This is a genomic window from Kolteria novifilia (assembly GCA_007748055.1).
In the GTDB taxonomy this organism is placed as follows: Bacteria; Planctomycetota; Planctomycetia; order Kolteriales; family Kolteriaceae; genus Kolteria; species Kolteria novifilia.
This window is the reverse complement of record CP036279.1, coordinates 7,554,962-7,612,632: the sequence shown is the minus strand read 5'-3', so window position 1 is coordinate 7,612,632 and position 57,671 is coordinate 7,554,962. Positions and strand designations below refer to the sequence as shown.

Here is a 57,671-nt window from a genome sequence, read left to right as displayed (position 1 = left end):
GGCGCACGAGCAGGGCGCCGATACCGACCGGTCCGTGCAGTTTGTGCCCGGAGAGGCTCAACGTCGTGACGCCGAGTTCGCGAAAGTCGACGGGGAGACGGCCGATCGCTTGGACCGCGTCGCAGTGGAAGCGGCATCCGCGCGGCATCGACGCGACGAGCTTGGCGATCTCCTGAACGGTACCGGATTCGCCGTTGGCCAACTGGCAGACGACCAGTCGTGTCTCGTCGCGGACTTGCTCGGCGAAGCGATCGACGAACCCCTCGCCGTCGAGGGAAAGCTCTTCGACCCGCATCCCCTTTCGAGCCAGATCCCTGGTCGGTTCGAGCGTACTGGGATGATCGGCGGGATTGAGAAGAACGTGCCCCTCGGGCCGACCGGCGATCGCTGCGACGGCTTGGTTGTTCGCCTCGGTCGCGCCGCTGGTGAAGACGATCTCGCTCGGATCGGCGTGCAGCACCGCGGCGATGCGTTCCCGTGCCCCGTCGATGGCCCGTCGCGCCCGCCGTCCGAGAGCGTGTTGACTCGAGGGGTTGCCGTGGAAGCCGGCGAGGTAGGGCGTCATCTCCTCGAAGACCTCGGGGTCGAGCGGCGTGGTCGCGTTGTTGTCGAGGTAGATCTCGTTCATGTCCCGTTCATGTTAGCGTCGTTCTTTGGAGAGACCTCTCTTGTCCCCCCTCGGCCAAGGGGGAGCGATACGGCTCCCAAGCAAAGCCTCTCTTGTCCCTCTGGCTCGACTGCCGACAAACATCCTCAAATAGCCAAAAAATGGTGAAGAAACGCCGAGGCGGTCGTCAAATCACCTTGCATCGAATCTCGGTCGCCGCTATTCGCCACAGTGCTTCTCGCACGACACCCAGGTTGAGGTAACGCGCGACTCTCCCGCGATGGGAAAGGGAGAGAATCTCTGCAACTCGGGAAGGATAGTCCGTGATAAGACGTTCCTTTCTCGGTCTGGTGCTCTGCTGCTGCGGCATGGGTGTGATCGGGTGTGGTCCGAAAGCGAAACTGCGTGAGGATCCCTTCCACGCGTCGCTCGGGAACCCGGCCGCGTCGCTTGGTGGCGGGCTCTCCGACCGAGACACGGCCCGTGAAGTGAGTACGAGTCCGACGACGTCGGATCCATTTCTCGGTTCGCGGTCGACCGCCTCGGAACCGGCGTCCAGCAACGCGGCGACCAAGGGTGATCCGCCGCCGCGCGATGCCGGCGTTTCGTTCGCCGGCGGCGAAGCGAGCGCCGAGAAGGAAACATCGCCCAAGGCGGGGGACTACGAACGGGCCCGCGATCGGCTGGAGCAGGCGGGCGCTCGCAACATTCGCCTCGAGATGGACGAAGAGACGGGGGAGACCTTTTTCCGTTGCGAGGTGCCCCATCCCGACGATCCCTCGCTGCTTCGAGTCTTCGAAGCCCGTCATGACGACGATGTGAAGTCGATGCACGCGGTCGCCGAGGCGATCGAGACGTGGAAAACAAACCTGGGTCCCAAGGGCTCCTAACCCGTCGTGGAACGGGCGCTCTTCCATCCTCATGGGGATCGGCATTCGCTCGATGTCCGTGACGCGTCGCGGAATCAATCTCGCTAGGTCGACGCGCTACCCACTTCCTCGAGTTTCTGCTCGTACGTTCTTCCCTGTTGAGTTCCGGTTTGGCCCAGCGCGATCTGGTAGAGCTGCTGACCCTTGGCGGTCGGGTAGTCACCGGTGACACACGCTTGGCAGATATCTTCCTCGGACAGCCCGATGGCTCGCGCCAGGGCGTCGATCGGAAGATAACGAAGGGTGTCGGCCTCCAGCGACTCGGCCATGCGGTGTTGCACCTCGTCATTCAATCCGTGCGGATCGTCGAGGAACTTCGGCGCGAAGAGCTCGCCGACAGTCGACATGTCGATGCCGTAGAAGCAGGGAGCAACGATTGGCGGGCACGCGACCCGCACGTGGATCTCGCGGGCTCCTCCCTTGCTGCGCATGTGCTTGATCAGGGCTTTCATCGTCGTGCTGCGAACGATAGTGTCCTCGACGAGGATGACGCGCCGACCTTCCAGGACTTCGCGAAGCGGGGTGTACTTGAGTTTGACGCGGTCGCCGCGACGATTGCCCTCGATGAAGGTCCGACCGACGTAGCGATTGCGGATCAGCCCTTCCATGGAGGGACAGCGAAGCTCGTAGGCCATCGCGTCCGCCGCGGCCTTGGCGGTGTCGGGGACCGGAACGACGATGGTGTCGTCGTCGATCGTGAGCGATTCGGTTCGGGCCAGCTCTTGGCCGAGCCGGGCGCGGGTCTGGTAGACACTCTGGCTGTCCAGCACGCTGGCGACGTTCGCGAAGTAGATCCACTCGAAGAAGCAGTGGGCCCGCTTCTGTCGCGGCGCGATCCGGTCGTGGCGGATCTTGCCATCCTGGATGGTGATGATTTCGCCCGGTTCCATCGACTCGATCTTCTGGAAACCGAGATTCAACAGCGCCACGCTCTCGCTGGCGAACGCGATTAGGGGGCCGTCGACCGCGTAGCAGAGGGGACGAATCCCGAGCGGATCGCGGATCGCGGCCAGCTCGCCCATCGCGTTGAGGTAGAGCAGGTTGTAGGCGCCGTCGAACTTCTTCGCCAGGTTGCGGAACATCTCGACCAAGTCGGGGCGTTCGGCACGCAATTGATAGCTCAAATGATGCTGAATGACCTCGGTGTCGGTCTGACGGGTCAGGTGGTAGTTCTCTTTCTCGAGTAGCTCCTTGGCCAGTTCGCTGTAGTTGGCCAGTTGCCCGTTAAAGGCGAAGGAGAACCACTTCCACTTGCAGCCGTGATGGCGCTCGAAGGGTTGGGCGTAGCTGCGGTCCTCGCGGCCGCAGGTGGCGTAGCGCACATGACCGATGCCGGCGGGAGCGGCGTACTTGGTCATGAGTTTCTCGTATTTCTCGCGTCGATTTAGCCGAAAGGCCTCGATGACCGATCCGATTTCGCGGTAGGTGTCGAGGAGTTGGTCGCGGTCGTGACGGTAGGTGGAGATACCGGCCGCGAGCTGGCCACGGTTTTGGAGGTCCAGGAGCATCCGCGGCAAGAGGCGGGATACTTCGGACTCCATTCCGGGCGGGATGATTGACGAGCCACCTGCGCCGGGAAGATGGTAAATACCCACGATCCCGCACTCGTGGTGGAGTTCGGCCATTGAAGCCCCCTGGTCTCCTGCCGCGATCACCCGACTGAAGCGCGATCTGGGATCGCTCCACTCGAGAGTATCTGGGTCACGGCCATCCCGCTTGACGTAACGGATTATACCACCGAAGCCCTCTGGCGTCCGGCGATTCGCGCTGTCGCTCGAGCGGCGCCGCCTCGGGAACCCCTCCCGTCGTCATCTCTTTCCCTCTTTTGCCCCAAGGTCGGTTCGTGCGGACCTTACCGGAAGCACGGCCGGACGGGGTTTTTCCGATCCTGCCGTTTTCCTCAATCGTGGCGCTTGGGCGACCGATATCGAAGGAAGCGATAACTGGATCGGATCGCGCGTCTCCGTACTCGCGGCCGGAGATGGTGGTGCGCCGCTGAAGGGTTCGCAAGGAGGACACAATGTCGCAACGCTCGCCCCGTTCCCAAGTGGACAGTCGGGCTTTCCGGCCGATGATGGAATCACTCGAGGACCGCGTCGTCTTCGATGTCGGCGGCCTAAATTCTGGATCCACCTTCGAAGGGCCCCGAGAAGAGGATGCCTCGGTCTTTCAGCAAGGTTCCAACGCCAATGGTGCTGCGTCGTTCAACCGACTCTTCGCCGTCACCAACGACGTGGTCCAACTTACCAATAAGGACGGGACCGAGCCCAGCCCGGGCAACGACGTCGCCTTCGTCAACAGCTTCTTCGCGCTCAGTGGCGGTGGCGATCGGGATGCCCCGCAAACCCTTGTCGGCGACACCTCCTACAACGCCCCCATTCTTGGGGCCACGGAGGTCAAAACACTCTTCGACCAGTTCACGTTCGGCATCGGGCAACGAATGGTCTTCGCCGGAACCCAAGCGGTCGACGCGGCCAATAATGGAACCGCGTCGCGATTGTGGCTCGGTGTTTCCGAAGGCGTCGATCCGTCGGTCGTCATCAACGGCTCGTCGGCTCCCACTGGTGAAGCGTGGCATCTTTACGAGTTCGAACTGGAACTGCTCGGACTCGATGCGAGCGAGTACGCGTCGCTCACCGGGCTCGGCATGTCCCAGGGCGAGCTGGTCCTGACCTTCAACATCCACTCGCGGGTCGCGACGACGCTCTCCGATGGCACGGCGATTCCCGTCAATGGCTTGATCGATAGTCGCATCCTGATTGTGCCGAAGTCGCTGGTGTACGACGGGGCACAGGTCAATCCGGACAACCTCATCACCGCCACGCCCGGAACCGAACTCTACAGTCCGCGCGAGATCGCCGGCATCTCCGGCCAAGACTATTGGCTACAGCCGACGCATAACTTCGACAGTGGGAACACGTTCCACATCGTCGCGCTGAACGTCAATGAGGACGGCGAACTCCAGTCGGCCAACAACCTCACCGACTACGCGAAGATCTACACGATCAACACGACGACGCCGAACTTGCAGACGACGACCACTGGATTGCAGATCAGCGAAGTCGGCGATCTGACCGACTTTGGCGAACCCCTCAACGCCGACGATGGGGACATCGATCCGATTCAGCTCAGCATGTCGAATTCGGCGGCCGTCGATCAGAGTCGACTCGCCCAAGACATCATCGGCACGGGTGCGGGCAACGCGGTCCTTCGCGATGGTCAGATCTGGACCACGCACACCGTCGGCGAGAACGGCATCAATTCCGAAGCCGATGTCCGCTGGTATCAAATTGACGCCTCCACGTTCCAACTCGCCACGATCGACGGCACGATCAACGCCGGCTCGGTCAACGAATTGGCGATCGGCTCGGCGGCGGAGTTCTTCCCGCAGATCATGGTCGCCGCCGACGGAAACATGGCGATCCAGTTCGCCGCCAACCCGCTCACACGCGTCGGGGCCTACTATACCGGCCGCATGGGAACCGATACCGCGGGAACGACGGTCGATCCGATCACCTTCCGCACCGGCAATGCCGACTACGGGCCGTCCGAAGGCTTGCAGACGCCCTTCTATCCCTTCGACACGTGGGGCCGCTGGACGGGCATCGCGATCGATCCCGATCCGAACAATCAACCGGCCAACGGAACGCGGTTCTGGATCTTCGGCCCATCGGCCGACACCTCGCCCTTCGCGGTTGGCCAGTGGACCACGGGATGGGGAAGCTTCGACATCACGGGCGGGGCCTCGCCACCCCCTCCCCCCGGACCGCCCCCGCCCTCGGGCAATACGACGGACAATCCGCCGTTGTTGCCGCCCTACGCGGAGGAACCGACGCTCGTGCCGACGATCTACGATCGTTCCGGCGGTCTGCATCTAATCATCGCGATCGACGCGTCGGCGAGCATGAGTGAGTTCGAGCTCTTCCCGAACCAGGACGTCAACTACGACCGCGTGCTCAACGAGCTCGACGATCGCAACAACGACGGCATTCGCGGGGACGATCTCGACTACATCATCGCTCTGTTGGAACGCTCCCCCTTGCCGCAAGAGACGATCTCAATCGTGATCTACGGGTCCAGCGCGGTCACGCTGGCGATGGATCCAAACGGGTCGATCGCGACCGGCATCGACGACGATGTCGATCTCAACGGCACCGCCGACTGGATCGACGTGTTGCGGTCGATTCGTGAAGGGGAGGGTGGCTACTTCGATGAGGCACACGTCGGAACCGACAACACCTTCTACACCCCGGCGCTGCAGCAGATCTCGTCCGTCTACCAGACGCTGATCGCCTCTCCAGGAAGTGGCGGGTTTGGGTTCAACCCAGGCAACGTCAGTGCCGCGATGTTCTCCGACGGCTCGGGACGATTCATCCTGGCCGACCCGGACAACCCGACGCCCGGGGAGATGCCGATCCTGGCGGCGAACATCATCGGTCCCTACTTCAACGACTTCGACGGTCCGGTCTTCGGCTATGCCGCCACCGTCTCGACGGGAGCCGCCGGCTCGATGGTCTTCACCACCGACCAGCAGGGTCTCGTCTTCAACAACGTCGCGGTCACCTTCCCCAATGGGGGCTATCCGCAACGATTGAGCTTCTACAACGAGCTCACCCAACAAACCGAACCGGCTCCGTTCAATCTCGAGCCGGGACAATTGACGCTCTACCAGGTTCTCACGGGACTGTTTGAGGATGGGTCGGTCGCCAATCCGGGCGAGTCGATCATCTTCCCCGATCTGTTCGTCACGAGGACGTTCACCAACCGGGAGCTGACCAATCAGGAGCGATGGGCTCTCGAGGGCGGCGTCGCCCAACAGAGCATCTCCTCGGCGGCCTTTCTCGGATGGTGGGATTCGCGCACCGCCGAGGAAGCCGCTGCCGACGCCGCGGAGCGCACAAGTCGCTCCGAGGGGAGCAATGAGGAGGTCGAGGACGAGACCCTTGTTGTCGACGTCTCGAAGGATTCCGAACTCGACTACGAGAGCCTCGACGATGTCTTTGACGTGATCTAGTCGTCGGACCTCACGCCATGGACAGAGGCGCCGAAGAGAGCCGAAACGGTCGGCTTTCGGCGCCAAAAGGTTTCAAAACGGTCGAGACTCGATGCGAATCGGTTCGAAAACGGTCGACTTTGGCGCGAATCAGCGCCAACGACAAACGGACTGGGTCTCCCCGGAGATCGAATCGACCAGCCAGCCCGCCCGAGGGTCGTCGTTCCGGCGACTCTCCGGCAAGGCTACTTCGCGAGCAGCGACTGCCCCGACATCTCCGCCGGTTTCTCCAATCCCAACAAATCGAGCGCCGTCGGCGCGATGTCGGCCAAACGACCTCCCTCCCGCAACGACTCTCCCTTCGAACCATCATCGACCACGATCAGCGGCACATCGTACGTCGTGTGGGACGTGTGCGGACCACCCGTCTCCGGATCGACCATCTGCTCGGAATTCCCGTGATCGGCGGTGACGATGAGAGCCCCTCCCTTGGCCAGCACCGCCTCGACGATCTTCCCGACACACTCGTCGACCGTCTCGACCGCCTTGATCGCGGCCGGGAGTGAACCGGTGTGACCGACCATGTCCCCATTGGCGTAGTTGAGCACCATGAGGTCGTACTTCTCCGAGTCAATGCGGCGCAACATCTCCTCGGTCACCTCGTAGGCCGACATCTCCGGCTTCTGGTCGTACGTCGAGACATCGCGGGGCGAGGGAATGATCTGCCGATCCTCACCGTCGAAAGGTTCTTCGCGGTAGTCATTGAAAAAGAAGGTCACGTGCGGAAACTTCTCCGTTTCGGCGCAGCGGAATTGCTTGAGGCCCAGTTCTGCCACGTACATCCCGAGGATGCCCGCCATCTTTGGGGGCTTAGGGCACGCGACATTGACCGGCAGTCCCTTCTCGTACTCCGTGAGCGTGACGTAGAAGAGGTCGAGTTTCTTGGGACGATCGAAGCCCATCATCGTCGCCTCACCCTCCTCCTTCACCTCGTAGGGAAAGGTGTCGAAGACGAAGGCTCGGGAGATCTCCCGCGGGCGATCGCCCCGGAAGTTGAAGAAGACAACCGCGTCACCATCCTCGATCGTGGCGAGCGGGTTCTCGTCCCCATCGACGATGACGGTCGGTTCGATGAATTCGTCGCCCGATCGCGAGGGTTCGGTTGGGTTCTCGTAATAGTCCTCGAACGCAGCCTTGGCGGAGGCGACCTTCTTGCCCTTGGCCTCGGTGAGGAGTCGATAGGCTTTCTCCACGCGGTCCCAGCGATTGTCGCGGTCCATCGCGTAGTACCGGCCGATCACCGACGCTACCCGGCCCACGCCGAGGCGCTGCATCGTCGCTTCGATCTTTTGGCAGAACCCGGCCCCGCTCTTCGGCGCCGTGTCGCGTCCATCGCCAAAGCAGTGGACGAAGACCTTCTCGCCGGGGACCTCGAAGCGCTTGGCCATCTCGAGCAGCCCGTCGAGGTGATCGAGGGAGCTGTGGACGCCGGCGCTGCTGGCCAGCCCCATGAAATGGAGCTTGCTCCCCTTCTTCTTGACGTGCTCCATCGCCGCGCGGAGGGTTTCGTTCTCGAAGATCCCGCCGGAACGGACCAATTTCGAGAGTCGCAATAGTTCCTGGTCGACGATCCGGCCGGCGCCGATGTTTTGGTGGCCGACTTCGCTGTTACCCATGATGCCCGCGGGCAAGCCGACGTCCTCGCCGGAGGTATGGATCAGGGCGGTCGGGTAGGTCTCCATGAGTCGGTCGGCGACGGGGGTTTTGCCAAGGAAGACGGCGTTGGCGTCATTCCCTTTGGGGTCGGGATTCTGGCCCCAGCCGTCGCGGACAATGATGACCACGGGACGTCGTTTGAGTTCAGGCATCGTGGCCCTCTCCTTGCGAGCGATTCAATTCTTGGGCGTCGATCGTGGCATGCCGATCCGAGCATGCACGCCAGACCTCGCCGATCAGCGTGTTTCGGAGGGCATTCTAGGTGGGCCGAGGAGAAGGAGAAGCACCAGCGCGCCGGGAAAGCCGCCCGCGCGCGATCGATCGAAGTCTCCCATCCAAAATCGATCGTTGACTTTACGTCATTTGGCGGCTACGAACGTCGATTGGGGGGGTGAATCTCTTGATGAACGATTGCTGCTGACGACGAGCCAATCAGGTCGTCCCAACTTGCGAGGGAGACTTCCGGGTCGAGGGACCACCAAAAGCCCGGCCTGGCTCTTCGTTACCTTGATCGCACGCTCGCTTTCGCTAGTCGCGAAAGTGGGCCGAGTGGCAAAGTCATGTCCAGGGAGATCACCGATGGGACCGCAAACGTTACGGATAAGGGACAGAGGTTTCACGCTTGTCGAGCTTCTCGTCGTCATCGCGATCATTGGAGTCTTGGTCGCCCTGCTCTTGCCCGCGATTCAGCAGGCTCGTGAAGCGGCGCGTCGCAGTCAGTGCGCGAACAACTTCAAGCAGCTCGGCGTCGCGCTGCACAATTACCACGACGCCCATGGCGCGTTTCCGCCCGCGGTGATTACCACCGAGGACGCGGGCAATGTCTGCAATCCCAACACGGGTGGCCGCGACGCGAGCCGTGCCCCTTGGACCGTCATGCTTCTCCCCTTCATGGACGAGCAGCAACGCTACGATCGCTTCAACTTCGAACAGCCGTTTCCCTACGGCATGAACACTTCGGGCGTTGGCCACAACGGCATCGGAGCGGCGAACATTCCCCAAGTCCTTGACCCACTCGCGAAGTTTCAATGTCCTTCCGATCCTCTCTCGGGCAATACGCCGCGGAACAACTATTTCGCGTGCATGGGAGGAGGCCCCCAGCCGCCGACCGGTGAAGACGCCGCGTACCCCTGCGCGAACAACGATGCGGGACTGCAGTTGGCCGTCTTTTTCAACAACGGCACGATGTTCATCAACTCGAAGGTGAGGTTGGCCTCCCTTTCCGATGGCTCCGCCAAGGTCTTCGCGTTGGGAGAGAGCGTCTATCAGAACGCGCGCAGCGGGTTTCCCAGCGCCTACAACACCTGGGCGACGGGCACTCATCCCGGGACCGGACGTTGGGTGATGCTCAGTTCAACGGCCGCCGCCGTCGACTCGATCAACAGTCGGCCTTTCAATCGAGGAACGACGGGAAATTGGGTTGACCAGAACCGGCTCTTCGGAAGCCATCACCCAGGAGGATGCTATTTCGCGATGGGGGATGGCTCGACTCACTTCGTCAGCGAGACCATTGACCTTCAAGTCTACAGGCAACTTGCCGCCCGCGACGACAACCAGCCTCTGGGTGGCGTATCCGACTAGCTCGGTCAAAGCCTGACTCTCGGGTGCCACTGGCCGGCTGTCGGCCAGTGAAAACGATTGGTGTCACCGTCAACCCGAACTTGGGTGTTTGACCGTGCACGAGCAACTCGTCAACGTCTGACGTTTGGGTGCCATTGGCTGCTTGTCGGCCAGTGCCACCGTTCGACGATTCGCGCGAGGTTCCTACCTCGGTGGCTCGGCCTCAGGAGTCCCCTTGGGCAAGCGGCCCCGGCGGAGACGCTGAAGCGTTGTCCAAATCGTCGCGGGAGCCGTGGGTCGTTTCCGAACCGATGACCCTACGCCGAAGCCATTGACAGGCAGACCCGCCCACCCGGCGTCTACTTCCCCGCCGTGAGCGCTTCGGCGATGGTGCCGGGGAGGAGGTTGATCTTACTCTTGACCAGTTGGGCAGTGGCGCCGACGGCTTTGCCCTTCTTTTCGTTCTCGGCATTGATCAGCGAGGAGAGCAGGATCACGGGAATGTTGCTGGTTCGCTTGTCCTGACGCAGTCGCGACGTCAGGTGAAGACCATCCATCAGCGGCATCTCGATGTCGGTCACGACGACGTCGAGGGGTGGAACCCCCGAGTGTTGATTGACCCAGTTCCAGGCATCCTGGCCGTTGTTGAAGATGTGAAGATCGTCGACGCCCGCCGCTCGCAGAAGATCGGTCGTCATCGTTTGAATCATCAGCGAATCCTCCGCGTAGAGGATCCGCTTACCAAGTAGCGGCTTCGCATGAGAGGCTTCCGCTTCGGCAACCAATCGGGACTTGCGGCCGTTGATCTCCTCACTGATCTTCTCGAGGTCGACCATCAGGACGATATCCTCGTCGATGACCGTCAAGCCGGTGAAGAGGTTGCGATCGCTGTCGCACAGTTCGGGCAGCGGCCGCATCTTCTCCCAAGAGATGCGGTAGATCCGGTCGACGCGATCGACGCGGAACGCGACCGACTGGCTGTTGAAGACGGTTACGATGACTTGCGAATCGTGCGAGTCGAGGGACTTGGACGTGTCGAGCTTGGCGAGCTGCTCGGGCGCGTTGAGCTGGAAGTACTTTCGCAGCGAGACCATCGGCATGACTAGGTCCCGCAGTTTGCAGAGCCCATCGAGCGACTCGTGGGCGTTGGGGACCGGGCGTACCTTGGGCGGATGGACCACTTCGCGGACCTTGGCCCCGTTGATGCCGTACCGATGCTCGTCGAGATGAAAGACGAGGACCTCGAGCTCGTTGGTGCCTGCCTCGAGAAGAATGTTCGTCCCGAGGTGGGATTGCGTGGTCGGCGGCTTGGCGATGGTGGTCAAGAGAGGGCTCTCCCAAGAGACTCCACGAAAGGGACGATGCCAACGGGCCCGATCGCGCTGGGCTCCAATAGCACGGAATCGCTGATCGCGCAGGACGCAGCATGCGCGGCTTTAATTCGTTTGGCAGTGAAATATAGCTCGCTTCTTGGCGATCGCAAACTTTCTGTCCAGTCCGCACCGGGACAAGAGGACTACGTCACTCGATGCTTCTCGTGCCCTGGGTCGCTAAGTCGACGTAACCGTCAGATTCCCCGGTGGTTAGACGTGCGAACAGGATGATCGCGCCGGTCGCGCCAGCGAGGAAAAGCGACTCGCGTCTCTCATGGTGATCGAGCTCACACAGGCGAGGCCACCATCCCGCCGATAATCCCTCCAGTGAACCAAGCGTTCCATGCGAGGAAGAACCATGTCCACGTTCCACAAGTCCCTCTCCTTGGCCCTCCTTGTCGGGGCCCTCTCCGCCGTTGGATCGGCCCAAGCAGCTGGCGTCGCTTGGCGCGACGACATGACCAGCGCCCTCAACGAGTCCCGTCAATCCGGCAAGCCGGTCCTCATGACCTTTACCGCGTCGTGGTGCCACTACTGCCATCGCATGTTCGACGAGACCTTTTCCAACGATCGGGTCGCTCGGCACATCAACGGCTGTTTCGTTCCGCTCAAGGTCGATGTCGACGCCAATCCCTCCGTCGCCCGAGCCATCGGTGTGCGAAGTTTCCCCACCACAATGGTGCTCACGGCCGACCAAGTCGTCCTTCGCAAGCTGAGCGGTTACCAGGATGTTCCGCGATTCCTTAAGGGCATCGACGGCCTTTGTCCAAAACAGCGGCCTCTTGCGGCGAAAACGACTCCCTTGGTCGCGGCCCGGGCGGAGGAACGGCCCGAATTCGGCGGCGTCTGCTTGGTGAGCATGTTGGAGGAGCAGCAACTACGCCGGGGAGACGAGCGATTCATGGTCCGGGAGGCGGGAATGACGTATCACTTCGCGTCGCAAGCCAAAGCGGATCGTTTCCGGGCCGACCCGAAGCGCTACCTACCGGTCGCGGGTGGCGCGTGTGTCATGTCGACGGGCGGGATGAAGGGCGATGTCCGGCACGCCGCGGTCTACATCGACCGTCTCTGGCTCTTTTCAGGCGAATCGAGCCGCGAGCGATTTCTCGCCGCTCCCTACCGCTTTGTGCCGGAAGACGTCAAGCGAGAGTGGTACGAGGCACAGCGTCGATCGCGCTGAGACGTGGGAAGCTGCCCGCGGCGGTCTTCCCCCTCGTTAGAAAGCGTTGCCATCCAACCTTCCTCTGTTCCAAGGGGATTGCCATTCAGCATCCCCCCTTGGGCAAGGGGGAGCGGTTGAAGTCAATCCCTTGGGCAACCATCGCTTATCCAATATCCTGGCTCGTCGAACCCGCCTTTTTCCAAGTCCGTTCTCGCTCCCGAGATCCTTTCAGAACAAGTTCCTCGATAGGTCTGGCAAAAGTTGGACGACCCGAGTATGAGGAGGCGGCTCGGAGAAGAGATCCTTCCGGGCATGAGTTGGTGCCAAGAGCGGTAACCCGCGAAGGCATAAGTACTTCGAACGTTTCGAGGTGAGTCGAAATGGGCGCGGCCGTGACGTCGAGATCTTCACGAGACGTGAGAACAAAGCGCGCCCTGATCACCGGAATCTCGGGTCAGGACGGGAGCTATCTCGCTGAAGTCCTGCTTGAGAAGGGCCGGGATGTTCATGGGATGGTGCGCAAGCTCGGCCCCGAGTTTCCCGCCAGACTTGCCCATCTTCGCGATCGGATCGCGCTCCACCAAGGCGATCTTGCGAATGCGTCCTCCATGGAAGAACTCATCTCCCGCGTCGAACCCGACGAAATTTACCATTTGGCCGCGGAGACGTCGGTCTCGGCGTGCATGGAGTTCCCCGAGGCGGCGTGGCAGATCACCGGGCTCGGTCCCGAGCGCGTCTTCGACGCGGTCCGCAAGCACGCCCCCGGAGCGCGCATCTTTCACGCCAGCTCCAGCGAGGTCTTCGGCGAACCCAAGGAGACCCCTCAGTCCGAAACGACGCCGTTTCATCCGCGAAACGACTACGGTCGGGCGAAGGCGTACGCTCACCGGATGGCCCATCACTACCGGGAGCGGCATCGTCTCTTCATCGGCGTCGGGATCCTTTTCAATCACGAGTCCCCCCGACGAGGGGCACGCTTCCTCACCCGGAAAGTGAGCCACTCGGTCGCGAAAATCGCGTTGGGTCAGGACCGCGAACTTCATCTCGGCGATCTGCATGCCCGGCGCGATTGGGGCTATGCCGGCGATTTCGCCCGGGCGATGCCGCTCATTCTCGAGGCGGACGCTCCCGAGGACTTCGTCATCGGAACGGGCATGGCCCATTCGGTCGAGGACTTCGTTCGGGCCGCGTTCAATCATGTCGGTTTGGACTGGCACGACTACGTGGTGATCGATCGCGAGCTGATGCGTCCCCAGGAGTCGGGCATCGTCCAGGCCGATCCCTCCAAGGCGAAAACCGTCCTCGATTGGGAACCCTCGATCAGCTTCGAGGAACTCGCCGCGATGATGGTTGAAGCCGAGATGACGTCGCTCCGCGGCGGACGCTCGGCGCAGTCGAACGTCGCCTAACAGCACTCTGACCCGATCCCTACCGTTGCCCCGCGCCTTTCCCCTTCATGCTTTTTCCGATGCCGGTGCTCCGCGGCGCGATCTGGATATAGTTTCCTTTCGGTGATGTTGCCGAACTCCACCACCGTCCCCTTCGTGCGAGGTCGCGCGGATGGCGTTCCTCAAGCGTATCGATCGCGGAGAATTCCTTGTCGACGGACACAATCATGGCGTTCCTACACCAGCTCAAGACGGATCGGGAGCTTCGCCGAAAGGCGCACGCCATCGATCGCGTTGATCCGGCCGACGCGATCGCCGCGGTCATCGGCTTGGCGGAGTCGGAAGGGTATTCGTTTAGTGTCGTCGACTACGTCAACTTGGTGAAGGGACAGGTCGCCGAACGCCATCGCCGCGCCGGGGTCGAGGTCGACGAAGCCGAACTCAACGCCCGCGCGGGGGCCGCCGCCGGGAAACCGATGTTGGTTGCCTGGGCGCTCACGGAGAAGGAACACCATCACTAGAGCTGCGTCAAGCGCTAGGTTTCGGGTTGTGAACCCACGATCACTTCTCACTGGCTGACAAGCAGCCAGTGCCACCCGAACATTGGGTCTTGGTTGGTTCGTTCGCCACATTGAATCTCGGCCCTCAGATCGCGCGGAGGATTGCCCAATCATAGGCGTTTTCCGCATGCCCACGGCCAGCGTGAGCATGGCACCCAAGAGTCTTTTAGTCCATGAACTAACCAATCACGACACTAGGCGTCCATCCCTTTGGCATGCTCCGCTGGGAAGAGGGGGAAGCCTTCACTTTCCAAACTACTTCCAAACGTCACCGCGATACTTTCCGAACGTCATCGCCTTCATTTTCCGAACGTCATCGCGTTACTTTCCGAACGGCAACGCCTTCATTTTCCGAACGTCATCGCGTTACTTTCCGAACGTCACCGCCTTCATTTTCCGAACGTCATCGCGTTACTTTCCGAACGGCAACGCCGTTCTCTGGTGGAGCCCAGGGTCGCGCTTCGCGCACCCTGGGTACCGGTTCAAATAACAAACCAACCCCGACAGGGGTTGTCTAGCCGCTCCTGCCTACCCAAAGCAACAACTTGCCGGATCAACGACCGTTTCCCACATGTCCACGTAACATGGCACCCAGATGGAGAGCGCAGGCTGCACTCAATGAGTCACCACCGAACGAAAGTTGATCGAACGGCATCTCCTTCCTAGACAACACAGGCTTCGCGAATTAGGATTGGGAGGGATGCTTCGCGGCGACGCCCCTCTGGGACTCTTCCTGAATGAAGCCACCTCTTCTCCGCGCTTGGACGCGCGTGTTGCACTTCGATCTTCTTGAAGATCGGATCGTGCCGACGAGTTCCCCACTACCAACCGAGTTGAGCCACAGTGAGTGGCGCAATCTCACCTTCACCATCGACGATACCGAGGTCGCGGCGCCAAGCGCTGACGACAACTTGGTCACCGCGGACACGCAGGCGACCAATCTGATAGGGCTCCCGTCGGCCCAGGCCAACTATCCCTATCGCGGAACCGGCTACTCGATCGCCGTGATCGATTCGGGGATCGACTACACGCACCCGGCCTTTCTCGGTCCGGGCGGTAGTCGCGTCATCGCCGGGTACGACTTCTTCAACGACGACGCCGACCCGATGGACGACAACGGCCACGGCACCCACGTCGCCGGCATCGTCGCCAGCAGTAACGCGAACTTTCCCGGCGTCGCCCCCGACGCCAACTTGATCGCGCTCAAGGCCCTGGGAGCCAACGGTTCGGGGAGTTTCGGCGATATCGAAGATGCCCTGCGTTGGGTCGCGGAGAACCAAGAGCGCTACAACATCGTCGCGGTCAACATGTCGCTGGGATCGGGGTCGTTTCTCTCGAATCCCTACTTCTTCTTTGAGGACGAGTTCTCGATCCTGCGTTCGCAGGGTGTCTTTGTCGCGGCGGCTTCGGGCAACGGTTTCTACAACGTCGGCAGCTCGATCGGGATCGCCTACCCGTCGATCAGTCCACAAGTCGTTTCCGTCGGCGCCGTGTGGGACGCGAATGTCGGGAGCGTCGGATTCACCAGCGGCGCCCAGGACTTCACGACCGGCCCCGACCTGATCACCTCCTTCACGCAGCGTTCGGCCGACCTCGATTTGCTCGCTCCAGGAGCGGCGATTACCAGCGCCGACCTCGGGGGAACCTACGCGACACGAGCGGGGACCTCGATGGCGAGTCCGGTCGTCGCCGGAGCCGCGGCGATTCTTCACCAGGCGCTCGACGCCGCGGGACTGGGCGGGTTGGCGCATCAGGACTTTATGCTCTCGCTCTTTCAGGACCGCGGTGTGTCGGTCTTCGATGGCGACGACGAGAACGACAACGTCATCAACACGGGTTTGACATTTTCGCGGCTCGATCTCGCGGCCGCGCTCGATGCGGTGGCGACCCTTTCGGGAGCCCCGCCGGTCAACGTCACGGAGATCAACGTCGGGGTCTATCGCAACGCGACCTTCTCCATCGACGCCAATGCCAACGGCATCTGGGATGGGGGGGATGTCGAGTTCGGGTTCGGGCTCACGAATGACCAACCGATCATCGGGTCGATCGATGGTGAGAGCTACTGGGGCGTCTTCCGGGGCGGCGAGTTCATCTTCGATGCCAACCGGACGATGGGTTGGGACGCCGGGGATCTCTCGCTTCCCTTCGGCGTCGCGGGAGATATCGCGATCACGGGAGTCTGGAGCGCGGGCGCGGGCGAGTATCTCGGCATTTTCCGCGACGGCTCGTTCATCCTCGACGCCAACGGCGATGGAGTTTTCGGCGTCGACGACCAGATCGTCAATTTCGGGACCGTCGGGGATCTTCCGATCGTGGCCGACGTCGACGGCGATGGGGTTGACGAACTCGGCATCGTTCGCGGCAACGAGTGGTACATCGACCTCGATCGCAACGCGATCTTCGACACTCGCGACCTCTACCTGCGACTCGGTGGTCCCGGCGCGGAGCCGGTCGTCGTCGACGGCCCGACTGGCGAAGCGGACTACCTTGGCGTTTTCGAAGGGGGGGTTTGGAGCTTCGACACCAACCGCGATGGACTGCTCGATGGCCGCGATCAGCAGTTGATCTTCGGATTGGCGGGGGACGCTCCGGTCGCGAGCGACTGGATGGTCAACGCGCCGACGACGTCGGAGGTTCTCTTCGCGCCGCTGTCGCAACAGAGTCTCGCGACGATGGTGGCCGACCCGGAGCAAGAGGAGGAGGAAATTCGCGAGGAGATGTTCCTCTCCGACTCCGAGGAGCGAATGGACGACGACGATCTCGACGACGAGGCGGTGATTCGACTGATCGCGCTCAATCGCTTCGCGAACTTGGGGGGCGGAAGCGGGTTTCAAGGCGGAGCCGCCAACCCGATCTTCTACCGACCGGCTGTCCGCGACTCACTCGACGAGACGGGACTTGGCGACCGGCTTTCTTCCTTCGAAGTCCCGGAGGCGTCCGGTCGTCGGAGTGATCCGCGGGCCAACGCGGGCGGGCAGTCGCTGTTCGAACCGGGCGATGATGAGCTGGAAGCCGATGCGGAGCCGATGACGGAGGAGGAACTTCTCCGCGTGCTGCGGCAGCGTTGGCAAGAGCTGATCGACTGGATCCACACGATGCGCGAACCCGACGGCGACCAGGCCGAGTCGAACTCGCGGGAGAGCCAGTAGGACATCGTCCGCGCTTCGAGTGGCGGGCGTGCCTGGCCGCGGCCCGCCAGGGAGAGTTGGAGCGCCAAACCGACTACGCCGCTTCGGCGGCTGGGGCGGGAGGTTCGTTCGCGAAGTATTCGGTGAACTCGTCGATCACTTCGTGGGCCGGGCCGTCACGATGGACGCGTCCGTCGGAAAGCCAGATCACCCGATCGCAGAACTGCTTGATCGTGTTCATGTCGTGGCTGATCATCACGACGATGCCGGCCTGGCCGATCATGTCCCGCATGCGTTGGTGAGCTTTTCGTTGAAAGCCCGCGTCGCCGGCGGAGAAGACTTCGTCGATGAGCAAGACGTCGGGTTCGATCGCGGTCGAGATCGCGAACGCCAATCGCGTCACCATCCCCGCCGAGTAGTTTCTCACCGGCACGTCGAGGAACTCGCCCAGCTCCGAAAAGCTCGCGATGTCGTTGAACTTCGGTTTGAGCGTCTTGGGCGTTTCGCCCTGCAAGTAACTACGGTACGCGATGTTCTCGCGACCGGTCGCGTCGGGCTCGAAGCCGAGGCTGATGTCGAAGAGCGAGCCGATGCTCCCCTCGACAGTCCGCGTGCCGGTCGTCGGGGTGTAGACACCGGCCATCAGTTTGAGCAGGGAGCTCTTGCCGGCGCCGTTGCGGCCGATCATGCCGACGCGCTCGCCTTTCTCGATGTTCAGGGTGACGCCCTTGAGAGCCTCCACCCGGGTCGGACCCGGATTGGCCCCACGCTTGAAGGAGCGAACGAGTACTTCCTTGAACGAGACGCGATGAGCGAATCGTATCGTGTAGGTGATGCCGACCTCGTCGAGCACGATCCTGGGCATTCCCGTTCCGTCCTTTTCAAACCCGTGGCCGAAGCCCTATCGGTGATCCCACGCCCGTCTACTCAAAGGTAGAAGACGACCTTCTTCTCCATGCGCGCAAGTGCCGCCATCGCCAGCGCCGTCATGGTCGCCACGATGAGCACGGCCGATCCGTATGTCGCCATCGAGGGGACGGTGCCGTCCATGATCGGCTCGCGAATCAGCGAGAGAAAGATCGCGACGGGGTTGTACGAGAAGACCCACTGCAGGGCGCGGCCCCTGGCGAGGTCCGGCGGATAGATGATCGGCGACGCGTAGAAGACCAACTGTAGGCCCACTTCCGCCAAGTGCTGGGTATCCATGAACTGGAGCGACATGAGCCCCGCCAGCGTCGCGATTGCCCATCCCAATAAGAGGAGCAGAAAAACGCTCGGCAAGAGCGAGAAGAGGGCCCACGGATTGGGCAACCCTCGCAAGAGGAAGGCCGCCACGATCGCGATGCCCAGCGCGAGTAGGAAATGGACCGCCGCTGCGAGGACCGTCCTTAGTGGATAGATCGCCATCGGCGTCGGTAACTGCCTGATGTAGTGCTCTCCTTGGAAGAAGGAGAGGGAACCCTGCAGCGTCACCGCCGCGATGAAGTTCCAACAAGACAGACCGCAGATCAGGAATGGGCCGAAATCACGGATATCCTGATGAAAGACGGTATGGAAGACCGCACAGATCACGACCGAGAAAGCGATCGGCTGCAATAGGGACCAGCCTAGCCCCAAGACGGAGCGGCGGTACCGATTGCGCAGATCGATCTGCACGAGCGAGAACCAAAAGTACCGGAGCTTCCAAATATCGCTGATGTATTGCTGCATCTGCGACTCACGTTCCCTAAGCGATGGGTGGCTCATCCAACGTGGGCGCACCAACGTCCTTACAGATCGGCAGATCGGCCCGCAAACGACCACCCAAAGATGACACAAGACCATCTCCCGGCGGGAGGATGGGACTTTGGATGTCCTGCTTGGATCAATGGGAGCGACCTGACACGACGAGCTGGGCCGTTCTCATTGCCACGCCATGTGCCAAGCGAAGGAAAACGTGTCAACTCGAACGCGAGGGACTGGGACGAAAAGTACGAGGGAGCTCGCGAGCGAACGTTCCATCTTGGCGAACTTGCCGCGACCAGCCCAGTTTGCCACGCCATGACGAGTTCCCGAATTCGTCGACCCTTTGCCCTTAATGGGCTGGTCGGGAGTTCCTTGAAAAGCCGATCGAGTAGGGAGGAGATTCGCCTTGATTCGTCCTCGCCTCGGATCTATGGTCCGGCCCTTACACGAGGAGGCGAGCACGACGCTTCGGTTTTCGAGTCGGGCTTCCCAAGTCAACAAAGGCCTATCGAGGTTGGCATGATGGATTTGACGTCCAAAACAATCGTCGTGACCGGTGGTGCGGGTTTCCTTGGGCGTCACGTGGTGCAACGACTACGTAAAGACGGCTGTCGCAAGGTGATTGTCCCTCGCAGTCGCGAATACGATCTCTGTCACGACGCCGACGTTTGTCGCTTGCTCAAAAACGCCGAGCCCGACGTCATCTTCCACTTGGCCGCGAAGGTCGGTGGGATCGGGGCCAATCGCGACAACCCCGGCAGCTACCTCTACGAAAACCTCATCATGGGCACCCAGCTCATCGAACGCAGCCGCCAGTTCGGCGTCAGCAAGTTCATCATGGTCGGCACCATCTGTGCCTACCCGAAGTTCACGCCGGTCCCCTTCAAGGAGGATGACCTCTGGTGTGGCTATCCCGAAGAGACCAACGCTCCCTACGGCTTGGCCAAGAAGCTGCTCATGGTCCAGCTCCAAGCCTACGAGCAACAATACAAGTTCCAGGGTGTCAACGCTCTGTTGGTGAACCTCTACGGCCCGGGCGACAACTTCGACCTGCACTCCTCGCACGTCATCCCGGCGCTGATTCGCAAGTTCATCGAGGCCAAGAACAAGAGAGAGTCCGTTGTTCCGGTTTGGGGGACGGGCAAGCCGACGCGCGAGTTCCTCTTCGCCGAGGACGCCGCTCGGGGTCTCAAGATGGCGGCCGAGAAGCTCGACGATGCCGAGCCGGTCAACATCGGCACCGGGCACGAGATCGCGATCAAGGATTTGGCGGAGATGATCGCCGCGAAGGTCGGCTTCGATGGGGAGATCGCGTTCGAATCGGACAAGCCTGACGGCCAGCCGCGTCGTTGTCTCGACGTCACGCGGGCGAAGGAGCGTCTTGGCTTCGAAGCGGAGATCTCGCTTTCGGAAGGTCTCGACCGCACCATCAACTGGTACATCGACGAGCAGAAATCCAAGTCCGCCGCGTAGTTCGGCGCTCGTCTTCGACTCTTACTGCTCCCCCTTGTCGAGCCAGGGGCGCCAAGCTGCCCTGGCGGGCTTGGCTTGGAGTTCTTACTGCTCCCCCTTGTCGAGTCAGGGGCGCCAAGCTGCCCTGGCGGGCTTGGCTTGGAGTTCCTATTGCTCCCCCTTATATAGAGGGGGTCTCTTCTCTTCCTCTCTTCTTCCAAACACAGCTCAACGCAACACAACGTTGTCCCCCTTGGACAAGGGGGGACGTTCAATGGACACCCCCAAGGGCAAGCGGGACGCTAGAGGCTCACCCTGGGCGATCAGACGACCAACCCGCACCCCGGCGCTTGCGTCGCTCCGTTCCATCCCGGTGACGCCCTCTAGTCACCCGAGTACGCGATCCCTCCCTCATCGGCCATCCGTTTTCCTTCGGGAGACCCCGAGGGGGACTCTGCCGGACAGGCTCGATCGGAGCAGTGCGGGACCGATTCAGCCCCATGTTGCTCACTGTGAATCGCCGCGGAGTCCTCGCGCGAGAACCAGCGGCTCAGCAAATCTTGTAGGAAGAACATCGCTTCCCTCCTCACTTCTTTTTCGTTCGGTGCTCCTAAATTCTATCGATGAGCCGCTCGTCTCCCGGCCGCGTCCATGGGTCATGGTGACCGAATGTGCCGCATGCGTGTGGTAGTGAAGTGAGGGCTCGTGGCGTCCATTTCCTGCGAGGCGCGACAACGTTCCCAACGGAACCGCTCCGCGCTCGTTCCGGCCCGAGCCAATGGAGGACACTTGGTGTCTTCGGAGGAGTGGGAGGCAAATGGATAGCGGTCGCTCGCTCCCAAGAAACGCCGAATCCCCCTTCCGAAATCGGAAGAGGGATCCGCGAGGGTCAACTTGTCTGATACGAGGCCGCTATTCAAGCCGCCTTGATGTGCTTGTGGCGCTTCGACTGGCCGGCGAGCTTCTCGACGTCGCTCTTGACCATGTCGCTGACGAGCTGCTTGAAGGAACACTCCGGCTCCCAACCGAACGCTTCCTTCGCCTTGGTCGGATCGCCAAGAAGCAGATCGACCTCCGCCGGCCGGAAGAACTTCGGATCGATGACGACGTGCTTCTGCCAGTCGAGACCGACCGCGCCGAAGGCCAGCTCGACGAACTCGCGAACGGTGTGCGTCTCGCCGGTGCCGACGACGTAGTCATCGGGCGTGTCGGCTTGCAGCATCATCCACATCGCGCGGACGTAGTCGCCGGCGAAGCCCCAGTCACGCTTCGAATCGAGGTTGCCGAGGCGAAGCTCCGTATCGAGGCCGTGGTAGATCCGGGCGACGCCGTTGGTGATCTTACGGGTCACGAACTCGAGCCCACGACGGGGCGACTCGTGATTGAAGAGGATGCCCGAGCAAGCGAACATGTCGTAGCTCTCGCGGTAGTTGACGGTGATGTAGTGACCGTAAACCTTCGCGACGGCGTAGGGGCTGCGCGGGTAGAAGGGAGTCGTTTCCTTCTGCGGCGTCTCGAGCACCTTGCCGAACATTTCGCTCGAGCTGGCTTGGTAGAACTTCGCCGACGGGCAGTGATGACGGATCGCCTCGAGCAAGCGGGCGACGCCCAGGCCGGTGAATTCGCCGGTCATGAGCGGCTGCGTCCAGCTCGTCGGGACGAACGACTGGGCGGCGAGGTTGTAGACCTCATCGGGTTGGATGCTCTTGACGAGCGTCGACAGGCACGACTGGTCGAGCAGATCGGCTTGGACGAGGTTGATCTTGTTTTGGATATGTTCGACCCGTTCGAGGTTCGGGGTGCTCGCACGGCGATGGGTCCCGTAGACCTCATAGCCCTTTTCGAGCAGCAACTCGGCGAGGTAGCTGCCATCTTGGCCCGTGACCCCAGTGATCAGCGCCGTCTTGGACATAGGTAAGGTTCTCCCAAGATCCCAGATTCTCTGGTCTATTTCGTTTCCGGCGTGGCATCGACGGGTGAGCGTGTCCCGACCCGGAGCGACTCCGCGACGCCCGAGCCTGACTCGAGTGCGTCTCCGGGGGCTCTATGATCGACTGGCAGGATCTGTCAAGCTTGCTTCTGCTGGAACGGCGGGTAATTTCCGCACGGAAGTGGCTCCAGTGACGCCCGAAGGGCCGCGACGCGGGCCGCATCGATCCCGTTGGTCCGGTCGTCGTCGGCACACGCGGCGCCCCGGACCGCAATGATCGCGGGGCGGATATCGGCCGGAGCGTTCGCCAGCGACCGGACCGAATCGGCCCGCAACGACCCGGCGACGGCGAAGGCGATGCCCGCGCGGCGGGCCGTCGTGACTAAGCCGCCAACCGCGTCGAGCGACAACCAGTTCTCAAGAGAGGTCCCATCTTTCCCAAAGGTGTCGAGGAGCAGCAGGCGCGACGAGGAGGCCATCGCCCAGTCGAGAACATCCGCGGGAGCAGGGGCCTCGGCTCGCTCGTGGTCGGCGTAAGCGACGGGGACCAGACGAGGCCCAAACTCCCATCGTTTCGCCAACTTGCCAAGTTGCTCGCGCCAGTTAGTGGCGTGTGCGCGAGCGAGGCCGACCTTGGCGAAGTCGAGGTCCGCGCGAAGGTCGGTGGGCCATGGAGTGCCCAGTTCCCCCAATTCGCCGAGCGCCGCGGAGACCACTCGAGAGTCCTGTTGGCGGACCACCTCCAGGATCTCCCGGATGACATGCGGGTCGGCGGCCCCGAGCGAACCTCGGTCGGGTTCCTTGACGTCGATGATCTCGGCCCCGCCGTCGAGGGCGGCGGTCGCCTCCGCCGGGGATCGGACGCTTACTAAAAGTCGGGGTCTCGCCACCTCCATGTCAGACGCTTGTCTCCGTGATGTGGGCCCCGGTGTTGTCGGCTTCGGTGATGAGGACTTCGTCTGGCGAAAGAGCGTCCTCGCTCAGCAGTCGCTCGCGAAGCCATTCGGCTCGGTCTCGGTCGGGGAGAACCGCGAAGAGGGTCGGCCCCCAGGAACTTTGGCCGACCGCGGTGACGTCCCAGTGCCGAAGCAGGGCGACAAGGGCTTCGAGCCGCGGATGCGCGAAGCGCCCTCCCTGCGCGGCGGCGAAGCGATCACCCACGATGCCGTTGTAAAGGCTCAACGACTGGGCAAAGCCATTGAAGTCCTTGTCGACCACCGCCGGCATGACGCCCAACAAGAGCAGCCGACAGAGGCGATCGGCATGCTCTTGGGCGATGGGAAGCGACTCGCGAAAGAAGCTTTCCTCGGGAGTTCCGTGGAGCCCCGCCGGCAGTTCCGGTCGCAGCAGCACGATCGGCCAGTCCTCGGGGAAGGGGTGTCGGCTCAATAGGGGCGCGAGGGAAAAGTGGGGCGACTTGCCGCCATCGACGAGAAAGCCGCCTTGGAAAAACCCGTAGACGCCAATGGCCGAGCGCCGTCCGCGTTCGGTCCAGCCCGCACAGTGATGGGGATTGAGCGATTTTCCCGCGAGCCGCTTCAGGGCGCTCGCCAGCGCGATGCAAAGCTGGGTCCCGGTCCCGAGTCCAGCATGTTCGGGGGCGGCGGAGCGAACCTCGACCCGGATGCCCTTCAGGTCGAGCCTTCCGCCCGGTCCGCAAAGCTCGTCCAAAAGCCGCTCGAGGCGTTGGCGAACGCTCGCCGAGTGCGGGCACTCAACGTGGTTGGCTCCTCCTCGACGGGATTCGACGTGATGGACCGCGATGGTCGAGCCGGGTTCGCGGATCATCAGCCCCGCGCCGCCAAAGGCGCGAACCGGAAGATCGTCTTCTCCTCCCGAGGGCTCGGTGGGACCCGGCATCAGGCCGAAGTGCAGACGGCTCGAGGTCTCGATGGTGATGGTGGAGGAACTCACGGGGTCACCTGCTCGGTTCTCGAATCGTTGATCGCGTGAACGTGATGCGCGAGCAGGTCGAAGGCTTCGTGCTCGCGTGGCCCGCCCGTCTTCTCGACGAGGATGCGCAGGTGCTCGAACTGGGTCGCGATCTCGTCCCAGGGAAGAATATGGACCCGCGACGCGAGGATCGCCGCTTCGATCACCGCGTGCCGGGCGCGATGGAACCCGAAGAAATCCCGGACGCGTTGCCGGTGGACGACTCGGGCTTCAAGACGGCTGCGCTCGCCGCTCTGGTCCCAGCGGTCGACGGTGAACTCGTAGTAGCGGCAACAGTTGGCCAGATGGGGAATCTTCACCGAGGTCGAGGCTGCCAGCGGCACGTCGGGGTTGCCGATGATCGCTTGCGCGAAGAGAAGGGCGTCGTCGCTGACGTGGAGGACCCCTTCACGGGTCGCCTCGAGATTGCGATAGGTGCGCGAGCCCTTGAAGGGGCGCAGCACGAACCTCTCCCAATCGCCGGCCGAGGACTCCTCGACGCTGGGGCCCATGGGGGCGATGTTGACCTCCCCCTCGGCGGACATCGTCGTCACGATCCCTTCGAGGATCACTCGGTTCCCTCCGTCGGTGGGCGCTCGCGCTGTCGTTTCTTCTCGAGGTAGCTCGCTTCCTCTTCGGTCAGCAAGCCCCAGCGAAGCGAGCGATCTTGAGTGTAGTTCTTCCCCAACTGCAGCGCGGTCGCCGCCTTCATCATCTCCCAGCCGAGATAGAAGGCGTGGGACGCATCGTCGATGCCCAGCCGCTCGAAGAGTTCAAAGGGATCGTCCGACTCAACGAGCAGGTCGCTGTTCACCACCGCTATCTTATCGTCGGTCGTGAAAATGCGAACATTGCGATCCTTGATCCGCTGTTGAAGCTGCTCGAGGTCGTCGATCGTTTGACGCAGGATGCGCGGATCGCGGAGCTGGACGAGCCGGCTGTCGCGATGCTTGGGCAGCCGCCGGTGATCGATCGCGTATTTCATCAGCCGCCGAGCGACGTCGACTTCCGCGACGGCGCCACGGGCCCAGTTGATCACTTCGGTCGTCAGCACGCTACGAATGCCGAGTTCCTGACAGAACCCGATCAGGACCGCGTTGACCCCCGCGCTGTCGACTTCGGTCAGCTCGGTCACGTTCCCGATGCCCATCATGATCTCGGCATCGGGAAACGCGGCCCGCGTCTGCAAGTAGCGCTCGAGCGAGGGGGCGAAACCAAACCCGATCGGCTCGACGATCGGATCGATGCGGTACGCGACGCCCAATTTCTCCAGACGCTCGACCGAACGGCGAAGCTGATCGAGCCAGTCGAGCTCGTTGTGATTGTCGGGGAGCAGGACGACTTCGGTGCCCCAGTCGGCGGCTCGTTCGAGGTTACTGGCGTTGACCGAGAGGACGAGCGATGCCCCGGAGGCCACGGCGGAAGCGACTTCTTCCGCGTTGAACGTGTCGATCGAGACGCGCAGGCCCCGAGCGACCAGTTCTTCCACCGCCGTGCCAACCTCTGACCAGACCGAACCGGGCGTGCAGCCCAAGTCGATGAAGTCGGCTCCCGCACCTCTAGCTCGTTCGGCGGCGGCGATCAATTCGTCCCGCGCGAGCCGATCGGCATGGTTGATCTCCGCGAGGATCTCGATGTCGTAGTCGCCGTAGGGTTCCTCTTCCGGCGGCAACTGAAAGTACTCGGGCAAGTTGCGAAAGTCCTCCGGGCCTCGGTCGAACGTGGTCTCGGGCCAGCGTTGCTGGAGCGTTTCGATCGAACCCTTGCACAGTCCGGGCAGGAGGACGAGCGAGGTCTCCGCGGGAACTTGGAGCTGCCGCGTCAACCAATCGGTGGTCATCAGCGCCGCGACGGAGATCTTGGTCGTCAGTACCTTCGGCGTGAATCGCAGCTTTTCCGAAAGCCTTCCGACCAGTCGTCGGAGCGCCGGTTCGGCGAGTCGTCCGGTCACGAAGCCGATCGTTTGTCCGCTCCAGCGGCTTTCCGATATCGAGGAATCGTGTCGATTCATGCGGACACGTTGATGACGGTCATGGGGAATGCTCTCGTGAATTCTTGCCTTCGGACAAGTATCCGAACAGGACGCAACTCAAGCGCCAAGCTCGGCGTCGACGACGCGATGCAAGTCACGCAACAGCGCGGCGCCCACCTCCCAGGATAAGCCATCGACCCGCGCTTCGGCCACGAGGGAAAAAGGATCGACGGCGCCCGCGGCGACAAACCGATCGAGCCAGCCCCGCGCTTGCTCGACGCTTGGCAAGAGCGAGCGGCCTACGACGAGCGACAGTCCCGCGACGAGCCCCCAAGCTCCCCAGTCGCCCGTTCCCGCTACCAGCAAATGGTGCGCGGGGACGATCGTGGCGATTTGCGGGCCACGCGGGATCGAGTCGATGACGCGTTCGCGAACCTTTCCCATCCCCATCTCATTGCCCCCGTCGCCGATGCCGATGGTGATCGAATCGCCGGGGTCGAGGAAGAGCTCGTCGACCGGCCCGGTCATCGCGGTGATGTCGGTGCCGCGCATCGACCGGTAAGTTCCATCCTGGTGGCGGCCGACGCGTTCGATCGCGACGCCGTGCGAAGGGGCCCGCACGAGCGGAAACGCGTCCGGGTAGAGGACCATGTCGTCGAATCCCGCCGCGCGCATGACCGGCTCGCAGAAACGATCCGACACGATGATGGTGGGCACGTCCAGCGCCGACAGCGCGTGACGCAGCGCGGCGGTTCCGCCCAAGCCGTCGGTTTCGCAGGCGCCGGCCCGTTCGATGAAAAAGCCCGTGATCAAGAGGACGTGCTCAGCATCGACGAGACTGTGGGCGGCCGCGGCGACCGAGCCGGGAAGGAGCAGGGGGGCGATCCCGCGGTGGCCGGGGTCGCGGGCGATGATCGCCTCGATCTGACCGAATGGATCGGGCGCGGGGGAAAATGAACTCAACCTTGGTTCCTCGTCGAAGCTGGTCGTGGCGTGGATGGTCGCGCCGAACTCCTACGCGAAGAGGGGGACGCGTTCGAAGGCCTCGACATCGATCAATCCTTGATCGGTGATTTTAAGCGAAGGGATGACGCTGAGGGAGAGAAACGACAACGCCATCAGCGGCGCTTCCAACGTGCAGCCAAGATCGTGGGCGATCGCGTGCAGCCGATGGAGGCCGGCGACCACCGTTTCAATTGGTTCGTTGGCCATCAAGCCGGCGATCGGCAGGGGAAGCATTCCCAGCACGTCCTCATCGGCGACCGCGACCGCGGCCCCCTGCGCTCGGACGATCGCCTCGACGGCGACTCTCATATCGCGGTCGTCGACACCCAGGACCGTGATGTTGTGTGAATCGTGCCCGACGCTGATCGCCAGCGCTCCGCGACGCAAGCCCGTGCCGCGCACGAAGCCGAGCCCGATGTTTCCCGTCGCGTGGTGACGTTCGACGCAGGCGATCTTGACCAAATCGCGTTCGGGGTCGGCGACGACGAGGCCCTCCGCGATCATCGGTTCCATCTGGAGAGCCTCGGTGATCAACTGGTGCTCAACCAGGCCGATGACGCGAATTCGTCCCTCGCGAGCGGGGATCTGGAACGCGCGATCTTCCAGCGGCCGGACGTGGAAGGTCTCGCGAACGAGGTCCTCCATGGCGTCCGGCGTCTCGACCGCGCACTGCCCATCCTCGGCGACGATCGACCCCGAATGAACCACGCGCGCGGCATGAAACGACTCGAGGTCGTCGACCACCACCATGTCGGCGTGCCAACCTGGCGCCAAGGCCCCGACCCGGCGCCGCGTGAGAGGGTCTCTTAGCCCGAAGTGGGTCGCGGTCGTGATCGTCGCCAGTTGGACGGCGCGCACCGGATCGAGACCCGCCGCGACCGCGCGACCGAGCAACAGGTCGAGATGGCCCTCCTGGAGGATCGTCTTGGGAAATAGATCGTCGCAGACGAAGGAACAACGCGGATAGGTGTTGTCCGTCACGAGAGGGAGAAGTGTCTCGAGATTGCAGGCGATCGTCCCGTCGCGAATGAAGAGCTGCATCCCGAGCCGGAGCTTCTCACGACCCTCCTCGAGTTCGTAGGCTTCGTGGTCCGAGGAGATGCCCGCGCGGAGGTAAGCCTGTAGTTTCGCGCCTCGAAGGCCCGGGGCGTGGCCGTCGATGTACCCACCGGCGACGAGCCCGAGCTCGATCTTGGTCATCATCTCCGTCGAGCGGTGAATAACGTCGGGGAAGTTCATGACCTCCGCCAAGCCGAGGACGCGTTCGCGCGCCAACAACTCGGCGATCTCGAAGACTTCCAGACGAGCTCCGCTGGTCTCCATCGAGCTGGCCGGCACGCAGGAGGGAACCATGAACCGCGCAGTGATGGGCAAGCCCGCGCTGGCACGCAGCATGAAGTCGACGCCCGCGGCTCCGAGGACATTGGCGATCTCGTGCGGATCGGAGACGACCGAGGTCGTGCCGTGCCGGACAACCGCTCGGGCGAATTCGGGAGGACTCAAGAGGGAGCTGTCGATGTGGACATGTCCATCGATCAGGCCGGGGAGGAGGAACTTGCCCCGGCAGTCGACCACCTTGGCGTCGCCGACCAAGTCTTTCGCGACCGCGACAATGACCCCTTCCTCGATCGCGACATCGGCGGGGTAGACTTCGGAGGTTAGGACGTTGACGACGCGAGCGTTGGCGAAGAGCGTTTGCATGACGTCCTAACGTGTTTCCTTGTCGGTCCTGCTACCCCGACGTTGACTTGCCCAAAGGAACGACCTCCCGTCAGGGATGGGATTTCATCGACAAGACCCGGTCACCCGGAAGCGTTTTGGGCTCCGTGTCCGACTCGTCACTCGGTTCGTCCGGATCGGTCTCTCCTTGGCCGCCGACGTGGCGGAAGATCCCGCCATTGCTCTCGGCGAGATCGCGCAAGACCTCCTCTCCCGCGAAGGTGAGGAAGCCGACGCAGTGAATCGGGATCTTCTTCTCGCGATTGCGGTCGTTGATCGCGCCGACGGTGCCGCCGTCGAACTCGCCATCGGTCAGCATGAAGATCGCGTCCGGTTCGAGCTCGAGCGCGAGGACCAACGCGTCGTGGGGGTCGGTGCCGCCTCCCGGGATCGTCGTGGCCACCCATTGCCGCAGTTGCCGCTTGAAGCGCAACTTGGCGTAGACCGGCTTCTTCGCGGTCTTGGGAAAGAACATCGGGAAGGTCTGGGTGTTGTAGAAGATGACGTAGAACTGCTGCGTCCGGTGAAGTTCGTCGATCGAGGCGAAGAGTTCGCGGGCGGCGAACCCGAAGCGTCCCCCGAGCCGCATGCTGCCGGAGAGATCGACGACGTAGACGAAGGTTTTGCCTTGGGCCTCAATGCCGAAGAAGGTCGCCTTCTTCTTGTTCATCGGGTCGCCTCGCCCGGCGCCGAGTCCTTGGCCACCCTGGCCGATGCCTATTCCCATCCGTCCCGGAGCTTCCCCTTGGCGGCGCGATTCGGAGGTGCCTTCGAAGACCGAGGCGAGCGGATCGAACGCGACGCCGTTCCAGGTCAGCGGACGAGCGGGATCACGGCTTGGAATCTCGGTGACGTGTTGGCCAAAGCCCTCCGGTCCGCCGATCGATGCCTCCTCCACTTCGGGTAGTGGCGGCAGGTCGAGTGTTTCCCACTCGGCCGCCGGTTCGAGCCGCGCGACGTCGGCCGCGATCAACGGTCGGGATCGCTTGGCGGGCGAGGGGAACAGGGCCAACCCCGCCGACAGGATGACCACCCCGTTGACCGCGAGGGAGACGGCGAGCGCCTGCCAACGAAGTAGCATCGCTTGCCAGAAGGCGCGGAGCACGACGAGGGTGAGGTATACGGAGCGCCGCAGTCGGCGTTTCCAGAAAGTGAATCGTGATCTGAAGGTCGACTTGGCCATGAGTGGCCCCCGCATGGAGATGATCTCCATCGTAGCCGGAAACGATTACGAACTCAAAGGGGACACCCCGAGGATATTCCAACCCGAGCAACGGGTGCCATGCCCACACCTGTGCGGGCATGCGGAGAAGACTGAGGCCAGCACGGCATGCGGCGAGGATCTGGATGAGTCACGACACTTTGCACTGGCTGACGCGCAGCCGATGGCACCTTACGAAGTCGATCGCAATGGCGTGACGGTGACGCTCTAATCGCTGTGCCCGGCGCGGCCGTAGAGCTCCAAGTGGCTGCCGAACCATCGCGAGCGAGCCAAGGAATCGTGCTGCGCGAGGATCAGTTCACTGATGAGCTTGTCGGCGCTCCGCAGACGACCGGCGAGGATCTTCGCGGCGTTCAGGCCGACCTTGTAGGCGGCGTAGTTGCCCTGCTTGAGCAACTCCTCGAACTTCGCGGCCGGCAGAAGAAGGGCATCGAGGTCGGACGCGGCTTGCACGCTCGCGGTGTGGGTCTCGCCATCGAAGAAGGAGATCTCGCCGAAGACGGCGCCAATCTCGAGCGTGGCGATCTGGGTGCGGTCGACGATCTGCGCTTCCCCGTCGTCGATGATCGGGTTGGTGAAGCCGTAGACCGAGAGGATGACGTGGGCGGTTCCCTCGACAATCACGTGTAGTCCGCGGCTCTCCTGCTCGGCGGTGATGACATCGTCGCCGGCATTGTAGTGCTCGCGTTCCATCACTTGGAGCAATTGGTTTCGCTCTTCTTCGCTCGTGTCGCGGAAGATCGGAATGTTCGCCAGGAAGTCAGGCGTCAACGACGGCATCATCCACTCCTAAGGTCGTGCGACGACCGCTCGTTCTCCTTCCAACACTCGCGGGTTGTCGAGTGTCGGGCCGATGCCCCGGGTCGGCCTTGCGCAGTCGCACTGCTCGGTCATGTTACTTCCGTCGCCCCGGTCATTCCAGTTCGGGCGGCGAGCTCGGGGAAGTTTTCGGGCGGGCGATCGCCGCGCCCCGGTCCTTGGACGCGAACCGTGGGCAAAAAGTTCGCGACCGGCCAGGCTGTGGTACGACTCAACAGCCTGTGACGGGGCGACGGCGATCGGGTTCCCCCCGGAGTTCTCCTTTGGCCGGATGCTAGGCTTCGTTTCAAAAGTAGGTCGTCGGCCCGAGGCTCAGCCAATCGATGCAGCCCGACAAAGTCCCGTGCCAATGCAGCGAGTCGAAGCCAGAGCCGAGTTTTGAGACGGAGCCTAGTGCATCATCCATTCTTAATTTTTGGGTAGAGTCGGGCCAGTTTGGTGCGTGCTTCGTCGATTTGTAGTTGCCAGTCGACGCCGCGCTGCTTCTGGTTGGTCTGATCGGACCAAGCCCCGATTTCGTCTCGTAATTCGTCGAGTTCGCCGACGCGTCGACCGGTCAGACACTGTCGTGTCATCGCGCTCAGTTCGCATTCGGCGACGTTTAGCCAGCTCCCATGCTTCGGAGTGTAGACGAACGTGATTCGCTTGACATAGGCACGTGCCACGGCAGGCTCAAACAACTCGTAGAACGCTCCCTTGGTGTGGGTGTTTAGGTTGTCGAGAACCAGCGTCACTTGCTGGCAATCGGCGTAGCGAGTGTCGAGCAGTTGCGCGACCTCTTGCGCCCAATCAACCTTGGTGCGTTGCGACCTGGCCGTCGCTTGGCGAAAACCTGAAAGCGGCTCGCTGAACATGAAGATGCTCGCCGTTCCGTTTCGTTCATACTCGTAATCGACTCGCTTGGGATGGTCCTTGGCAGCTTCAATCGGCTGCCTTGTTTCTTTGATCAGCTGGACCGGTTGCTCGTCCATGCAAATGACCGGATGGTCTGCATCGTAGGGTCTTTCATAGGTTTCGAGGACTTCCTCCATGCAAGCGACGAACTCAGCGTCGTTCTCGGGGGGGATCACCCAATAGTCGATCATACGCTTGGTCATGCGATTTTTTTTAGCGTCTTGCGAACGGTCTCGGGACAAATGGATTCCACTACCTCTAGTTTAACCAATTGATCGGCAAGCAGTTGCAGCGTCCACTTGCCGTATCCCTTGGGCGGCTCTCCCAGACGCATGGCGATTAGTCTTGCTTCGGCCTGCCCGTCGAGCTTCGGCGGAGTCGGTGGCTTCTCGCGTCTCATTCCATCCAATGCCAACGCAAAACTCTCGGTGACTAGGCGTTTGCGTAGATTCTCAACGGTCTGGACACGACAACCAAAAGCCTCGGCAATTCTCTCATCCGTCCACGCCGGACCGTTGGCGTCTGTCTTCAAGAGCATTTGTGCCCGTCGAACCTTCTGGGAGGAGCCTTTGAGCTTCTTGATGACCGCGTGACAAGTTGCGCGTTCCTCTTCCGTGAGGCGAACGATGTACTTCTTGTTCATTGGGAAACCTCCGTGCTTTCCAGGAAGCAGCAAGTTTCCTCGAACAGAAGCAATCAACCAACCCGAAATCCTAGGATAGATGAACCACTAGTACGTTGACTGGCAAGTTCGTTCCATGAGGTCTCACCCATCGTTCGTGCGGGAGACTGCCCAGTCATGGGCGAATCCCGCATGCCCACGGCCAGCGTGGGCATGGCACGCAAGAGTCACCTGGCACGTGAACGGACCAAGCAGCCCGGTGATCTATTCGCTGCCGACTACGAACGGCCCTTTTGACCAATCTCGGCGTCGAAAAACCTCGTCGAATCGACGGATTCGCCTGCGTTTGTTCTCCTTGATCGTGGCCAATATTGCTCGTTCTCGCCTTGGGCCGCTTAGATCAACGGACTGCTAGACGAAGAGGTTGACCGACGACTTCTGGGCTTCGCCCAAGTAGGCGGCGACGCCACCAAGCTCCACGCCGTCAATGAGTTCCTCCTTCTTCAGCCCCATCACGTCCATGCTCATGGTGCACGCCACCATCCGGACTCCCTGCTGGCGGGCGGTGGCGATCATCGTCGGAAGATCCGCGACGTTCTTATTCTTCATCACGTACTTCATCATCGCGGTCCCCATCCCGCCCATGTTCATTTGGGAAAGCTTCAGGCGTTCGGCGCCGCGCGGCATCATCCAACCGAACATCCGATCGAGCAGCCCCTTGGAGACGGGGGGAGCCTCCTTGCGTCGCAGGGCGTTGAGCCCCCAGAACGTGAAGAACATCGTGACCGGTTTGCCCATCGCCGCGGCACCGTTGGCGATGACGAAACTGGCGAGGACCTTGTCGAGGTCACCCGAGAAGACGACCAGTGTCTGCCCATCCCTTGGGGACGTAGTCGCGACCTCTTGGGAAGCTCCGGCGGTCTGCTTCTGGATGAGCGCCTCGACGGCGCGATCGGTCTGTTGGACCTCAAGCACGCGATGGCCGTTGCTCGCGCACCAGGCGCGGGCGTCGTTGGCGAATCCCGGGTCACTGGCGAGGACGCGAATCGACTGACCCGCTCGCAGTTGCTCGACCGCGTGGGCCATCGCCAAGAGAGGCCCCGGACAGAGTTCGCCCCGAACGTCGAGCGTCGTCGGCTCCGCATGGGCCTGCTGACCGTTGTTCGTCGCGCCGCCACCAACTTGACATGAGGTTGTCACCATCGCCTTTCCTCCTGAAGCGGCATCGTCGTCGCCCGCAACTTGAGTTTGTATCTTCGAAGGTTGCTCCTCGCCGTCCAAAGAGGGCGCGCCGCCGGGGTTGGGCTCGATCGGGTCCTCGTTGGGAGGCTCGACCATGGCTTGCCACAACCGCCAGGAGGTGAACCCGCCGGAGAGATTGCGGACATCGACGCCGTGCTGACGCAGCATCGTCTCGGCGAGGTAGCCGCGTTGGCCGACTTGGCAGTAGGTGACGACGGGACGGTCGCGCGGGATCTCGTCGCGGCGCTCACGCAATTGATCGAGCGGGATATTGACGGCGATCTCGATCGAGTCGGTCTGATACTCCGGCTCGGTGCGGACATCGAGCAGCGTCACCGCGTTATCCTTGATCAGCTCCTCGAGCTCCTTCGCGTTGACGTTCCTGGTTTGGCCGAGGAGAAGGTTGGCGGCCTGGAACCCGGCCATGTTGATCGGATCCTTGGCGCTGCCGAAGGGGGGAGCGTAGCAAAGCTCGGCTTGTTCGAGATCGAAGACGGTGCCGCCCAATTGAATGGCCATCGCCAGGACGTCGAGCCGCTTGTCGATGCCGTGACGACCGACCGCTTCGGCGCCGAGTAGTCGTCCCTCCTTCTTGGAGAACATGATCTTAAGCGTCATCCGCTGGGCGCCGGGATAGTAGCTCGCGTGGCTCATCGGATGCACCGTGACGGTTTCGTAGTCCTCGTGCAGTCGCTTGCCCTGCCGCTGGAGGGAGATTTCCGACTGGCCCGTCAAGCCGGCGGCGACGTCGAAGACGCGAACGATCGACGTCCCCTGGCTTCCGCGATAGGTGAGTTCCTCGGGTTCGAGGTCGGTCACGCCCACCGTGGCGGCGATGTGATCGGCCGCGAGACGGCCTTGACGATTTGCGGGACCGCCGAGCGGTATGTAGGCCTTGTTCCCGAAGACCGGCTCGGTGACCTCCACGGCATCGCCCACCGCGTAGATCGACGGGTCGCTGGTCCGCTGATGGGCGTCGACGCGAATCGCGCCGCGGTCGTTTAGCTCCAGGCCCGCGTTCTTGGCCAAGAGCGACTCCGGACGCACGCCGATCGCCAAGACGACCAAGTCGGTTTCGATCGTTCGGTCGTCGTCGAGCCGGACCCGGATGCGATCGCCCTCCAACGGTTCGAGATCGGCGACCGCGACGTTCAGGTGAAGGCGGACGCCGTGCCGGGTGAGTGTTTCGTGAATCGGGGCCGTGATTTCCTTGTCGAGGGCCGGCATGACATGGTCGGTCGCCTCGATCAGGGAGGTGGTGACCTTCCGCTGGCCGAGTTGTTCGGCGACTTCCAAGCCGATGAACCCGCCACCGACGATGACCGCCGAGGAGATACCGCTATCGACCAGTTCCTTGAGCCGGTCGGCATCGCCCAAGCTGCGCAGACTCTTCACTCGCGGGTGATGGGGACGCACCTTCTCGAGCAGGGCCGCGGGGCGGATCGGACTGGCGCCGGGCGAAAGGATGAGCTGATCGTAAGGTTGGTCGTACTCGTCGCCGGTGGCCAAGTCCCGGACGTGGACGAGCTTGCGCTCGCGGTCGATCGAGAGGACGTCGGTCCGCGTGCGGATCTCGAGATTGAGCCAACCCTCAAGTTGGGTCTTGCCGGCGACGAGCAGCTTGTCGCGTTTGACGATCTCTCCACCGAGGTAGTAGGGCAAGCCGCAATTGGCGAAGCTGGCGTGCTCCCCGCGTTCGAAGACGACAATCGAGGAATGTTCGCCGAGGCGCCGAAGTCTGGCGGCGGCACTGGCGCCTCCCGCGACCGCACCGACAATGACGATTCGGTGAGGTTCCTGGGCGGGCGAATCGTGATCCTTCATGAGACACTCCTTTCGTCTGGGCGTGGACGGGAGGGAGTGTTCGCCGACTGTTGAGCGGTTCGAAACCGACTCGATCAACGGTCCGCTACGAGCCGAACCGGCCCTCGACGCACTGCATCAAGCTGGCCAGATGCGGTTCGGTCACGTGGTAGTAGACACGTCGTCCATCGCGCTCGGCGCCGAGAAACCCACGGTCTTTCATGAGCCGAAGGTGCTCGGAGGCCATCGGGCTGGCAATGCCACACGCCTCGGCGAGTTCGCCGACGGTGTAACGTCCCCCCAGCAGCATTTGCAACATCCGCAACCGATGCGGATGGGCGACGGTACGCAGGCACTCGGCAGCCTCTTCGAGCTTGTCCAAGTCGATCAGCTTCGGTTTGGCCGCGGATTTCGCCATCTCCACTCCCTCCACAGATAAATATATCGTCATATTCCAATATGTCAATATACCAAAATATCGTGTTTTCTTCGGTTCGCGCCGTCGCCGACGTCCACCCCCCGATTTGTTATACTGCCGCCGGAAGTCTCTCTCGTTTCTTCGCACCAAGGATCAGTTGCATGGATCGGCTCTGGGCGCCCTGGCGGCTGCAGTACGTCAAGACCAACAGCGAACCCAATATCGACGACTTTATCGCCCACTACGATCAGCAAACCAACGATCGCGAGAACCTCGTCGTCTGTCGTAGCGATCTCTCGATCGTGATCCTCAATCGCTTCCCCTACAACAACGGCCACTTACTCGTCGCCCCCCGGCGGGCGCTCGCCGAGCTCGAGGAGATGACCGACGAGGAGATGATCGACGGCCAAAAGCTCATCCGCGACATGATCACCGCGATGAAAGCCTTCATGAACCCCGCCGGGTTCAACGTCGGGCTCAACCTTGGTCGCGCCGCCGGGGCGGGGCTTCCGGGGCACCTTCATTGGCACATCGTGCCACGCTGGAGCGGCGACATCAATTTCATGACCGTTTGCAGCGATTCCCGCGTCATCGTCCAGTCGCTCGACGAGCTTTGGGTCCAGCTTCGCACCCAGTTGGGTTTGCCGGTCGAATGACAGCTCCCAAGTCCGCCCTGACACCTCCTGGCAGCTTTGGAATGGGGCTCGCCGAGGAAACGTTGGCACCCTTCGCCGCCCGCTCCAGCCAGTCACGAGGTCGCCGCTTTCCTGAGAAGGAGCATCCCTACCGACCGGTCTACGTTCGCGATCGGGACCGCGTCATCCACTGCGCGGCCTTTCGTCGCCTGATGCACAAGACCCAGGTCTTCGTCTCAAGGGCCAACGATCATCAGCGCACCCGATTGACGCACACGCTCGAGGTGAGCCAGATCTCGCGAACGATCGCGCGTTGCCTGAGGCTTAACGAGGACCTGACCGAGGTCGTGGCGTTGGCGCATGACCTGGGACACCCTCCCTTCGGGCACGCGGGCGAACGCGCCATCGCCGAGTTGCTGGCCGAGCACGGCGGCTTCGAGCACAACCGCTTCGGACTCCGTCTCGTCGAGCAGCACGAGGTCCGCTACGCCGGCTTTCGGGGGCTCAATCTCACCTACGAGGTCCGGCAGTCGATGGCGCTGCATTCGAGTGAACGCGATCATCCCGAACTCGCGGAATACGAGCCCCTTGGCCGGATGCTCGTCGAGGCGCAAGTCGTCGATCTGGCCGACAGCATCGCCTACGGCACCCACGACATCGACGACGCGCTCCGCGCGGAGCTGATCGGGTTCGAGGACCTGCGTACGACCGCTCTCTGGTGCCAGGCGGAGGATCGGGCCCGGCTGGAGAGTCCGGTGCCGCTCGAAGGCAAGCAGCTTTCCCGAGCGGTCATCCGCGCCCTGATCGATTGGCAAGTCGACAGCCTGCTGACCGAAAGCAGCCGACGACTGGCGGCGATGGAGAGTCCCGAGGCGGTGAAGGGGGCGGAGGCCAACGTCATCGAGTTGCCGGCGGACGTCTTGCGGATGAAAGAGGAGATGGGGCGGTTCCTCTACGAGCGCGTCTACCGCCATCCCGACGTCGTTTCGGAAACGCGGCGCGGCCAGGAGATCGTCCGTCGTCTCTACGATTACATCCTGGAGCGACCGCACAGCATGCGCGAGTCGTTCACCAGCCAGTTTGGTCTCGCCCCGCTCGAACGGCTTGTCGGCGAGTTCATCGCCAGCATGACCGATCGCTTCGCCCGCGATTTCCACGAGCGACACCTCGGTCCGGTTCCCAAGCTTCGCGATTGATCGCGGTTGGGCTTTTCTCCGTCGGGTGGGTCTTGACCCACCATAGAGGTCGACCGGCATGCGTGTCAGGCAATAGCCTGACCTACGGGTCCGTCAAGCTCTAGGTGTCAGGAATTCCTGACCTCTCCTTGGGGAGAGGTCGGCGAACGTCGTGAGCCGGGTGAGGGGATGAAACGCGTTGAAAACGAGGCGGTTTGTCGAGGAAGAACCCCCTCACCCCTAACCCCTCTCCCACGGGGAGAGGGGGATCATCGAACTCCTCTCCCAGGGGGAGAAGAGAACCATTGAACTCCTCTCCCACGGGGAGAGGGGAACCCGATAGCCCAAGATGGTCGACCGGCATGCGTGTCAGGCAATAGCCTGACCTACGGTCTTCCGTATCGGATGGTGCCGAGCAAGCGCGAACCGGCGGCGAAGAGGTGAAGGTTTCGCAGAAAGAAGTCCTCGGTGGCGCGTTGGAACGCGGCGGTTCGGTCGAGCCGATGGGGCACGACCTTCACATGCCGCATGCTCCAGAGCGGGTCCTCGTTGTTTGGCTGTCCCTCTGGCCCGGTCGGCAATTCCTCGATCCGGTGGAGAAAGCCCGCCCCACGGAGCCGCTTCGAGCGGATCGCTTCTTGCAGGGCCGATTCGTCGACGATGCCGCGATCGGAGAGAGTGAGCAGCCGGGCGCCGGGGGACATCGCGTCCAAGACCGTGTGGTCGATAAGGCCTTCCGTCTCGGAAGTGGCCGGGAGCGCGACGATGACCCAATCGGCTCGCGCGACCATCGTGGCGATCTCGTCGGGGCCGAAGACCTCGTCGATCTCGAGGGTTGGCTCGGGATGACGCCTGGCTCCGAGGACTTGCATGCCGACGGCACGCAGCAAACGGGCGACGCTTCGTCCCAAACGTCCGGTCCCGATCACGGCGGCGACACCGCCCGCCAGGTCTCCGGGGCTGGGCGAACCGGTCTCCTCGTGTCGAAGGTTCATCGCCAGCATCACCCCGAGGGCACGCTCGGCCACGGGACCGGCGTAGACCGGAGTCGCGAGCGTGGTGTCGAGGCCTGGTCGCTGGATCGCGGCTCGGAGAGACTTGGGGAGCGTCGTTGCCGGGAGGTGAAGCCAGCGAAGTGCCGCGGCGTGCTCGAGCTGCTTCTTCGTCGGTGTCCCGAAGACGACGGTGGCCGCGGGAAGGGCGCGATCACGCTTCTTCTTCGACGTCCCATCGACCCACGCCGCCGATGGGAACTCCCGCCGCACGCGATCGGCGAGGTTCTCGGCCGGTTCCAGGGCGAGGATCGTGAATTCGGAATCGTTCGCGGACATCGGCGGTTCGTCCCCAGAGCAAGCTGTTGGGAAGGGCAGGGCGAGAGTGCTCAGTGGCCGTGCCGAGCGACTTCCTCGAGGTAGGCCCCATAGGCGTTGCGGTACTCGCTCGCCAGCGCCAGGAGTTGCTCGGCGTCGATGAAACCGCGATGGAACGCGATCTCCTCGATGCAGGAGACACGAAGCCCCTGGCGCGACTCGACCGTCTCGACGAAGTTGGCGGCTTGCAGCAACGACTCGGGCGTTCCGGTGTCGAGCCACGCGAAGCCGCGACTGAAGGGCTGGACGAAGAGCCGGCCCTGTTCCAGGTAGGTCTTGTTGACGTCGGTGATCTCTAGCTCGCCGCGCTTGGATGGCTTCAAGTTCGCGGCGATGTCGAGGACGTCGTTGTCGTAGAAGTAAAGACCGGTCACCGCGAGATTCGACTTCGGCTTGTTTGGCTTCTCCTCGATGGAGAGGGCCTTGCCGTCGTCATCGAGATCGACCACGCCGTAGCGCTCGGGATCCTTGACCGGATAGGCGAAGACGGTCGCACCGTCCTTCCGTTCGGAAGCCTGGTCGAGCATCCGGCGAAAACCTTGCCCGTAGAAGATGTTGTCGCCGAGGATCAGCGAGACGTGATCCTTACCCACGAACTCGCGGCCGATGATGAAGGCCTGGGCCAGACCGCCGGGATGGGGCTGGACCGCGTAGCGGATCGAGATGCCGAGGCGCTTGCCGTCGCCGAGCAGCCGTTCGAAGTTGCCAATGTCGGTCGGCGTCGAGATCAGCAGGATCTCGCGAATGCCCGCGAACATCAGCGTCGCGAGCGGGTAGTAAATCATCGGTTTGTCGTAGACCGGCAAGAGCTGCTTGCTCATCGCGAGCGTCACCGGCCAAAGCCGACTGCCCGAACCTCCCGCGAGGATGATCCCCTTCTGACAACCTGTCGACGCGCTCATGCTGACTACTCCGCTAGTCCGAGTCGTTCCCGTTGGTAGTCTCCCGACTGGACGCGGGTGACCCACTTGGCGTTATCGAGATACCAAGCGACCGTCTTTTTCAACCCCGACTCGAAGTTCTCGAGCGGTTTCCACCCGAGCTCCTTTTCGATCTTGCCGGTGTCGATCGCGTAGCGGCGATCGTGCCCAGGGCGATCGGTGACGAACTTGATCAGCGAGCGACAGGGGCGATGGGCGAGGTCGGGCCGCAACTCGTCGACGATCGAGCAGATGGTCTCGACGACGTCGAGGTTGTTGCGCTCCTGGTTGCCGCCGATGCAGTAGACCTCGCCGGGCGTGCCCGCCTCAAGCACTTGGGCGATGGCGCGGCAGTGATCCTCGACGTAGAGCCAGTCGCGGATGTTCTTGCCGTCGCCGTAGACGGGCAGGAACTTGCCCTCGACGGCGTTGAGGACCATCAGCGGGATGAGCTTCTCGGGGAACTGGAAGGGCCCGTAGTTGTTGCTGCAATTGGTGGTCAGGACCGGCATGCCGTACGTGTGATGAAAGGCGCGGACGAAGTGATCGGCCGCCGCTTTCGAGGCTGAATAGGGCGAATTGGGCGCGTAGGCCGTCGTCTCCTGGAATTTGCCGGTCGGACCGAGCGAGCCGAAGACCTCGTCGGTCGAGACGTGCAGGAAGCGGAAGTCGTCGCGCGGCTGCCCCACGAGAGCGTCCCAGTGGGCGCGGGCGGCGATCAGCAGTTCGAGTGTGCCGCCGACATTGGTCGTCATGAACTCGCGCGGGCCATCAATGGAGCGATCGACGTGCGACTCGGCGGCGAAGTTGACGACCCCGACGGGAGTGTGCTCGCGGAAAATGCGTTGGACGAGTTCCGGATCGGCGATGTCACCATGGATGAAGTGATAGCGTGGGTTGTCGGCGACGCTCGTGAGCGAGTCGAGATTTCCCGCGTACGTCAGCTTGTCGAGGTTGACGACGCGGACGTCGTCGCGCTGGAGGACTTGCCTGACGAAGCAACCGCCGATGAAGCCGCAACCGCCGGTGACCAAGAGTGTCTTCATGGGAACATGTTATCCGCGGGGTGCCAAATCGGACCGAGAACGAGCCTTTTTTCGCAGTCTATGGAAACGAGGACCAAGGTTGTCCCTGCCGGGGTCGTTCCGAATGTGCGGATCGTACGAAGGGGAGCGTGGAGAAGCAGCCCTCCCCATCGTATGATCCTCTACACTCTCTTGTGTTGGTAGATCAACCATACAAGGGGGAGCATCAAGAACCCCAAGCCAAGTCTACTAGGAACGTTGGCCGCGACTGTCATGAGCATGGCAGTCCTGGTTTTGCCCCGATCATTCCCGAATCACCAAAGAACCGGGGCAATCGCTCCGGCTCTTTTCATTGGCGGTCATCGTTGCGACAGATTGTTCGGCGGAATCGGTAGCTCGACGACGACAACCGTGTCCTTGGAACTTCCCGGCTTGCGTGGGAAGCTCGCGACCGGTCGTCCAATGCGTGCGACGTGACGAATCGCTTCATACGTGGTCGGATCGAAACGCCCCACGCGCTCGGGTTCGACGATCGCGTAGCGGCACGGCAGTGGCCCCGAGGACTGGGTCGACGGCTTCCAGCGGGGACGATCCGCGAAGAAGCCGGCGTAGTCGACCGGATCGAAGATGACATCGGTGCCGTCGGTGTGTTCCGCGATCCAGCGGGCGGCGCTCATGTGGCCGTGCCAACCGACATGAAGTGGCTCGAACCATCCCTTCGCGGTCGTTCCCACCGCGATCCCGACAAAGATCATCATCGAAATACGCGCCCACGCGAGCCGCTTGCCGGGAGGGCCGCCGTTCTCCCACGGCAGGGGGGGGAGATCCTGCAGCCGACGAACGATCGCTTCGGCGCCGGTGATGCCCAACATGCCGATCAGCGGCATAATCGCCAAACCATAGCGACCGGCGACATAGCCGCACTTCATCTTCAGGTAGATCAGCATCGCCGTCGTGCCCAGGATGCTGAACAGGACGAGGGTGCCCGCCGGGAGCGAGAGCTTGCTCCCTCGTCGATCGAGCAGGGCCCACACCGCGAGCAAGAGAAGCCAGACCTTCGTTTCCGAGCCGAGTTCCTTGAGCACCAGCCACGCCGAGCCAAGCAAGCCGAGTCGTTCGTAGCCGGTCTGTCCCTCGTAAGCCGCCAGCGTCATCGTCGGTGCCAGAGCGGGGGCGGGAGGCTCGGCGATCGGAACCGCGAGGGGGGCTGTCTCCGACGCGGCCGTCGTTTCGGTCATCGCGAGGTCGGCACCGAGAATGTCGTGGGCTGCGGGTCTCGGCGAGAGCGATCCAGTCAACTGGACAAAGAGGCCGAGGGTGAGGGCGTAGCTGACGCCAAACGACATCGCCATCGCGCCGGCACGCTTCCACGGCATCCGCCACGCGGGCCAAAGCTGAGTCACTGTCAGCGAGGCGACAAAGACGCACGGGATGATGAGGGCCCCAAGATGCGACCAGTACGCCAGCCCCGCGAACAGGCCGGCGGAAAGGAGACTCAAGGAGCGGCCGCCACGCCAAGCGTGAACCATCACCGCGAAGCTGGCCATCCACAAGAGTGCCGTGAGCGTGTCACTGAGCACGTCGACGGAATAGACGATCTCTCGGCGCACCATCGACACCGCGAGACATCCAAGCAACGCCACTCTCGTGTTCCAAAGCCGCTGTCCCGCGAAGAACGCGACGATCAGGAAACCCAGGTAGGCGGTGAGGCTGACCAACTGCCCGGCAATCACCCACGACCGCGGGCCGCTGATCCCAACTAGGTTCAGGCCCGCATGTGCCTTCTCCAGGCACGCCGGGTAGAGGAAGTGAATCGGAAGCGATTGCAGACGTTCGGACGTCCATCCCGCCGAGAGGACTTGGGCGGCATCGATGTACTTGAAGGCATCGCGGCACGGGGCGACGGTTCGGTTGAGGACGATTAGTCGCGGGACCAATGCCACCGCGATGATGAGGGCGACGCATCCCAAGTTGGTGACGAGAGATGCGCGAGTTGATGACTGCTCCATGAGGCTCCTCGGCGGTCTTGTGCCGGCCAATCCGGGGGCCGAGGGATACCAGATGTGCGAGCGGCCGCAATCCGGTTTCCTTCAGAAGCAACTCGTGCGACGTAAGTCTTTCTTTTGTTATCTGTGATGGATATCGTCGAAGTCGAGTCGGTGTCCAAGGTGAAGCGATCGGGCCCTAGTCAACGCAAGTTCCGCGATCATCAGGTCTTGCGCCGAGACACCGACCGACTTGAACAGCGTCGTTTGCCCAGGCGACGTTCGGCCGACCACCCGCCCGTGGAGAAGATCAGCGAGGTCGGCGTGGATATGGTCATGGCCGATGAGTCCCTCCTCCATTGGAATGAGCAAGTCCCCGGCCTCCACCATGGCACCGGGACGAGTATCAACCGTAACTATTGATTTGCAAACGGTTTCCGAAGGGACTTCTCGCCGAGTCGGGGTTCGGGATCCGAACGCATTGATGTGGACGCCTGGCTTGAGTTCGTCATCGCAAAACAAGGGTGTTGAAGAAGTTGTGGCTACGCAAACGATGTCGGCGTCCGCGACCGCCTCGGCGGGAGTGCTGGCGATTCGCACCTCATAGGCAGCGTTTGCCATCGCCTTGGCCGCGGCCAGCGTCGCGTTCGACTCCGACGGAGAGGATCCATGGATCGACACGTGAGAGATAGCTCTAACCGATGTTATAGCCGCGAGTTGCGCCAGGGAGATGTCGCGCGGTCCGAGGAGGGCGACCACGGAACTGGTCGCTTCGGCGAGAAGATCGGTCGCCAGCCCCGAACGGGCTCCCGCTGCGATCGCCGTCAAGGAGGGACCGTCGAGGGTGGCAACGATCTCGTTGCTCGAGCGATCGACCGCGACGACGAGTGCGCGGACCAGGGGAGGTTCGCCGGCTGGATTCTGGGTCGCGAGTGTGACCAAACGGAGTCCTAAGGCGCGAAACTGCTCCTGTTTGGCCCGGAAATCGACCAAATCGTGGCCAATTTCGTCAGAATCGAACGCATTCTCGCCGAAATTGGAGCGAAAACCGTGCATCGTGGCGGCGATCGCTTTGTCCATCGGAAGCGCGGCGGCCAACGAAGGGGCATCTAGCACGAGCATCGCGTGCCCTTGTGCTGAACGCGATCAGCCGGACAATCTGGGCGAGCTGGAATCGCCTGACTACCGCCAATCGCGTCGTCAGTCCTGACGGATCGAACTCGAAGAGGCAAGGAGATGGTAGACCCTTGAGAAACGGGGCGAAAGGTACATCCATCTCTTTCTGGCTTCGCACCCAACGACGACGTTGGGGTGCCCTAGGTTCGACTACCAAGGGACGGGTTTATGGGAGGTCGCCGGCGGATCAACCAAGCGACGCGGTGATTTCATGAGGAGTGGACGGAAATTGGGGCCGAGTGCCTTGGCAACTCGCGCGAGCGATAAAGGTTACGTCCGATAACATCCTCGAACGTGTTTCCCTCCTATTTTCCGCAAGATGTGCATTTTGACGGTTGGGGCGACTGGAGGGTTGGCCTGCCGCCTCCCTCAAGCCATTCGTACCAAGCCGCCGCCAGCGTCGAGATCGAGCGGGTCCGATTCTCCACGACGGAGCCGTTCCGCCGCGACCGCTCCCATCGCCGCATTGTCGGTACACCAACGGAGAGGCGGCACGACGAGGGTGATCTTTTCCTCGGCGGCCATCTGCTCGAGCGCCGAGCGCAGCGCCCCGTTGGCGGCGACGCCCCCACCGACACAGAGCGTCTTAACCCCATGTTTGGAAAGAGCTTGGCGCGACTTTCCGATGAGGACATCGATTACCGCTTGCTGGAAGCTGGCCGCGACGTCGGCAGCCTCCTGCTCCCCTGGGATCCGGTGGGCGTCTTGGGCATTCTGTCCTTGGACCAGGTAGCGCACCGCCGTCTTAAGCCCGCTGAAGCTGAAGTCGAGCCGGTCCTCGCGCAGGAAGGTACGCGGGAAACGATAGGCCTTGGGATTGCCCGCCCGGGCGACTTTCTCGATCACCGGCCCGCCCGGATAGCCCAGACCGAGGATGCTCGCGACCTTGTCGAAGGCCTCGCCCGCCGCGTCGTCGATCGTCGAGCCGATGAGCTGGAAGTCGGTCGGCCCCTGGCAGTAGAAGAGGTTGGTGTGCCCGCCGCTGACCACCAGACCGATGCACGGGAAGACATCCTCGTCGTGATGAAGCTGGCAGGCGTAGATGTGCCCTTCGAGGTGATTGACCCCGATCAGCGGGAGGCCGAGCACCATCGCCAGTGTCTTCGCGGCTGAAAGTCCAACGAGGATCGCTCCAATGAGCCCCGGCGTGTACGCAACCGCGACCGCGGTGAGATCCTCAAGCGTCAACTCGGCTTCACGAAGGGCCTCGTCGACGACGGGAAGGACTTGCGAGAGATGGGCGCGCGACGCGATCTCCGGCACCACGCCGCCGAAACGGGCGTGGAGATCGCTTTGGGACGCGATGATGCTCGAAAGGACCCTCGGCTCGTCGGTGAAGACGGCCGCGGCCGTCTCGTCACACGTCGTTTCGATCGCGAGGATCCGCATGGAATGGTCGGCGCGGATGGTCAGTCGGTCTCGGCGGCGTCAGCCGTCGCCTCCGCGTCTTTCTTCTCGGTGTCGGCTTTGTCCGTGGCCTCTTCCTTGGGGGCGCCGTCCTTGCCCTTTTCCTCCCCCAATTGCTCGCGAATGTAGCTCAGGGCCTTCTTGAGCTGGCGATCCTCGAACGGCTTGGCCTCGTCGTCGCCGTTGTCCTCTTCCTTGGCGTTGCCGTCATCGCCATTGGCTTTGATCAGCTCGGAACGCTTGCCGAGGACACGATCGCGCTTCTGGCGGTCGCGGAAATAGGATCGGTGCTCCTCCGGCGAGAATTCGACCAAGAAGCCATCGTTCGGCGAAACGCCCCATTCGTCCTCCTCGTCGCTGTCGGGGAAGCGATGGATATTCTTGCCGTTGGGCCGACGATAGCTCGCGGTGGTGAGCTTCAGGGCGCTCTTGCCCCCCTCGAGCTCGATCACGTTCTGAACGCTCCCCTTGCCCCAGGTCCGCTCGCCGACCACGATGGCCCGCTGGTGGTCCTGCAGGCAGGCGGCGACGATCTCGCTGGCGCTGGCACTGCTCGAATTGACCAGGACGACCATCGGGAACTCATCGAGCGTGCCGTCCTTCTTCGCGAAGAACTTTCGTTCGATCGTGTTGCGTCCCTTGGTGCTGACGATCTTGCCCTCATCGACGAAGAGATCGGAGATCTGGATCGCGGACTCGAGCAGGCCACCCGGGTTGTAGCGCAGGTCGAGGACGAGCCCCTTCATGCCTTCCGCCTCAAGTTCCTTGAGCGCCTCGGTCAAGTCCTCGGCGGTCTGCTTGGTGAAAGCGTTGAGCCGGATGTAGGCGATCTTGTTGTCGTCATCGAGCATGAAGTCCCACGCGTCGTTCTTGTCGTGGGAGTCGCCCAGAACGCTTTCGATGTTGATGATCGCCCGTTTGAGCGTGACCTCCTTGGGCTCCTTGTCGTAGGGGCGATGCTGGATCGAAAGGGTCACGTCGGTCCCCTCCGGCCCGGTCAGTCGGCTGACGACATCGCGAAGGGGCATGCCGCGGATGCTCTCGCCATTGACCTCGAGAATCCGGTCGCCCGCGAGGACCCCGGCTTCGTAGGCGGGCGTGCCGACAAGCGGGCTGATGACGGTGAGAATCCCGTCTTTTTCGGAGATCTGGATGCCGATGCCGCCGAACTGGCCGCTCGTTTGGCGATCGAACTGGCGATAGTGGCTCTGGTCGATGAAGTTCGAGTAGGGATCGAGCTCGCCGAGCATGCCGTTGATGGCCGCTTCCATGAGCTTGCGTCGATCGACTCCCTTGACGTAGTTGCGGTCGACATGCTCAAAGGCGTCGACGAAGAGGCGATAGAGTTCGGCGTCTTGATCCTCACGTGGGGCGCTTTGGGCCGCTTGCCAACAGAAGACGGCAATAACGGCGACGAGTAGTAGACTGACCACATTCTTTTGCGGCATGCCGGTGTTCTCCGAAACCGATGCGTTGTCGATGCGTTGTGCGATGCTCTCTCAAACGGGCATGAATTTGCGACCGCTTTCCGCCCCTCACCCAGGGCTGGGGCTCAACGGGTCCATCCGTCGAGGGTTGTTGGCTCGCTCCCAAACGCGATCGCGATCAGGGCGATGGCTCCCCCCGCGGGGACATCGCTTGACCGACGAGCGGACGTTCGCGAACGTTGGCGAGTCGGAAACGGTCGTTGGTTAGGGATGATCCTAACCACGCTCCTCGTACAACTATATCCTTGATCGAAATTGCCAGCAAGCCAGGGGTTGCCTGACGGCGGACTTGAGTCCGAGCGACGCGGTGCCGACCCCCCTCTTTCCCCCCTGTACGGACTGTGGACGAGGGGGGATGAAAAGAGGTTCCCCTTGGACAAAGGGGGGATGTTTCAGTGTTCCCACTTGTAGGAGGGGGAGCAAGAGTGCTCGCCCCTGTTCATCAGGGAGTGCCCAAAAGTGCTCCCCCTTGTCCAAGGGGGAGATAAAGGGGGTCGGGGCTTCTCCCCTGAGGTTTCTCCGCGAATCCAAAATGCGGAAGCAATGCCGTCCTCCACCATGTCTCTCTCGGACAACGGGGGGCGCGACGTGGAAAACGGCGACGCAAGAGGACAACCAGGCCCGCACGCGAGGCAATGACGACGGGCCCGACGGCGAAAGGAAGACGCAATGATGGAACTCTACGAGAAGATTCACGCCGCCGAACAAGCGATCCGGTCGCGCTGGACGGGGAAACCGAAAGTCGGGATCATCCTCGGAACCGGCCTCGGTGGGTTCGCGGACGAAGTCGATGCCGAGCAACGGATCCCCTACGAGGAGATCCCGCACTTTCCGGAGTCGACGGTCGAAAGCCATGCCGGTCGCTTGGTTTGTGGGACACTCGGCGACACGACCGTCGTCGCGATGGAGGGGCGCTTCCACTACTACGAAGGCTACTCCATGAAGGAGCTGACCTTCCCCGTGCGGGTGATGAAAGCCCTCGGCTGCGACTACCTCATCGTCTCCAACGCCTGCGGCGGCATGAACCCGCAGCACACCAAGGGCGATATCGCGGTCATCGAGGATCACATCAACCTCATCGGGCTGATGGGCAACAACCCGCTGATTGGAAAGAACGACGAGCGGCTCGGCCCGCGTTTCCCCGATCTCTCCGAGCCGTATGACCGGGAACTGATGGACCGGGCGCTGTCGATCGCGCTGGAGAACAAGATCGTCGCGCACAAAGCGGTCTACGTCGCGGTCGCCGGTCCGACCCTCGAGACCCGCGCCGAGTATCGCTTCCTCCGTTCGATCGGCGCCGATGTCGTCGGCATGTCGACGGTGCCCGAGGTCCTCGTCGGGATTCATTCGGGGATGCGTTGTCTCGGTCTCTCGATCATCACCGACATGTGTCTGCCCGACGCGCTGCATCCGGTCGACATCAAGGAGGTGATCGAAGTTGCCAACGCCGCCGAACCCAAGCTCCGTACCATTGTTCGCGAAACGGTCAAGTCGTTGGCGTGATGGTAGACAACCCCGCAGGGGTTGGTGGATCGTGTGAACGCCCACCCAGGGTGCGCGAAGCGCGACCCTGGGCTTCATTAGAGAACGGCGTTGCCGTTCGAATAGACGTCATCGCCCGTGACGCCTTCGTTGTTCGCGACAACACCATCGTTCGCAACAACACCATCGTTCGCAACAACACCTTCGTTCGCAACAACACCTTCGTTCGCAACAACACCTTCGTTCGCAACAACACCATCGTTCGCAACAACAGCTTCGTTCGCAACAACACCGTCGTTCGCAACAATACCGTTGTTTGGCGTGACATCATCGTTCGCACCAATGCCATCGTTGGGAAAGGCGTTGTTCTTGAGAAGCCCATCGTACACGTGATGATTCATCGCCGCCAATGCATCGCACGTTTGGCGGGGAGGTTCGCATACGTTGAAGGATGTTCGCTTCTGACCAGGGTTGCTCACATTTGGCTGGGCTGCTCTGGATCTATGTTGTGTTCGATCCCCTCTTCCAAAGAAGTGCAAAGCGTCGTCGACAACGAAACGGGGCCCAAGGTGCGTTCGGTTTGCCTTCATTCCCTATGCCGAAGGCATTGACTAATGAAGCCCAGGGTCGCGCCTCGCGCACCCTGGGTAGGGGAAATACCCATTCACCGAACCCCGGAGGGGTTCTCTAACGCCTAGTCCCAGACATACCGCTCATCAATCTCAATCCGGTATTTCACGCAGAGACGCCGAAACTCATCCTCAAACGATAGCGTTTCATGGTGCTGTTCTTGATGGGCGATGTATTGGGTGAGTTTGTCCAAATGCGACGGACTGATCGAGAACGCCCCGTATCCTTGTTGCCATTGAAAGTCCCCGCAGGGTGGATCGGCGTTCTTGATCCATTTCGACGTTTCGCGTTTCAAGTCACGAACGAGCGCGGCGATGTCCGTCGATTTCCCCAAGCGGCACAGGAGGTGGACGTGGTCTTCCACGCCGCCCACGATTTGAGCTGGAGAATCGCGCGATCGGCACGCGGTCGCGAGGTAGGCATGAAGCTGGTTTCTGAGGTAGTTGTCGTTGAGAAACGGTATTCGTTCCTTGGTTGACCAGATGAGGTGAACGTAGATCTCAACCAGCGATTGGCCCACGTTAATGCCTCCGGTAGACAACCCCGCAGGGGTTGGTGGATCGTGTGAACGCCCACCCAGGGTGCGCGAAGCGCGACCCTGGGCTTCATTAGAGAACGGCGTTGCCGTTCGAATAGACGTCATCGCCCGTGACGCCTTCGTTGTTCGCGACAACACCATCGTTCGCAACAACACCTTCGTTCGCAACAACACCATCGTTCGCAACAACAGCTTCGTTCGCAACAACACCGTCGTTCGCAACAATACCGTTGTTTGGCGTGACATCATCGTTCGCACCAATGCCATCGTTGGGAAAGGCGTTGTTCTTGAGAAGCCCATCGTACACGTGATGATTCATCGCCGCCAATGCATCGCACGTTTGGCGGGGAGGTTCGCATACGTTGAAGGATGTTCGCTTCTGACCAGGGTTGCTCACATTTGGCTGGGCTGCTCTGGATCTATGTTGTGTTCGATCCCCTCTTCCAAAGAAGTGCAAAGCGTCGTCGACAACGAAACGGGGCCCAAGGTGCGTTCGGTTTGCCTTCATTCCCTATGCCGAAGGCATTGACTAATGAAGCCCAGGGTCGCGCCTCGCGCACCCTGGGTAGGGGAAATACCCATTCACCGAACCCCGGAGGGGTTCTCTAACAGCCGATTGCCGTGAGTAACCCAGGTTCGTTGCACCGACAACCCGCCACGCTTGCTCGTGATGTTCGGTGGTGTGAACGAACTTGTGTCAATCGTTTGCGTCTCGCGACCATACGAAATCGTCACGATGGCTAATGGCGTACTTGGCGATGAGGACTTCGATGTGATCGGGGTCGGTGATGTACTCTTGCGAGAGATCCTTCCAATCGGTTTGGGTCTCGGCGAGCGAAAGCATGGCGAGTTGACGATCGGTTAGGTCCTCGGGCGGGCCGGATGGCCCGAAGGCGGCGCATGCCTTTTGAAAGATCCGTCCCGCGGCGCCGGCCCCGACAGCGTCAAAACTCGCTTGGACGTCGCGCGCGTGCCCGCCGAGATCGTTGCCGAAGAACTGGGCGATCCCTCCCGTCTTGACCTCCGCGTCCCAAACATAGAGGCAATAAACGTCGCGCTGCGGCTTCGAGAGTCCGTCGAAGCCAACCGCGTCGCGCATCTCGAAGACCGCATGATGGAGGTCCTCGATTCCGTGCCACGCGCAGAGGGCCTCGGCGGCGAGGAGCCGTTGATCGACGTCTTCAGACGCGAGCGAAGAGGCGATCAACGGTTCGGCCCAGGCGTGGCCGGCCAGGGCGGCCATCCGAAGGGCGGTTCCCAACGCCCGCGTCCGCGTCCAATGACCCTCGCGTTGGCGCAGGGCTTCGGCCAACGCGCGTAGCGTCGCTTCCTCGATCAGGACGCGGTGTTCGAGCAAGGTCTCGAGGACGGAGTAGATCTCCGGATGATTCGGGTGGAGGAGGTCCCGCTGACGAAGTGCCTCGATCGCTCGCTGCCGATCGATGAGCATCATGCAGGTCGAAACTCCTTCATCGCGGATGCGGACACGCTCGCTAAGCGTGTCGAAGATCGCGTCGAAGAAAGAGGGCGCTCCCCGTTCGGCGCTCAACGAGGAGATGAGCGAACAGATCGCCGCCGAGCGGACGGTCCCCGAGGGGTCGTTGAGGAGTCGGCGCAGCGGTTCGACGCAAGGTGGCTGGGCGAGCTTCGCGAGCCATTCGGCCACCACGCAGCGAATGCGGTCGTCGGGATGGCGCGTGAGCGCTTCGATGCGCTCGGCGACGAAGGGGGAGCGAAGATCGACCACGCCGAGCAGCCGGCTCAGCGGAGAGGGAGCCACGACATGGTCAACGTCGCGTTTCGGTTGCAGGAAGCGGGAATCGTGCAGGCCCGCGAGGAGGGCGGGCTCGGCGTCCTTGCCCGCGGCGCGGAGACGCTCGGCGGCGGTTTCCCAAGCGGGGGTGAGTAGCTTCTCGACGAGCGAGAGAAGCGTCGAGTCTCCGAGCATGGAACGTTTGCGGTGACCGGTCAACGAGCGTTCCTCGTCGCTGTCGCCTTCCTCCCTGGAAGAGTGCCCGTGGTCGAACTCGTTGGGGTCGCCCGCCACGTGAACCTCCTGTGTTGGCCCGCCATCGAGTACCGACCTGTCGTAGCGGCGCCATCTCCCCGTTCAAGCATATGTCGTTCTGGGGCGAAGGAACTGATCCACCTGACCACATCGCGACGTTTCGATGCGGAGGAGTTCCTCCGCGAGACGTCTAGGCCTTCGCGCTGCTCGCTTCGGACTTGCTCTCCTTGTCGTCGACGGGATCTTCCCATGGCTTCAAGCCGATTGCCCCTTCGACCTTCTCGGCATAAGCGGCAAGGGCGGAAATGAGGCGGAAATAAAGCGTGTCGAGGGACGAAAACGAGAAATCGGCCGCCTGGTAGATTCCCCCGAAATCGTCCTTGTCGGGAACGACGGGCAGAACTTGCTTGCCGATCGTCATGTCGGTTTCCGCGTGAGTGAAAGGATAGGGCACGTCGTTGAGGGTGTTCTTGATGCGATGCAAGAGCCGCCACTGGGACTGGGCATGGGCCTTGAGTTTGGCGATGTACTTCTGAGTGACGTCTTGGTCCTGGGCGCACGCCAGCATGATGTAGTACTCGGTGTTGCTCGCGTGAAGTTCGTCGACGTCGAGCCAGCACTCTTCGAGTTTCGCCAATCGCGCGACAAGCTCCTCGCAACGTTCGAAGATGGTGTCGCCGTCCTCGAGACGCTGACGCAGGGCCGGAAGCTGGAGCAAGCTCAGCGCGTTGCCGAGCCGCATGCGGGCGTAGTCGGTGAAGCGATCCATGACCTTGAGCGCGCGATCGCGGTCCTCCTCGGCGATCGCGATCGCCGCGCGCGCATTCTCGGCCTTGGTTCCCTCAAGCTCGAAGTCCTTCGCCCGAATGGGGTGTTTCAGCTTGATGAGCGTCAACGCCGCGCTGGCGAGAAGGAACTGCTTGCGGGCCTCGCCGTAGCGTTTGGAGGCCTCGGCGACTTTGTCGAGTCGCGCTTGCATGTTCTTGCGGCCGCGAGCGACCTCCTGGGAGGTCTCCTTGGGGACGTCCGGGACGGGGATTTCCTTCATCTGGAGGAAGAAGTGGAACTCGTCGAGGAGTTTTCCCTGGAAATAGCGGTAGAGCGCGCGGTTCATGTCGGCGCGTTCGCGTTGCTCGCGGGTGATCAGCGCGGTGTCGACGAGTTGGTCCTTGGAGAGGCGCGGTCCCCCCATGGGATCCTCGAGGAGCGTCCGGTAGTAGGTGAAGGTCGCGCTGCGGCAAAGCCGATCGACGTCGGCGAAGAGGGTCGTCGCCGGCAGATCGAGCGTGAAGATGCCCTCGGCGTCGGCTTCGTCGGCTCTCGCGTTGCGTTCGCGATCGCTCGGATGGGTGTCGAAGATACTTGTCTTGGCTTCGTCCATGAGAGCGTTGATCTTTTCGACGGCATCGGGTTTTTCCGCGATTTCCTCGCGATTGGCCATGATCAGGGCGGGGAGATCGTCGGCGAGTCGGCCGTCGTGCCACGCGTCGTTGAGGTCCGACTGCGCGTTGTGAAAGGCGAATCCCAAGAGCCGCAGTTCGCGCGCGGTCTCGCCGAAGGCTTTGCTGCCGGCGATCTGGATTTCGTACTGATCGGCGTCGAACTCCATCTGGCGAAGCATGAACCCGCTGACGGCGTGTCCGACCATCATCAGCCCCCAGAGGATCCAGCGGCTGACCCAGACGACGCCCCGAATCGTCACGCAGAAGAAGGAGATCGCGCTGCCGTGCGAGGAATAGTGTACCAGCCACTCGTCCCAGTGATCCCGCTCGTAGACGACGCGAGCGAACCAGTGGTTCAGGACGCGGATGACATACGTCACCCTCATGCCCGCCCCTTGGGAGAAGTGGCCGAACTCGTGGGCGAGGACCCCGGTCAACTGCCGCAAACTGAGCCCCCGCACCAACGGCAGCCCGATCGAGAGGATCAGCTTGTTGCCAAGGAAGCCGGCGAGTCCCCCTTTCAACCGAGCCGAGGCGTTCGGTTCCATCTCGACGTCGATCCGACGGGGAATGGGGGCGTTGACGGTGACCGCGAGGGCCTCGACGAAGGCGTAGAGTCGCGGATGTTTGTTTCGCGGGAGCGTGAGCGAGACCGGCTTTTTCGCCTTCGGGGCGAAGAGCGGCTTGATGAGAAACAGCACCACCGCGCACCCGACGACGATCGGCACGAAGTAGAGGAAGACCTGCCCTTTGAGGCCCTTGCTTGAGCTACCTGGACCGGGGTTGATGATCGACCAATGGTTGACCGTGTGGTAGTAGACCCCGTAGGCAGTCGCCGCGATGATCGCGAGGTAGATCATCACCAGCAGGACGAACGTCACCGCGACCAAGACCATGCCCAGGCGATAGAGCGTTGTCGTCTTGGTTCGCTTGATCGGCTGGCTGAGCGGAGCGAGGAGTTCGGCCTCGGAGATTTGCTCCTTGGGGCGCGCCCCTTTTGGTCGGCGGGTCTGGGTGGCGGTCGCGGGCTTGCTTCCGTTGCGGGCGGCCGACGCGACGGCGGACCGCTTCGCGGTGGGCGTTCCTCTGGAGACCGCGGCGGAGCGGCGCTTCGGTTGACCCTTCGGCTGTTCCGAGGATGGGATGGAGCGATTCGACTCGGACAAGGGAAAATCCTCCAAGGCCTAAACGCGGCGAGTCCATCGTGATGGGCTTCGTGGAGGATTGCAACCAATCGTTGCTCGTTTCAGGGACGAGGAGTCGGGACGAGGGCGCCCAACCGATTAGTCCCCTTCAAATTCGATCAGCCAGTGGTTGTCGTAGCGTTTCAGTCGCTCTGGTCCCTTCAAATCGGGCAGGCAGATCACGAAGCCGCAACCGACGACCTTTCCGCCCAGGATTTCGACGAGCTGGCAAGTGGCATCGCACGTTCCACCAGTCGCGAGCAAGTCGTCGATAATCAAGACGCGGTCGTTCTCGGAGATCGCGTCGCGATGGATTTCGATCGAGTCGGAACCATACTCGAGCTGGTACTCCTGCCGTTCGACCTCGGCCGGAAGTTTCCCCGGCTTCCGCGCGATGACCAAACCGCAGCCGAGCCGATAGGCCAGCGCCCCGCCGATGACGAAGCCGCGAGACTCGATCGCGACGATCTGGTCGATCGGGGAGTACTGGTAGTGACTGACGAACTCATCGATGATGCGCTTGAGCCCCCAAGGATCCTGAAGCAACGTCGTGATGTCGCGAAACTGAATCCCCGGCTTCGGGAAATCGGGAATGGTGCGGACCAGGGCGCCCAGTTGTTCAATGTTCGACATGGTGGCTCGTTTCTCTTTCGACGGTCACTGCGGCGGCGATGCTTGGGATGGTCCCGTCGCGACATCGCTACGCGTTGGATTCGATGACTTGGTATATGATGACGCGATGAAGCTGGCGCCGAAGGATCGCACGAAGATGACTCCGCCGAGTGGCCGGCCGCCGCGCTCGAGGGCTTACACTTCGGAATCGCAGTGTTGGCTTGGGTTCAAAAGCGACGCGATGACGTGGCACAGCTCGTCGGGACTGGGCGCTCCCTGGCTGTCGCTGACGACCCGACCGTTCACGACGACCGCGGGGAGCGCGAACCACTGCGTCATCGTCCGCGTCCCCTCGCGCCAGCCCGGCCGATAGCGGAAGACGTCGTACCAGAGTTTCGACGCGAGATAGAGTTGGTTGCGTGGATCGACGGTGACGACCCGGACGCGCTGAACCCCCTGCTCGTCCGGGAAAAACTCCCGAATCGCGCGATGCAGCACGCCAAAGCTCTCCTGGCAGAGCCGCGTTTCGCGAAAGAGATCCGCCCGGCGCACGAGCTCATCATCCCCTTCGAGCTTGCCGCAGCAACCGCTGCCGGTCACCTGTTCGGCATTCTCGCGAATCAGGATGACCGAGACCGGCGTCATTGTCCCTCTCCCGCCAATAAGGAGCCCAACACTCGCTACCCGATCCTCGTCTGTCGAGTGCCAATGACTGATCGACTGCCAGTGACGGAGGGTTGGGGCTCCCCGTGACTTGACCATCGAGAAATGAAAGGCGCTCTCGAGGATCCGGCTCCGAATGCTCGACGGAAAGCAATCAAGTCGCATGCACTGGCCGACAAGCAACCAGTGGCATCCTCCACGTCCCGCTCGCGAAACCCTAGCCCAGGTGCGCCGACGCGGCGACCTCGTCCTCTTCCGAATGGACTTCGGGCGGCGTCGCCGGGGGATCGGCGCCGCCGTCACGGCCACGCGCGAAGGAGAGGATTCCCTCGACGATCAGCCAGACGCTCATCGCCATCACCGCGAGCGAGACCCAGATGATCGAGTGCTCCTTACGGGTCCATTCCTCCTTCATGAACGAGTCGGCGACGTTCAGGCACATCGCCCACATCGACACCGACAGCATCACTACCATCGGAATAAGCGTCACGAACATGTTTCTCTTGAGTTTGAAAAGGAAAAGGCTGACCGCGAGTAGCGTCAATCCCGCAAGTAATTGGTTCGTGGTGCCGAATAGAATCCACAAGTCGGCGCCCGCGGGGGAGAGAGCAAAATAAGCGATCCCCGCGACGGCGCAGGCTGAGGCGATGTAGCGATTGGCAAGGACGCCAAACCCGATCGAGCGGAAGATCTCCTCGACGTTGAACCGCAAGAGCCGCGTCGCGGAGTCGAGCGTGGTCAGCGCGAACGCCGTGATCGTCACCGCGAGGAACGCGGTCCCGTACGCCATCGGGATGCCGAGTTTGCTGAGAAAGGCCCCTCCCCCAGTCACGACCGCATCGAGCTTGTCCCCGAGGCTCGCCTTGCCAATCCCTTCCCAACTCGAGTAGATGCCGTCGGGCGCCCATGCCGAGGCACCGAGGCCCGCCACGCACGCCATGATGATCAGGATCGCGAGGCCCCCTTCGGTAAGCATCGCACCGAACCCGATCGGCAGCGCGTCGGTCTCTTTGTCGAGCTGACGAACCGTCGTACCGCTGGAAACGAGGCTGTGAAAACCGCTGATCGCCCCACAAGCGATCGTCACCAACAGGAATGGAAAGACTGGCGGAGCATCGTCGACAACGCCCATGCGGAAAGCCTCGGCATGGATGTGACTCTCCGGGGCTCCGGTGAGCGTGGCGATGGTCAGACCGAGCACCATCATCGCCAGCGCCGCGTAGAGCTGGAAACTGTTGATGTAGTCACGCGGTTGCAGCAAGAGCCAAACGGGTAGGACCGACGCGAGAAATCCATACCCGAGGAGGACCCAAGTCCACGTCGAGGAGGCTTGCTTCGCCGCGCTGCCGACGGCCGCGACCGCTTCCTCGTTGCCCGTCGAATTGAAGTACGCCACCGCGTCGGCCGCACCGTACGGTGACGCGAACGCTTCCGCGTCGGCCGCGCGAGCCCCGGCAAGGGTCGTCTCGACGTTGTTGGGAAGGAACCACTCGTAGGTCAGGACCGGCTGAGCGACGCCCCAAAGGATGAGCCCACCGAAAGCCGCCAGTGCGATCCCGGTCGTCGGGCCGAGGCTGAATTTCAGCCGGTAGACCGCCACGCCCATGATCATCGCGACGATCATCAGGCCCAGTGAGGGAATGATCGCATCGGGACGGAAATAAACGAACAGGGATGTGATCGCCTTGACGAACGCCCCCATCGCCAGCGACATCAAGAAGAAGACGATCACCAGAAAGAGGAGTCTCGCCCGTGGGCCGA

Annotated in this window: 46 protein-coding genes (2 of these 46 running past the window's edge); 11 read left to right on the top strand and 35 right to left on the bottom strand. The window is 62.2% G+C overall.

Going from position 1 to position 57,671, the window contains the following annotated elements:
* Nucleotides 1-628, bottom strand: the 5' portion of a protein-coding gene (locus Pan216_RS27910) for a cysteine desulfurase family protein (protein ID WP_145263496.1). Its footprint begins 503 nt before the window's first position; only the first 628 of its 1,131 coding nucleotides appear in the window; its start codon is at nt 626-628; its stop codon lies off the left edge, out of view.
* 302 nt (nt 629-930) lie between these two features.
* On the opposite strand from Pan216_RS27910, the gene Pan216_RS27905 reads away from it, so the two are divergent.
* On the top strand, nt 931-1,497 hold the full coding sequence (locus tag Pan216_RS27905; protein WP_145263494.1) for a hypothetical protein: 567 nt from the start codon (nt 931-933) through the stop codon (nt 1,495-1,497).
* A gap of 83 nt (nt 1,498-1,580) precedes the next feature.
* On the opposite strand, the gene Pan216_RS27900 is transcribed toward Pan216_RS27905, so the two are convergent.
* The gene (locus tag Pan216_RS27900; protein ID WP_145263492.1) at nt 1,581-3,161 is read right to left on the bottom strand and encodes an amidophosphoribosyltransferase; all 1,581 of its coding nucleotides are present in this window, start codon (nt 3,159-3,161) and stop codon (nt 1,581-1,583) included.
* Between the two features lie 395 nt (nt 3,162-3,556).
* Here Pan216_RS27900 and Pan216_RS27895 point away from each other — a divergent pair, with 395 nt between their 5' ends.
* A complete protein-coding gene (locus tag Pan216_RS27895; protein WP_145263490.1) occupies nt 3,557-6,550 on the top strand; it encodes a hypothetical protein in 2,994 nt (997 codons plus the stop codon).
* A gap of 224 nt (nt 6,551-6,774) precedes the next feature.
* On the opposite strand, the gene gpmI is transcribed toward Pan216_RS27895, so the two are convergent.
* Nucleotides 6,775-8,397 (bottom strand): 2,3-bisphosphoglycerate-independent phosphoglycerate mutase, encoded by a 1,623-nt coding sequence (gene gpmI, locus Pan216_RS27890; protein WP_145263488.1) that lies wholly within the window; start codon nt 8,395-8,397, stop codon nt 6,775-6,777.
* A 427-nt stretch (nt 8,398-8,824) separates the two neighbouring features.
* On the opposite strand from gpmI, the gene Pan216_RS27885 reads away from it, so the two are divergent.
* Entirely contained in the window at nt 8,825-9,826 is a 1,002-nt protein-coding gene (locus Pan216_RS27885) for a DUF1559 domain-containing protein (protein WP_145263486.1), read from the top strand.
* 338 nt (nt 9,827-10,164) lie between these two features.
* On the opposite strand, the gene Pan216_RS27880 is transcribed toward Pan216_RS27885, so the two are convergent.
* Nucleotides 10,165-11,130, bottom strand: a complete 966-nt coding sequence (locus Pan216_RS27880; RefSeq protein WP_145263484.1) for a chemotaxis protein CheV — start codon at nt 11,128-11,130, stop codon at nt 10,165-10,167.
* A gap of 406 nt (nt 11,131-11,536) precedes the next feature.
* Between Pan216_RS27880 and Pan216_RS27875 the strand changes: the two genes are divergently transcribed.
* The 4 genes from Pan216_RS27875 (at nt 11,537) to Pan216_RS27860 (ending at nt 17,437) form a co-directional block, all read left to right on the top strand.
* On the top strand, nt 11,537-12,358 hold the full coding sequence (locus Pan216_RS27875; RefSeq protein ID WP_419193088.1) for a DUF255 domain-containing protein: 822 nt from the start codon (nt 11,537-11,539) through the stop codon (nt 12,356-12,358).
* A gap of 398 nt (nt 12,359-12,756) precedes the next feature.
* Nucleotides 12,757-13,749 (top strand): GDP-mannose 4,6-dehydratase, encoded by a 993-nt coding sequence (locus Pan216_RS27870; protein WP_419193087.1) that lies wholly within the window; start codon nt 12,757-12,759, stop codon nt 13,747-13,749.
* Nucleotides 13,750-13,937: 188 nt separating this feature from the next.
* Nucleotides 13,938-14,249, top strand: a complete 312-nt coding sequence (locus Pan216_RS27865; RefSeq protein WP_145263478.1) for a Nif11-like leader peptide family natural product precursor — start codon at nt 13,938-13,940, stop codon at nt 14,247-14,249.
* A gap of 776 nt (nt 14,250-15,025) precedes the next feature.
* Nucleotides 15,026-17,437, top strand: a complete 2,412-nt coding sequence (locus tag Pan216_RS27860; protein WP_145263476.1) for a S8 family peptidase — start codon at nt 15,026-15,028, stop codon at nt 17,435-17,437.
* 73 nt (nt 17,438-17,510) lie between these two features.
* Here Pan216_RS27860 and Pan216_RS27855 read toward each other — a convergent pair whose 3' ends face one another.
* Together Pan216_RS27855 and Pan216_RS27850 are read right to left on the bottom strand one after the other, a co-directional pair.
* Nucleotides 17,511-18,281: an ABC transporter ATP-binding protein gene (locus Pan216_RS27855; protein WP_145263474.1), complete on the bottom strand. Its 771-nt coding sequence runs from the start codon at nt 18,279-18,281 to the stop codon at nt 17,511-17,513.
* A gap of 62 nt (nt 18,282-18,343) precedes the next feature.
* Nucleotides 18,344-19,126, bottom strand: coding sequence for an ABC transporter permease (locus Pan216_RS27850; protein WP_419193086.1), 783 nt, complete (start codon nt 19,124-19,126; stop codon nt 18,344-18,346).
* Between the two features lie 537 nt (nt 19,127-19,663).
* On the opposite strand from Pan216_RS27850, the gene Pan216_RS27845 reads away from it, so the two are divergent.
* The gene (locus Pan216_RS27845; protein ID WP_145264505.1) at nt 19,664-20,614 is read left to right on the top strand and encodes a GDP-L-fucose synthase family protein; all 951 of its coding nucleotides are present in this window, start codon (nt 19,664-19,666) and stop codon (nt 20,612-20,614) included.
* A 362-nt stretch (nt 20,615-20,976) separates the two neighbouring features.
* Here the strand turns inward: Pan216_RS27845 and Pan216_RS27840 are convergent, their stop codons facing one another.
* The 14 genes from Pan216_RS27840 to Pan216_RS27775 all read right to left on the bottom strand — a co-directional run bounded on the left by Pan216_RS27840 (nt 20,977) and on the right by Pan216_RS27775 (nt 36,171).
* Nucleotides 20,977-21,168, bottom strand: coding sequence for a hypothetical protein (locus Pan216_RS27840; RefSeq protein ID WP_145263470.1), 192 nt, complete (start codon nt 21,166-21,168; stop codon nt 20,977-20,979).
* Between the two features lie 341 nt (nt 21,169-21,509).
* On the bottom strand, nt 21,510-22,505 hold the full coding sequence (gene gmd, locus Pan216_RS27835) for a GDP-mannose 4,6-dehydratase (protein ID WP_145263468.1): 996 nt from the start codon (nt 22,503-22,505) through the stop codon (nt 21,510-21,512).
* A gap of 155 nt (nt 22,506-22,660) precedes the next feature.
* Nucleotides 22,661-23,419 carry a (5-formylfuran-3-yl)methyl phosphate synthase gene (locus Pan216_RS27830; RefSeq protein WP_145263466.1) on the bottom strand — a complete coding sequence of 253 codons (759 nt, stop codon included), beginning with the start codon at nt 23,417-23,419 and terminating at the stop codon, nt 22,661-22,663.
* Between the two features lies 1 nt (nt 23,420).
* Complete coding sequence (locus Pan216_RS27825) at nt 23,421-24,437, bottom strand: beta-ribofuranosylaminobenzene 5'-phosphate synthase family protein (RefSeq protein WP_145263465.1); 1,017 nt, start codon at nt 24,435-24,437, stop codon at nt 23,421-23,423.
* Complete coding sequence (locus Pan216_RS27820) at nt 24,434-25,027, bottom strand: DUF447 domain-containing protein (protein WP_145263463.1); 594 nt, start codon at nt 25,025-25,027, stop codon at nt 24,434-24,436. The genes Pan216_RS27825 and Pan216_RS27820 overlap by 4 nt, the downstream gene beginning before the upstream one ends.
* Nucleotides 25,024-26,466: a DUF6513 domain-containing protein gene (locus Pan216_RS27815; protein ID WP_145263461.1), complete on the bottom strand. Its 1,443-nt coding sequence runs from the start codon at nt 26,464-26,466 to the stop codon at nt 25,024-25,026. The genes Pan216_RS27820 and Pan216_RS27815 overlap by 4 nt, the downstream gene beginning before the upstream one ends.
* Nucleotides 26,467-26,544: 78 nt before the next feature.
* Nucleotides 26,545-27,390 (bottom strand): DUF4392 domain-containing protein, encoded by an 846-nt coding sequence (locus Pan216_RS27810; RefSeq protein ID WP_419193085.1) that lies wholly within the window; start codon nt 27,388-27,390, stop codon nt 26,545-26,547.
* A 51-nt stretch (nt 27,391-27,441) separates the two neighbouring features.
* Complete coding sequence (gene ade, locus Pan216_RS27805; protein WP_145263457.1) at nt 27,442-29,133, bottom strand: adenine deaminase; 1,692 nt, start codon at nt 29,131-29,133, stop codon at nt 27,442-27,444.
* Between the two features lie 70 nt (nt 29,134-29,203).
* Nucleotides 29,204-30,349, bottom strand: a complete 1,146-nt coding sequence (locus Pan216_RS27800) for a vWA domain-containing protein (protein ID WP_419193084.1) — start codon at nt 30,347-30,349, stop codon at nt 29,204-29,206.
* Nucleotides 30,350-30,580: 231 nt separating this feature from the next.
* On the bottom strand, nt 30,581-31,156 hold the full coding sequence (locus Pan216_RS27795; protein ID WP_145263453.1) for a Crp/Fnr family transcriptional regulator: 576 nt from the start codon (nt 31,154-31,156) through the stop codon (nt 30,581-30,583).
* A 434-nt stretch (nt 31,157-31,590) separates the two neighbouring features.
* A complete protein-coding gene (locus tag Pan216_RS27790; RefSeq protein ID WP_145254028.1) occupies nt 31,591-32,289 on the bottom strand; it encodes an IS630 family transposase in 699 nt (232 codons plus the stop codon).
* Complete coding sequence (locus tag Pan216_RS27785) at nt 32,286-32,729, bottom strand: helix-turn-helix domain-containing protein (RefSeq protein WP_145254025.1); 444 nt, start codon at nt 32,727-32,729, stop codon at nt 32,286-32,288. The genes Pan216_RS27790 and Pan216_RS27785 overlap by 4 nt, the downstream gene beginning before the upstream one ends.
* Before the next feature lie 390 nt (nt 32,730-33,119).
* Nucleotides 33,120-35,774 carry a DsrE/DsrF/DrsH-like family protein gene (locus Pan216_RS27780; RefSeq protein ID WP_145263451.1) on the bottom strand — a complete coding sequence of 885 codons (2,655 nt, stop codon included), beginning with the start codon at nt 35,772-35,774 and terminating at the stop codon, nt 33,120-33,122.
* A gap of 85 nt (nt 35,775-35,859) precedes the next feature.
* Complete coding sequence (locus Pan216_RS27775; protein ID WP_145263449.1) at nt 35,860-36,171, bottom strand: ArsR/SmtB family transcription factor; 312 nt, start codon at nt 36,169-36,171, stop codon at nt 35,860-35,862.
* 161 nt (nt 36,172-36,332) lie between these two features.
* On the opposite strand from Pan216_RS27775, the gene Pan216_RS27770 reads away from it, so the two are divergent.
* Both Pan216_RS27770 and dgt read left to right on the top strand, forming a co-directional pair.
* Complete coding sequence (locus Pan216_RS27770; RefSeq protein ID WP_145263447.1) at nt 36,333-36,827, top strand: HIT family protein; 495 nt, start codon at nt 36,333-36,335, stop codon at nt 36,825-36,827.
* Nucleotides 36,824-38,002, top strand: a complete 1,179-nt coding sequence (gene dgt, locus Pan216_RS27765) for a dGTP triphosphohydrolase (RefSeq protein ID WP_419193083.1) — start codon at nt 36,824-36,826, stop codon at nt 38,000-38,002. Before Pan216_RS27770 ends, dgt begins: the two co-directional genes overlap by 4 nt.
* 365 nt (nt 38,003-38,367) lie before the next feature.
* Here dgt and Pan216_RS27760 read toward each other — a convergent pair whose 3' ends face one another.
* The 7 genes from Pan216_RS27760 to Pan216_RS27730 form a co-directional block, all read right to left on the bottom strand.
* The gene (locus Pan216_RS27760) at nt 38,368-39,312 is read right to left on the bottom strand and encodes an NAD(P)-dependent oxidoreductase (RefSeq protein WP_145263444.1); all 945 of its coding nucleotides are present in this window, start codon (nt 39,310-39,312) and stop codon (nt 38,368-38,370) included.
* A 50-nt stretch (nt 39,313-39,362) separates the two neighbouring features.
* Nucleotides 39,363-40,253, bottom strand: coding sequence for a glucose-1-phosphate thymidylyltransferase RfbA (gene rfbA / locus Pan216_RS27755; RefSeq protein ID WP_145263442.1), 891 nt, complete (start codon nt 40,251-40,253; stop codon nt 39,363-39,365).
* A 5-nt stretch (nt 40,254-40,258) separates the two neighbouring features.
* Nucleotides 40,259-41,317, bottom strand: a complete 1,059-nt coding sequence (gene rfbB, locus Pan216_RS27750) for a dTDP-glucose 4,6-dehydratase (RefSeq protein ID WP_145263440.1) — start codon at nt 41,315-41,317, stop codon at nt 40,259-40,261.
* A 338-nt stretch (nt 41,318-41,655) separates the two neighbouring features.
* Nucleotides 41,656-43,305 (bottom strand): ArnT family glycosyltransferase, encoded by a 1,650-nt coding sequence (locus Pan216_RS27745; RefSeq protein WP_145263439.1) that lies wholly within the window; start codon nt 43,303-43,305, stop codon nt 41,656-41,658.
* Nucleotides 43,306-43,422: 117 nt separating this feature from the next.
* A complete protein-coding gene (locus tag Pan216_RS27740; protein WP_145263437.1) occupies nt 43,423-44,403 on the bottom strand; it encodes an ornithine cyclodeaminase family protein in 981 nt (326 codons plus the stop codon).
* A 423-nt stretch (nt 44,404-44,826) separates the two neighbouring features.
* A complete protein-coding gene (gene tsaD, locus Pan216_RS27735) occupies nt 44,827-45,846 on the bottom strand; it encodes a tRNA (adenosine(37)-N6)-threonylcarbamoyltransferase complex transferase subunit TsaD (RefSeq protein WP_145263435.1) in 1,020 nt (339 codons plus the stop codon).
* Between the two features lie 20 nt (nt 45,847-45,866).
* Nucleotides 45,867-47,312, bottom strand: coding sequence for a S41 family peptidase (locus Pan216_RS27730; RefSeq protein ID WP_145263433.1), 1,446 nt, complete (start codon nt 47,310-47,312; stop codon nt 45,867-45,869).
* Nucleotides 47,313-48,020: 708 nt separating this feature from the next.
* Between Pan216_RS27730 and Pan216_RS27725 the strand changes: the two genes are divergently transcribed.
* Nucleotides 48,021-48,854, top strand: a complete 834-nt coding sequence (locus tag Pan216_RS27725) for a purine-nucleoside phosphorylase (protein WP_145263431.1) — start codon at nt 48,021-48,023, stop codon at nt 48,852-48,854.
* Nucleotides 48,855-48,931: 77 nt separating this feature from the next.
* On the opposite strand, the gene Pan216_RS28670 is transcribed toward Pan216_RS27725, so the two are convergent.
* The 8 genes from Pan216_RS28670 to Pan216_RS27685 form a co-directional block, all read right to left on the bottom strand.
* Nucleotides 48,932-49,222 (bottom strand): hypothetical protein, encoded by a 291-nt coding sequence (locus Pan216_RS28670; RefSeq protein WP_419193082.1) that lies wholly within the window; start codon nt 49,220-49,222, stop codon nt 48,932-48,934.
* A 305-nt stretch (nt 49,223-49,527) separates the two neighbouring features.
* Complete coding sequence (locus tag Pan216_RS27715) at nt 49,528-50,106, bottom strand: IS200/IS605 family transposase (protein ID WP_419193081.1); 579 nt, start codon at nt 50,104-50,106, stop codon at nt 49,528-49,530.
* Nucleotides 50,072-50,308 (bottom strand): hypothetical protein, encoded by a 237-nt coding sequence (locus tag Pan216_RS28665; protein WP_419193080.1) that lies wholly within the window; start codon nt 50,306-50,308, stop codon nt 50,072-50,074. The genes Pan216_RS27715 and Pan216_RS28665 overlap by 35 nt, the downstream gene beginning before the upstream one ends.
* Before the next feature lie 390 nt (nt 50,309-50,698).
* Nucleotides 50,699-52,048, bottom strand: a complete 1,350-nt coding sequence (locus tag Pan216_RS27705) for a DMP19 family protein (protein ID WP_145263423.1) — start codon at nt 52,046-52,048, stop codon at nt 50,699-50,701.
* A gap of 151 nt (nt 52,049-52,199) precedes the next feature.
* On the bottom strand, nt 52,200-54,617 hold the full coding sequence (locus Pan216_RS27700) for a M48 family metallopeptidase (protein WP_145263422.1): 2,418 nt from the start codon (nt 54,615-54,617) through the stop codon (nt 52,200-52,202).
* 117 nt (nt 54,618-54,734) lie between these two features.
* Nucleotides 54,735-55,268, bottom strand: a complete 534-nt coding sequence (locus Pan216_RS27695; protein WP_145263420.1) for an adenine phosphoribosyltransferase — start codon at nt 55,266-55,268, stop codon at nt 54,735-54,737.
* A 174-nt stretch (nt 55,269-55,442) separates the two neighbouring features.
* Entirely contained in the window at nt 55,443-55,892 is a 450-nt protein-coding gene (locus tag Pan216_RS27690; RefSeq protein WP_145263418.1) for a hypothetical protein, read from the bottom strand.
* 235 nt (nt 55,893-56,127) lie between these two features.
* Nucleotides 56,128-57,671, bottom strand: the 3' portion of a protein-coding gene (locus tag Pan216_RS27685) for a carbon starvation CstA family protein (protein WP_145263416.1). The gene runs 376 nt beyond the window's last position; 1,544 of the gene's 1,920 nt are visible here — the last part of the coding sequence; its start codon lies off the right edge, out of view; its stop codon occupies nt 56,128-56,130.

Excerpts from the sequence above, each read along its gene's own strand:
- Pan216_RS27875 (WP_419193088.1), top strand. The coding sequence starts at position 11,537 with ATGTCCACGTTCCACAAGTCCCTCTCCTTGGCCCTCCTTGTCGGGGCC.
- Pan216_RS27855 (WP_145263474.1), bottom strand. The coding sequence starts at position 18,281 with ATGCCCAGGATCGTGCTCGACGAGGTCGGCATCACCTACACGATACGA.
- Pan216_RS27815 (WP_145263461.1), bottom strand. The coding sequence starts at position 26,466 with ATGAATCGACACGATTCCTCGATATCGGAAAGCCGCTGGAGCGGACAA.
- Pan216_RS27690 (WP_145263418.1), bottom strand. The coding sequence starts at position 55,892 with ATGACGCCGGTCTCGGTCATCCTGATTCGCGAGAATGCCGAACAGGTG.
- Pan216_RS27795 (WP_145263453.1), bottom strand. The coding sequence starts at position 31,156 with ATGATGCCGTCGTTGACGCCTGACTTCCTGGCGAACATTCCGATCTTC.
- Pan216_RS27895 (WP_145263490.1), top strand. The coding sequence starts at position 3,557 with ATGTCGCAACGCTCGCCCCGTTCCCAAGTGGACAGTCGGGCTTTCCGG.
- Pan216_RS27780 (WP_145263451.1), bottom strand. The coding sequence starts at position 35,774 with ATGAAGGATCACGATTCGCCCGCCCAGGAACCTCACCGAATCGTCATT.
- Pan216_RS27840 (WP_145263470.1), bottom strand. The coding sequence starts at position 21,168 with ATGTTCTTCCTACAAGATTTGCTGAGCCGCTGGTTCTCGCGCGAGGAC.
- Pan216_RS27760 (WP_145263444.1), bottom strand. The coding sequence starts at position 39,312 with ATGTCCGCGAACGATTCCGAATTCACGATCCTCGCCCTGGAACCGGCC.
- Pan216_RS27695 (WP_145263420.1), bottom strand. The coding sequence starts at position 55,268 with ATGTCGAACATTGAACAACTGGGCGCCCTGGTCCGCACCATTCCCGAT.
- Pan216_RS27860 (WP_145263476.1), top strand. The coding sequence starts at position 15,026 with ATGAAGCCACCTCTTCTCCGCGCTTGGACGCGCGTGTTGCACTTCGAT.
- Pan216_RS27770 (WP_145263447.1), top strand. The coding sequence starts at position 36,333 with ATGGATCGGCTCTGGGCGCCCTGGCGGCTGCAGTACGTCAAGACCAAC.
- gmd (WP_145263468.1), bottom strand. The coding sequence starts at position 22,505 with ATGTCCAAGACGGCGCTGATCACTGGGGTCACGGGCCAAGATGGCAGC.
- Pan216_RS27885 (WP_145263486.1), top strand. The coding sequence starts at position 8,825 with ATGGGACCGCAAACGTTACGGATAAGGGACAGAGGTTTCACGCTTGTC.
- Pan216_RS27790 (WP_145254028.1), bottom strand. The coding sequence starts at position 32,289 with ATGACCAAGCGTATGATCGACTATTGGGTGATCCCCCCCGAGAACGAC.
- Pan216_RS27850 (WP_419193086.1), bottom strand. The coding sequence starts at position 19,126 with ATGCAGCAATACATCAGCGATATTTGGAAGCTCCGGTACTTTTGGTTC.
- Pan216_RS27785 (WP_145254025.1), bottom strand. The coding sequence starts at position 32,729 with ATGAACAAGAAGTACATCGTTCGCCTCACGGAAGAGGAACGCGCAACT.
- rfbA (WP_145263442.1), bottom strand. The coding sequence starts at position 40,253 with ATGAGCGCGTCGACAGGTTGTCAGAAGGGGATCATCCTCGCGGGAGGT.
- Pan216_RS27775 (WP_145263449.1), bottom strand. The coding sequence starts at position 36,171 with ATGGCGAAATCCGCGGCCAAACCGAAGCTGATCGACTTGGACAAGCTC.
- Pan216_RS27800 (WP_419193084.1), bottom strand. The coding sequence starts at position 30,349 with ATGCGGGGGCCACTCATGGCCAAGTCGACCTTCAGATCACGATTCACT.
- Pan216_RS27730 (WP_145263433.1), bottom strand. The coding sequence starts at position 47,312 with ATGCCGCAAAAGAATGTGGTCAGTCTACTACTCGTCGCCGTTATTGCC.
- dgt (WP_419193083.1), top strand. The coding sequence starts at position 36,824 with ATGACAGCTCCCAAGTCCGCCCTGACACCTCCTGGCAGCTTTGGAATG.
- Pan216_RS27745 (WP_145263439.1), bottom strand. The coding sequence starts at position 43,305 with ATGGAGCAGTCATCAACTCGCGCATCTCTCGTCACCAACTTGGGATGC.
- Pan216_RS27845 (WP_145264505.1), top strand. The coding sequence starts at position 19,664 with ATGGATTTGACGTCCAAAACAATCGTCGTGACCGGTGGTGCGGGTTTC.
- tsaD (WP_145263435.1), bottom strand. The coding sequence starts at position 45,846 with ATGCGGATCCTCGCGATCGAAACGACGTGTGACGAGACGGCCGCGGCC.
- Pan216_RS27725 (WP_145263431.1), top strand. The coding sequence starts at position 48,021 with ATGATGGAACTCTACGAGAAGATTCACGCCGCCGAACAAGCGATCCGG.
- gpmI (WP_145263488.1), bottom strand. The coding sequence starts at position 8,397 with ATGCCTGAACTCAAACGACGTCCCGTGGTCATCATTGTCCGCGACGGC.
- Pan216_RS27830 (WP_145263466.1), bottom strand. The coding sequence starts at position 23,419 with ATGGAGGTGGCGAGACCCCGACTTTTAGTAAGCGTCCGATCCCCGGCG.
- rfbB (WP_145263440.1), bottom strand. The coding sequence starts at position 41,317 with ATGAAGACACTCTTGGTCACCGGCGGTTGCGGCTTCATCGGCGGTTGC.
- ade (WP_145263457.1), bottom strand. The coding sequence starts at position 29,133 with ATGCAAACGCTCTTCGCCAACGCTCGCGTCGTCAACGTCCTAACCTCC.
- Pan216_RS27715 (WP_419193081.1), bottom strand. The coding sequence starts at position 50,106 with ATGACGTCTATTCGAACGGCAACGCCGTTCTCTAATGAAGCCCAGGGT.
- Pan216_RS27740 (WP_145263437.1), bottom strand. The coding sequence starts at position 44,403 with ATGCTCGTGCTAGATGCCCCTTCGTTGGCCGCCGCGCTTCCGATGGAC.
- Pan216_RS27900 (WP_145263492.1), bottom strand. The coding sequence starts at position 3,161 with ATGGCCGAACTCCACCACGAGTGCGGGATCGTGGGTATTTACCATCTT.